40 protein-coding genes, 1 other RNA gene and 1 pseudogene (2 of these 42 cut by a window edge) are annotated in these 57671 nt (G+C 38.2%); 28 read left to right on the forward strand and 14 right to left on the reverse strand.

What is annotated here, in order from left to right; translation table 11 throughout:
- Positions 1–472 carry the 3' portion of a cell envelope integrity protein CreD gene (gene creD, locus RMO03_RS05630; protein ID WP_309641114.1) on the forward strand. Its footprint begins 875 nt before the window's first position, so only the last 472 of its 1347 coding nucleotides appear in the window; its start codon lies beyond the left edge, outside the window; the stop codon is at positions 470–472.
- Positions 473–489: 17 nt separating this feature from the next.
- Positions 490–990 carry a hypothetical protein gene (locus RMO03_RS05635; RefSeq protein ID WP_309641115.1) on the forward strand — a complete coding sequence of 167 codons (501 nt, stop codon included), beginning with the start codon at positions 490–492 and terminating at the stop codon, positions 988–990.
- Positions 991–1049: 59 nt separating this feature from the next.
- Here the strand turns inward: RMO03_RS05635 and RMO03_RS05640 are convergent, their stop codons facing one another.
- The 12 genes from RMO03_RS05640 to RMO03_RS05695 all read right to left on the reverse strand — a co-directional run bounded on the left by RMO03_RS05640 (position 1050) and on the right by RMO03_RS05695 (position 22887).
- Positions 1050–2864 carry a gliding motility-associated C-terminal domain-containing protein gene (locus RMO03_RS05640; protein ID WP_309641116.1) on the reverse strand — a complete coding sequence of 605 codons (1815 nt, stop codon included), beginning with the start codon at positions 2862–2864 and terminating at the stop codon, positions 1050–1052.
- 63 nt (positions 2865–2927) lie between these two features.
- Positions 2928–4583, reverse strand: coding sequence for an MFS transporter (locus RMO03_RS05645; protein WP_309641117.1), 1656 nt, complete (start codon positions 4581–4583; stop codon positions 2928–2930).
- Between the two features lie 60 nt (positions 4584–4643).
- Positions 4644–6464: a discoidin domain-containing protein gene (locus RMO03_RS05650; protein ID WP_309641118.1), complete on the reverse strand. Its 1821-nt coding sequence runs from the start codon at positions 6462–6464 to the stop codon at positions 4644–4646.
- Positions 6465–6471: 7 nt separating this feature from the next.
- Positions 6472–8568 carry a glycoside hydrolase family 97 protein gene (locus RMO03_RS05655; RefSeq protein WP_309641119.1) on the reverse strand — a complete coding sequence of 699 codons (2097 nt, stop codon included), beginning with the start codon at positions 8566–8568 and terminating at the stop codon, positions 6472–6474.
- A gap of 99 nt (positions 8569–8667) precedes the next feature.
- Positions 8668–10971 (reverse strand): beta-glucosidase BglX, encoded by a 2304-nt coding sequence (gene bglX, locus RMO03_RS05660; protein WP_309641120.1) that lies wholly within the window; start codon positions 10969–10971, stop codon positions 8668–8670.
- The gene (locus RMO03_RS05665) at positions 10971–11681 is read right to left on the reverse strand and encodes a prolyl oligopeptidase family serine peptidase (protein WP_309641121.1); all 711 of its coding nucleotides are present in this window, start codon (positions 11679–11681) and stop codon (positions 10971–10973) included. Before RMO03_RS05665 ends, bglX begins: the two co-directional genes overlap by 1 nt.
- 29 nt (positions 11682–11710) lie before the next feature.
- A complete protein-coding gene (locus tag RMO03_RS05670) occupies positions 11711–13087 on the reverse strand; it encodes a glucoamylase family protein (protein WP_309641122.1) in 1377 nt (458 codons plus the stop codon).
- Between the two features lie 78 nt (positions 13088–13165).
- Positions 13166–14101 carry a LamG-like jellyroll fold domain-containing protein gene (locus RMO03_RS05675; RefSeq protein ID WP_309641123.1) on the reverse strand — a complete coding sequence of 312 codons (936 nt, stop codon included), beginning with the start codon at positions 14099–14101 and terminating at the stop codon, positions 13166–13168.
- 27 nt (positions 14102–14128) lie between these two features.
- Positions 14129–15586, reverse strand: a complete 1458-nt coding sequence (locus RMO03_RS05680; protein ID WP_309641124.1) for a RagB/SusD family nutrient uptake outer membrane protein — start codon at positions 15584–15586, stop codon at positions 14129–14131.
- A 19-nt stretch (positions 15587–15605) separates the two neighbouring features.
- Positions 15606–18602 carry a SusC/RagA family TonB-linked outer membrane protein gene (locus RMO03_RS05685; RefSeq protein ID WP_309641125.1) on the reverse strand — a complete coding sequence of 999 codons (2997 nt, stop codon included), beginning with the start codon at positions 18600–18602 and terminating at the stop codon, positions 15606–15608.
- A gap of 252 nt (positions 18603–18854) precedes the next feature.
- A complete protein-coding gene (locus RMO03_RS05690) occupies positions 18855–21599 on the reverse strand; it encodes a histidine kinase (protein WP_309641126.1) in 2745 nt (914 codons plus the stop codon).
- Between the two features lie 85 nt (positions 21600–21684).
- On the reverse strand, positions 21685–22887 hold the full coding sequence (locus RMO03_RS05695) for an NAD(P)-dependent oxidoreductase (protein WP_309641127.1): 1203 nt from the start codon (positions 22885–22887) through the stop codon (positions 21685–21687).
- Positions 22888–23090: 203 nt separating this feature from the next.
- Between RMO03_RS05695 and RMO03_RS05700 the strand changes: the two genes are divergently transcribed.
- The 10 genes from RMO03_RS05700 to RMO03_RS05745 all read left to right on the forward strand — a co-directional run bounded on the left by RMO03_RS05700 (position 23091) and on the right by RMO03_RS05745 (position 41452).
- A complete protein-coding gene (locus RMO03_RS05700) occupies positions 23091–24287 on the forward strand; it encodes a serine hydrolase domain-containing protein (protein WP_309641128.1) in 1197 nt (398 codons plus the stop codon).
- A gap of 151 nt (positions 24288–24438) precedes the next feature.
- Positions 24439–24834, forward strand: a transfer-messenger RNA (tmRNA) gene (ssrA, locus tag RMO03_RS05705).
- A 550-nt stretch (positions 24835–25384) separates the two neighbouring features.
- Positions 25385–28486, forward strand: a complete 3102-nt coding sequence (locus RMO03_RS05710; protein WP_309641129.1) for a PAS domain S-box protein — start codon at positions 25385–25387, stop codon at positions 28484–28486.
- Between the two features lie 4 nt (positions 28487–28490).
- Complete coding sequence (locus RMO03_RS05715; protein ID WP_309641130.1) at positions 28491–29129, forward strand: response regulator transcription factor; 639 nt, start codon at positions 28491–28493, stop codon at positions 29127–29129.
- Between the two features lie 274 nt (positions 29130–29403).
- Positions 29404–29625 carry a hypothetical protein gene (locus tag RMO03_RS05720; protein ID WP_309641131.1) on the forward strand — a complete coding sequence of 74 codons (222 nt, stop codon included), beginning with the start codon at positions 29404–29406 and terminating at the stop codon, positions 29623–29625.
- 387 nt (positions 29626–30012) lie between these two features.
- The gene (locus RMO03_RS05725; protein WP_309641132.1) at positions 30013–30957 is read left to right on the forward strand and encodes an ATP-binding protein; all 945 of its coding nucleotides are present in this window, start codon (positions 30013–30015) and stop codon (positions 30955–30957) included.
- An 11-nt stretch (positions 30958–30968) separates the two neighbouring features.
- The gene (locus RMO03_RS05730; RefSeq protein WP_309641133.1) at positions 30969–31403 is read left to right on the forward strand and encodes a response regulator; all 435 of its coding nucleotides are present in this window, start codon (positions 30969–30971) and stop codon (positions 31401–31403) included.
- Positions 31400–34036 carry a PAS domain S-box protein gene (locus RMO03_RS05735; RefSeq protein WP_309641134.1) on the forward strand — a complete coding sequence of 879 codons (2637 nt, stop codon included), beginning with the start codon at positions 31400–31402 and terminating at the stop codon, positions 34034–34036. Before RMO03_RS05730 ends, RMO03_RS05735 begins: the two co-directional genes overlap by 4 nt.
- Before the next feature lie 7 nt (positions 34037–34043).
- Positions 34044–34457, forward strand: coding sequence for a response regulator (locus RMO03_RS05740; RefSeq protein ID WP_309641135.1), 414 nt, complete (start codon positions 34044–34046; stop codon positions 34455–34457).
- Between the two features lie 23 nt (positions 34458–34480).
- Entirely contained in the window at positions 34481–41452 is a 6972-nt protein-coding gene (locus tag RMO03_RS05745) for a fibronectin type III domain-containing protein (protein ID WP_309641136.1), read from the forward strand.
- A 284-nt stretch (positions 41453–41736) separates the two neighbouring features.
- On the opposite strand, the gene RMO03_RS05750 is transcribed toward RMO03_RS05745, so the two are convergent.
- Positions 41737–42144 (reverse strand): hypothetical protein, encoded by a 408-nt coding sequence (locus RMO03_RS05750; RefSeq protein ID WP_309641137.1) that lies wholly within the window; start codon positions 42142–42144, stop codon positions 41737–41739.
- 196 nt (positions 42145–42340) lie between these two features.
- Here RMO03_RS05750 and RMO03_RS05755 point away from each other — a divergent pair, with 196 nt between their 5' ends.
- The 9 genes and pseudogenes from RMO03_RS05755 (at position 42341) to RMO03_RS05795 (ending at position 51233) form a co-directional block, all read left to right on the forward strand.
- Positions 42341–42823 carry a hypothetical protein gene (locus RMO03_RS05755; RefSeq protein ID WP_309641138.1) on the forward strand — a complete coding sequence of 161 codons (483 nt, stop codon included), beginning with the start codon at positions 42341–42343 and terminating at the stop codon, positions 42821–42823.
- A gap of 190 nt (positions 42824–43013) precedes the next feature.
- Positions 43014–43355 (forward strand): cupin domain-containing protein, encoded by a 342-nt coding sequence (locus RMO03_RS05760; RefSeq protein ID WP_309641139.1) that lies wholly within the window; start codon positions 43014–43016, stop codon positions 43353–43355.
- 83 nt (positions 43356–43438) lie between these two features.
- On the forward strand, positions 43439–43996 hold the full coding sequence (locus RMO03_RS05765; protein ID WP_309641140.1) for an AraC family transcriptional regulator: 558 nt from the start codon (positions 43439–43441) through the stop codon (positions 43994–43996).
- A gap of 85 nt (positions 43997–44081) precedes the next feature.
- Entirely contained in the window at positions 44082–44648 is a 567-nt protein-coding gene (locus RMO03_RS05770; RefSeq protein WP_309641141.1) for an AraC family transcriptional regulator, read from the forward strand.
- Positions 44649–44713: 65 nt separating this feature from the next.
- Positions 44714–44908 (forward strand): hypothetical protein, encoded by a 195-nt coding sequence (locus RMO03_RS05775; RefSeq protein WP_309641142.1) that lies wholly within the window; start codon positions 44714–44716, stop codon positions 44906–44908.
- A 44-nt stretch (positions 44909–44952) separates the two neighbouring features.
- The gene (locus RMO03_RS05780) at positions 44953–48690 is read left to right on the forward strand and encodes a PAS domain S-box protein (protein WP_309641143.1); all 3738 of its coding nucleotides are present in this window, start codon (positions 44953–44955) and stop codon (positions 48688–48690) included.
- On the forward strand, positions 48687–49121 hold the full coding sequence (locus tag RMO03_RS05785; protein WP_309641144.1) for a response regulator: 435 nt from the start codon (positions 48687–48689) through the stop codon (positions 49119–49121). The genes RMO03_RS05780 and RMO03_RS05785 overlap by 4 nt, the downstream gene beginning before the upstream one ends.
- A 315-nt stretch (positions 49122–49436) precedes the next feature.
- Positions 49437–49649 (forward strand): annotated as a pseudogene (locus RMO03_RS14120) (PepSY-like domain-containing protein); the annotation flags it as partial.
- 129 nt (positions 49650–49778) lie between these two features.
- Positions 49779–51233 (forward strand): OmpA family protein, encoded by a 1455-nt coding sequence (locus RMO03_RS05795; protein WP_309641146.1) that lies wholly within the window; start codon positions 49779–49781, stop codon positions 51231–51233.
- Positions 51234–51259: 26 nt separating this feature from the next.
- Here the strand turns inward: RMO03_RS05795 and RMO03_RS05800 are convergent, their stop codons facing one another.
- Positions 51260–52036, reverse strand: a complete 777-nt coding sequence (locus RMO03_RS05800) for a hypothetical protein (protein WP_309641147.1) — start codon at positions 52034–52036, stop codon at positions 51260–51262.
- 178 nt (positions 52037–52214) lie between these two features.
- Between RMO03_RS05800 and RMO03_RS05805 the strand changes: the two genes are divergently transcribed.
- From RMO03_RS05805 to RMO03_RS05835, 7 genes are all read left to right on the forward strand, one after another.
- Entirely contained in the window at positions 52215–52541 is a 327-nt protein-coding gene (locus RMO03_RS05805) for a hypothetical protein (protein WP_309641148.1), read from the forward strand.
- 27 nt (positions 52542–52568) lie between these two features.
- Positions 52569–53630, forward strand: a complete 1062-nt coding sequence (locus RMO03_RS05810) for a pesticidal protein Cry7Aa (RefSeq protein WP_309641149.1) — start codon at positions 52569–52571, stop codon at positions 53628–53630.
- Complete coding sequence (locus tag RMO03_RS05815; RefSeq protein ID WP_309641150.1) at positions 53602–55986, forward strand: glycosyltransferase; 2385 nt, start codon at positions 53602–53604, stop codon at positions 55984–55986. Before RMO03_RS05810 ends, RMO03_RS05815 begins: the two co-directional genes overlap by 29 nt.
- A 4-nt stretch (positions 55987–55990) precedes the next feature.
- Positions 55991–56137 carry a hypothetical protein gene (locus RMO03_RS05820; RefSeq protein WP_309641151.1) on the forward strand — a complete coding sequence of 49 codons (147 nt, stop codon included), beginning with the start codon at positions 55991–55993 and terminating at the stop codon, positions 56135–56137.
- A gap of 19 nt (positions 56138–56156) precedes the next feature.
- Positions 56157–56630, forward strand: a complete 474-nt coding sequence (locus RMO03_RS05825; protein WP_309641152.1) for a DNA starvation/stationary phase protection protein — start codon at positions 56157–56159, stop codon at positions 56628–56630.
- Between the two features lie 11 nt (positions 56631–56641).
- A complete protein-coding gene (locus RMO03_RS05830) occupies positions 56642–57205 on the forward strand; it encodes an NAD(P)H-dependent oxidoreductase (RefSeq protein ID WP_309641153.1) in 564 nt (187 codons plus the stop codon).
- A 97-nt stretch (positions 57206–57302) separates the two neighbouring features.
- Positions 57303–57671 carry the 5' portion of a PA2169 family four-helix-bundle protein gene (locus RMO03_RS05835; RefSeq protein WP_309641154.1) on the forward strand. The gene runs 108 nt beyond the window's last position, so only the first 369 of its 477 coding nucleotides appear in the window; the start codon lies at positions 57303–57305; its stop codon lies beyond the right edge, outside the window.

Raw genomic sequence — 57671 nt, forward strand, 5'->3', positions numbered from 1 at the left:
TTTGAGTCAATATGCTTTTGGGGTTGATTTTGTAATTCCCGTAGATCAATACCAACAGAATGAACGCGCTTCGAAATATGGATTTTTAGTGATTGGATTGACGTTTTTGATTTTCTTTTTGATACAATCGATTAGCAAAATCAACATTCACATTTTTCAATATTCGATGATTGGATTGGCTTTGATTATGTTTTATACTTTGTTGATTTCGATTACCGAACACAGTAGTTTTACGATGGCGTATATAATTGCTGCGATTGCTGTCGTGATGATGATTGCTTTGTATTCGATTACGATATTGAAGAATAGAAAATTTCCTGCTTTTATTGGAGCGTCATTGTCGGTCTTATACAGTTTCATCTACATTATCATTCAACTTGAAAACTATGCTTTGATGGTGGGAAGCATTGGATTGTTTATGATTTTGGGTGCCGTGATGTATTTTTCGAGAACGATTGATTGGAGTAAATAATAAAAATCAATAATCAAATGTGGATACTTATCATACTACAACTTATAATCCTAATAATTCTCGTATTTCTGCTCATCGCTGGTCCAATATTGATGCTTGCAGGATTCTTTTGGCAAAATAAAAAACGCATACGGCTTGGATTCCGGTTTTTTATGGTTCCATTCGTTCTTGTTTCTTCGATACTAATACATCATGCCATCTGGAAACTAGCAATAAAACCCAATAAACAAGATTTGATTGGTCATTATGAACTGACGAATTCGAGCGCCTCTAAAAATGGGAAAGCAACTTTACATTTATATGAAAATGGCACCTTTGAGAAAACATTCCTTGCAAATCATGGCGCATCCGAAAAAGGAAAATACACTGCATTTGATAATGAAATTTGGTTTCGATCTGACAGCCATGGTACTGTAGCAAAAATAGATAAGGGTTTCATTGATTTTAAACTTAAGTTTATTACTAACATTAATCCAAACAGTAATGAGAATCTTATTTTTGAAAAAGTAGGTGATTAAAAAATGTATAAAAAACAAAACCCCGATACTTACAATATCGGGGTTTTTATTTTAAAATTTTATCTATTGATGTATACCCAACCTGTTTTTGATTTGGCATTTTCAAAATCAATCACATAATAGTAAACGCCATCGGGAAGCTCCTGCCCATTATTGGCTTCGCCTTTCCATTCGTTTTTATAGTTGTTTTTGTTGTATACTTTTGTGCCATATCGATTGAACACTTCGAGTGATTTTACATTCAAATTACTCAATTCAAAAAATTCATTCCATCCATCGTCATTCGGAGAAATACCTTTGGGAATATCACAATAAACTGATGTAGTTTCTTGCATTGCGGTTCCTTTACAAGAATCGGCGGTACCTACAACATGATAGATTCCTGGTGTGGCTATCGTTTGTGTTGGCAGATTGCCCAACAAAACATCATTGACATCATACCAAAGAAAGGAAGTGTTTTCAATATCTGCATGCGCTGTCAATTCGAAAAACTTTCCATTACAACCTGCTGTTATCGTAATTTGTGGTTTTGGATTGACCGCAATGGTTAATGAAGTATTCGAAGAACACTGACCTGCATTGGGTGTAAAAGTGTAAAGCGTTGTTGTTGTATTATTGAATGCCGGCGACCAAACACCAAGAATACCATTATTGGAAGTTGCCAACAATGGATTCAAAACATCACCAGAACAAATCGGATCAATTAGATCGAATGTTGGAATTTGATTCAAAACTTGAATGGTCAATGAAGTATTCGAAGCGCACTGACCAGCATCGGGTGTAAAAGTATAAAGTGTTGTTGCCAAATTATTGAATGCCGGCGACCAAACCCCATGAACGCCATTATTGGATGTTGCCACCAATGGATTTGTAACTGTACCTATACAAATGGGAGCAATCGCATTGAATGTCGGAATTTGATTCAAAAGCGGTGTCGTTGTTACTGCAGTTGTTGTACTATAACATTGGTTGACACTGTCATAAAATGCAGCATAATAAGTTGGCCCTATTGGTTGTGCAGCCGCTTGTGCAGTAGTTAATTGGTTTGAAGCTGCAGGTGTTGCACCGGTAAACCAAGCCAAAGAAACGCCTGATATTTGAGGAGTATTACTGGCTGTAATTGAATTTAAGTTAACTGAATTTACATTACAAAGATTGCGTAATGTTGTTGCTGATAACGATGGTGAAAAAGATCCTACATTACAATTTACGGGCTCAATGGAATTGGAGCATATCGACAACAAAGAACCATTTTGACCACCGGGGCCTGATATGTTTAGTGAAGTAAAACTATTGGGTGCTGTAATCGTAAATATTCCGCCGCCGCCGCCGTTGCTACTAGAGTTCTCTCCGCTTGTAATTACATTACCTGAAATTGAACTAAAACAAGAAGCGCTTGATGTGATTGCTGGAGTTCCTCCGTTTGTAGTAAAAGTAAATATTTCATTGTATGTATTACCTGTAGCGGTCAATGCGATAATCAAATTATTAATAGGTTGACTGAAATTCATAGTGTAACTAAAAGCACCATTGCTTCCAAACCATTTTGAATTTGCGGGAGTCGTTACATTACCACAAGAAAAATAAGCATCCGGATAAATCAAGACACTGCCTGAAAAAGTTTCGGTAACTAAAATTCCGTTTAAAGTCGCTGGAGGCACAACAGAAGTTGCACATTGCCCGGGAGTTAATAAGGAGTTATTGGTTGTTGCGTCTATTTCATTTTTCAAAAACGAATTCAGATGACTATCCTTTGAATTCGAAATTGTTTTTATTGGAGGAACTGCTGCGGCATGCTGCTTTTCTTTTTGAGGAACATTTTGAGCTATTGCGAATGAACCGTTCAAAAGAAGTAATAAGTATATTTTTCTCATCTATTAGTAATTAAAGAGTAAATGTTATGGATACTATTTCCAAATAGCTGGATTTATTATTGTTTAATGACTTGCTTCAGTTTCAATCGCATCAACATCAATATTTTGTTTTTTCAAGATGCTTTTGACTACAACCGCAAACAAAGCTAAATAAACAAAACAAAGCACTGGAATGAAATAAGATTGATGAATTCCTATAATATCTGATAATTTCCCTTGCAATGGAGGAATGATTCCACCACCCAAAATCATCATAATTAAAAACGCTGAACCTTGTGTCGTATGTTTTCCAAGACCGATAATCGCTAAGCTGAATATCGCAGGCCACATAATGCTGCATGCTAAACCACCGGCTAAGAAAGCATAAATCGCAATCATACCGCTAGAAAACAAACCGATTAGCATAGCGGCAATTCCGAAAATTGAAAAAATTAAAAGTGTTCTTGCAGGTTTGTCTTTCGATAAAAAAGTCGCGCCAATTTGAATGAACACGCAAATGATATAATAATATAAAGGTGTAATATCTTTTCCTGTGATGAAATTGACTGCGAGGATAATTCCAAAAGCTACCATGGGTATCAAAATCAGTAGCATTTTTTTGGTATCGTTTTTAAAATTGAAGGCGCTAATCGCTCCGGCCCAACGCCCAATCATCAAACTTCCCCAATACATTGAAATATACGGGCCGATATCTGACGCTTGAAGACTGCCGAATTCCGGTGTTTTCAATAAACCTCCTAAATTACTTCCTATGGCTACTTCTACTCCAACGTAAGTAAAAATAGCTAACATTCCGAGTACCAATTGCGGATATTGCATCGCGCCCCATCCTTCGCTTGCCTTTTGTGCTTTCTGATTGGCGAATAACAATCCGACTACAACAACCAACAATGCACCGATCAACCAATACATTCTGTAATGCTCTAAATCCTCTAATTCTAGGGCTGACATATTAGGGTTTAAATTCGAGTAACTCGCAAATATTGGTGCAAAACACACCAACAATAATAAAGTGATAATGGCCAATGTGATCATGGCTTTATTGCTCTTTTCTACTTTTTCAGTATTGATTCCAGCCGGAACGCTTTTCGACAATCCAATGATTAAGGCACAGATTAAAAACAATCCGCCGACGGTTGCGTATAAATAACTTACAGTATTTAATCCTAGGTTTTTGATTTGTTCGTCGCTTACACTAGCCACGCCAAATAAAGCAAAAGTCACTACAATAGGTCCAATCATAGTTCCAAAACTATTGATTCCGCCACCTAAATTGACGCGCGTGATTCCGGTTTTAGGATCACCAAGAAGAATCGCAAAAGGCTGTGCCGCAGTTTGTTGTAAAGAGAAACCTAAAGCCACTATGAACAAAGCAAAAAGTATGGCAGTGAATCCACCAAAATTAACAGCGAGTATCATCAGTACCGCACCTATTAAAGAAAACAGCAAACCATAAACGATGCTTTTTTTGTAGCCCCAAAGTCCAACGATGTCTTTTCCTGAAAGTGAACTAAACACATACAATCCCAATGCTCCTAAATAATACGCACCATAAAAAGCAAAGTCGATTAATTGTGATTGAAATTGATCAAGATTGAAATAACTTTTACAAAACGGAATGAAAACGCCATTGCTGGCAGCAATAAATCCCCAGAAAAAAAATACGCTAATCAAAGTATAAAGCGCCGGGTAATTGGTTTTGACTTGGTTTGAGTTCATAGTGATGGTTTGTTAGTTTGGTTAAAAATAGTGTAAATATCTTATATAAAAGGAAATGTTTTATTCCGATTTTTTAACATCTGATTTTGGGCCGATGCCATTATTATTGAAAGCTTCGATTTGAAAATAATATACATCCGATTTATCAAGGCCGTTGAAATAATATTCTGTCTTTCCATACACCATGATGGAACCGTATAATTTGCTAGGATCTTTTCCGAAATAAATGACATAACCATCAGCATTCGGTTCTTGTTGCCACTTCATCCATACGTTTCTGCGCTCGCCTTTTCTTTTGGGTGGGGAGCGCAAAGGCACAAAATTCTGAACCAGATTAGGTTTGTTACCTGAGCCTTTTCCAAAAATCCTAAAACCGCTGATTGCAAATTTCCCTGTGGGCATGTGGAGGTTTTCTAGTTTTAAAAATCGCGTTGAAATTGGGTTTTGCAATTCGATGTAATCATGCGGCACATCTTGCGGGTTTTTACTTTTATCGACAGCGACTTTCCAATTTTTCCCATCATTTGAGGCATAAATAATATATTGATGACCACTAGTTTTTTCAGGTTTTCCCATGAGTTCAACATCTTGATCGGCATAATTGATTTGAATCGCATTGACGGTGCTGACTTCACCCAAATCGGAAATGATATTTTCTCCTCGATTCGAAGTCTTTGCTGACCAATAGGTTTTGATATCTTCATCGACAGCTAAATTGGGTTGAAAGCCACCGAGCGTTGAGGAAACTTGAATGGGTTTGTTATAATTCAACAGCATCCAGCCTGAGAAATTATCATTAAGGTGGTTTTTGTTTTGTGAAGGCAAATAGGTTGGATAATCGCCATAAGCCGTGCTACTGTATAATATATCGTCTTTGTCGAAGCCTGCTGGCCAAATTCCAATGCGTCTTTCAAAATTGTTTTTGGTGCAGATTCCAATCGTGGAAACGTGCCAATATTGGTCATTACCATCTTGATAGGTTGCCCCATGTCCGGCACCACGCGCAAATCCGCCGGGTTTATAAGAAAACGGATTGTGAGATTGGTAATCGAATGGGCCAAGTGGATTGGTTCCTACATAAACACCATCAGCATAACCGCTGAATTCTGTTCCGGGAGCGCCGTATTGAAGATAATACTTGTTGTGGTATTTCGTCATGAATGCGCCTTCGGTAAACGGCTGTAAAAATGTATTGTCGTTGTTTTCTCCGAAGCGTTCCCAACCGTGCTCATCATCGTTTAAGGCCAAAACAGGTACACGATCGCCTTCGGGTTGAAAGGTTTTGCGATTGAGTTTCATACCGTAAAGCGGATATAAATTGCTTGAGCCGTAGTATTCATAAACTTCATCTTTTTCCTTATCCCAAAAAATATAGGGATCCCAAGCGGCAGCTTCGGATTTGTGCACGAGTTCTTTCCAATCGTCTTTTGAAGGATTCGTGCTCATCCAAATGGGGAATTCTTTTCCTTGTGTGGAACCTACGACCAATAAAGTATCATGTACAAACGACAAGGATGGAGCGCACAATTCGTCATAGACTTGATGCTCTGGACGCAGAAACTTTCGTGGAATAAATTTCCAATCGAGCATGTCTTTGCTGTGCCAATAACCCCATTGGTTAGTGGAAAATAAATAATATTCGCCTTTGAAAAATGTGATTACAGGATCGGCAGTCGCGCGGTGTTTTCCTTGTTTTACAAAATCGGGAATCGGGCAATAACCGTAATCGATGTTGATGGGATTGCAATAGGTTTTTTGTTGTGCGTTCGCAGCATGAAACGTCATTAGGAACACCATAGCCATAGCCCTGATAGAAGTGGAAATCCTTTTGTGCCGGCGTTCGGCGCAAAAGATTGTATCGGATAGCAGGATTAAGCTCATAAAAAAATTAATTAACCTGCATGATGCTAATAGCGGTTCCACCACCCGCTGCCATCACAAGTTTGAGTTTCGATTTAGAAGTGACTTCACTCATTTTGATTTCGTAACTGATTGGGTTGTTTTTCCAATGTGCCGTTTTTCCGTCTTGATAAATGATCGCTTTGTATTTTTTGCCCGGCGTAAGGAAGTCAAGTTTGATTTCTGTATTTCGTGGATTTTCATCAGTAATAGCGCCAACAAACCAATTCTCAGAGCCTTTGGCTTTTCTGGCAATCGTCAGGTAATCGCCTGGTTCGGCTTCGAGGTATTTGCTGTCATCCCAATCTACAGCTACGTCTTTGATGAATTGAAATGCATCGGAATATTTCTCATAATTCTCAGGCAAATCGGCAGCCATTTGTAGCGGTGAATACATCGTGATGTATAATGCCAATTGCTTTGCTAAAGTCGTGTGCACTTGGGCCGTTTTGGTTTTGTCGTAAAGGCTCATTTTGATTTCGAAGATTCCCGGCGTGTAATCCATTGGGCCTCCTAATAATCTTGTGAATGGTAAAATGGTTTCGTGCATCGGTGGATTTCCGTTGCTCCAAGCGTTGAATTCATTACCTCGAGCGGCTTCGGCTGCGATATAATTCGGATAAGTTCTACTGTAACCTGTTGGGCGTGAGCTTTCGTGCGAGTTGACCATCAGTTTATAATCGGCGGCACGACGTGCTACGTAATTGAAATGGTTGACCATGGTTTGTCCGTCATGAAATTCACCACGTGGAATAATCTTCCCTACATAACCTGATTTAACAGCAGGATAACCGTATCGTTGCATCAAATCGAATGCGCGGTCGAGGTGTCTTTCGTAGTTGGCTACAGAACCTGAAGTCTCATTATGCATGATCATTTTGATGCCTTTTGATTTGGCGTAATCATTGACTTCCTTCAAATTAAAATCTGGATAAGGCGTTGTAAAATCGAATACTTCTTCTTTCCAGTTGCCGAACCAGTCTTCCCAACCTACATTCCAACCTTCAACCAATACGCCGTCGAAACCATTTTTTGCGGCGAAGTCGATGTAGCGCTTGGTGTTGGCAGTTGTGGCACCGTGTTTTCCTGATGCGATCAATTCGCCCGTTTGGTTGTTTTGTGCATTTTGAGAACCCGCATAATCCCAAGTGGATTTTCCGACGTGCATTTCCCACCAAATACCAACATATTTCATCGGTTTAATCCATGAAGTATCATCGATTTTGGATGGATCATTGAGATTTAAAATCATTTTAGAGCTCACGATATCACGCGCATCATCGCTGACCATAATCGTTCTCCAAGGCGAAACACAAGGTGCATGCAGATAGGCTTTATCACCAATAGCATTCGGAACCAAGTGCGATGTGAGTTTATAATTGGCCACATCAGCATCAAGATGCATTATAGGATAATTGACTACGGCAGCTTCAAATATATTGAGGTAAATGTTGCTAGTTGATTTCATCATCAGCGGCGATTGAACCGTATATTGCCCGGCGATACTTTTGACTCCAATTCCATTATCGAGATTGATTTTTTTGGTGTCAATATTTGAAAATAAGGTTTCATTGTATTCGTATTCATTGCTGTCGAAGTCGCCCGGAATCCAGAAAACTTTGTGATTTCCTGTTAGGTTGAATTGCGATACTTCATCGGAAATGATAAAATAGTTTAAATTCTTTTGCTTTGGAAAATCGTAGCGGAAAGCCACGCCTTCATCGAAAGCTCTGAAAATAATATTGATTTTTTTGCCGGTTCCGGTTTGCGTTAAGGAAATCGTTAGCTCGTTGTAGTTGTTTTTAATGTTAGATTGTTCACCCAAAACAGGTTTCCAACTTTCGTTGAATGGTGTTGCTTTCGAACCTTCGATAGTGAAATTTGAGGCTAAATCGGTTTCGTTTTTCAACTTCACGCCAAGATAACTTTGGAGAATTACTGGTTTACTTTTATAAGTTACTGAGTAAGTTGGTTTTCCTGATTCTAATTTAAAATCTAAACTAATGGTTTTGGAAGGCGATTGAACGGTTTGCGCATTGATGCAAAGTGCGAAAAACAGCAAGAATATGGAAACTACTTTTTTCATGTGGATTATTTTTTTGCTAAAGATAAAAATTATGCTTTGACTTTTTGAAAAAAAACCCTCAGGCAAGTACCAAAGGGTTTTTCGAACATAAACAAAAACTTAATTTACTAACTCAAATTTTGTTTTCAATGGCGCATTCGAATTGGTTCCGACAAAAACTTCAAATTCACCCGCTTCAGCGACATGCTGCAGTTTTGAATTATAAAACTTTAAATCTTCCGCCGAAATCTCGAAGGTTACGGTTTGCTTTTCGCCTTTTTTAAGTGCTATTTTTTGGAATCCTTTTAGTTCTTTTACGGGTCTTGTCACAGAGCCTACTATATCTCTTGTGTATAATTGCACCACTTCTTTGCCATCGAAATTTCCGGTATTGGTCACATCAACAGCGATTTTTAGGGTTTCTTTGAAATTGATTTTAGAGGCTGACAATTTCAAGTTACTGTATTCAAACGACGTATAACTGAGTCCAAATCCGAATGGAAATAACGGTTCGTTTCTTTCATCGATATAATTCGATTTGAATTTTTCGAACACACCATCTTTATTTCCTAATGGCCTTCCAGTGTTTTTATAGCTATAATAAATCGGCACTTGGCCTACGCTTCTAGGGAAAGTCGCTGTTAGTTTCCCTGATGGATTTTCATTACCAAACAACACATCGGCTATGGCGTAACCTGCTTCACTTCCGGCAAACCATGTATTTAAAATAGCTGGAACGGTGGCATTTTCTTGCGTTAAAACTAGTGGTCGCCCGTTGAATAAAACCAAAACAACCGGTTTTCCTGTTTTAAGTAATGCTTGCAATAGTTCTTTTTGCGTTTGTGGAATTTCGAGATTGGTTCTGCTACTACATTCTCCACTCATTTCTGCGGCTTCACCTAAAGCTGCTACAATAACATCGGATTGGTTGGCGATGGTTAAAGCTTCAGATAGCAAGGCTTCTTTGGTTCTGTTGTCACGGTGTAATGATTTTCCGAACATCGTGGCGCGTTCTTCAAAAGCGGCATCATCATCTAAGTTACTGCCTTTGGCGTATAATACTTTTGTGGAAGTTCCCGCTACTTCTTTAATTCCAACCAATAATGAAATGGATTGATCTTGCTTGGTAGCCACACTCCATGTACCCGCCATATTTTCTTTAGCATCGGCTAATGGCCCGATAAGTGCTATGGTTCCTGACTTTTTTAAAGGTAGCAATTGGTTGGTGTTTTTCAATAACACTAACGACTGGGCAGCTATTTTTCGGGCTTCACTCCTATTGGAACTTGTGTATATTTCTGTTTTGGCTCTGTTGGTATCGCAGTATTTGTATGGATCTTGGAACAAGCCTAAATCGTATTTGGCATTCAATAGCAATCGAACTGCATTGTCAATTTGTGCTAAGCTAACTTTGCCTTCGTTGTATGATTTTTTTAGTGTAGATAAAAATCCCTCAGATACCATATCCATGTCAAGTCCAGCATTTAGAGCCTGTGCGGAAACTGATTGTAAATCACCAATCCCATGTTCAACCATTTCGCTGACACCTGTGTAATCGCTTACTACAAAACCTTTGAAACCCCATTGATTTCTGAGCACATCGGTTAGCAACCATTTATTTCCTGTGGCTGGTACGCCGTCAATTTCGTTGAATGATACCATGACAGAACCGACGCCGGCATCGATAGCCGCTTTGTAAGGTGGGAAATAATCGTTAAACATTTTGATATGACTCATATCGACAGTGTTGTATTCTCTTCCTGCTTCGGGAGCGCCATACAACGCAAAGTGTTTTACACAAGCAATAATCGTATTACTTTTGGATAAATCGTCGCCTTGATAGCCCGTGACCATCGCTTTTGCAATTTGACTTCCCAAATACGGATCTTCGCCTGAACCTTCAGAAACCCTGCCCCAACGCGGGTCACGAGCAATATCAACCATCGGTGAAAACGTCCAGTTGATGCCATCGGCACTGGCTTCTTGAGCCGCAATTTGTGCGCTTCTTTTAATCAGATTCATGTCCCAAATGCAAGACAATCCGAGTGGAATTGGGAAAGTGGTTTCGTAGCCGTGAATGACATCCATTCCGAATAATAGCGGGATTTTGAGTCTACTTTTCTCAACTGCCAACTTTTGAACTTCCTTGATTTTTTCAGCGGTTTTTATGTTGAATAATCCACCGACTTGACCTAGCACAATTTTTTTGGCTACATCAGAACTATTGGCTTGTCCGGTAGTGATATCGCCGGATGTAGGCAAATTCAACTGCCCAATTTTTTCGTCTAAAGTCATTTTCGCTATCAATTCTGAAACAAAAACTTCTTTCGAAACTGGTGTTGATGCCTTTTTATTTTTTTGAGCCAAAGACAATGTTGTTGCTAATAAAGCACAAACTATTGAGGTGGAAAATTTGATTTTCATTACTTTACATTAGGTTTTTTAACTTGTTGGAACATCCAATCATAAATCTCCTGATTGTCATACACTCTTGTCCAACTGTTGTGATTGGCATCATCGAAAATGGTCATTTTGACGTTGGCATCACATTTTTTTAATTCTTTGTACACGGTCATTGGATAATCGACATTGACGACATCATCTAATAAGCCGTGAAATATTTTAATCGGAATCGACTTCAATTTGCAAATCTCTTCGAGTTGAAGCAGATCTACAAAACTGGCTATTGGCACTAATGCTGCAAATAAATCAGGATGATCCATTGCCAAATTCCAGGTTGCCCAACCGCCGGAACTCAATCCGGTGAGGTAAATTTTATTGGCGTCGATGTTGTATTCATTTTGAATTTTTTGAATCAATCGAAATAAAATTTCGGAACTCCACAATTCGTTTTCTCGGCATTGCGGTGCTAATACATAAGCATCGATGGTGTGCGTTTTTAAATAGCTGAACGGACCGTGAATTTTTACTTTTTCAATATCGGTTCCTTTTTCTCCATCGCCATGAAGGAAAATAATTAATGGTTTTTTCTCTTTACTATTTGATGGTAGATGCAAAGCGTATCCCAATTCTCTTTTTTGAATAATATCGGCTTGTATGATTCCGCTCACATCAGATTGTGAAAACGAAAAATGGAAAGCCATTAGAAAAAGAAAGAGCATACTTTTTTTCATAATAAATAAGGTTGAAGGCATCTATCTTATTAAAAACCGTGTTGTGTGGAATGAAATCCTAAATTGACTAATCCCGGTGCTATTTCAGGTGCATTCATAAACAAATTCCACAACATGCCTGTTCTATGGTTTTCAATCATGGGAACAATTGTGCCTTGATCGATGGCTAAATAACGTTTGGTTACCCAATTAAACTTGGGTGAAAAAGCATCATATGGGCCGATAATTCCAACGTATTTGTCTTTGTGTTCTTCGTATAAATAACGCAGAAATTTCAAAGATTCAACCGGCGTATAAGGATAAGATGATAAAGCGGCAGTTGGTGAAATTACAGCACGATCATTGGTAGGTTTATGATCAGTATAGCCAACACTACCGTCAGCATTTCTGGTATAACTTGCGGTTAATCCCCAGCATTTGTCGCTGTAATCTAGATACTGATATGGATTTGCCACCGCATAGGCGACCATTATTTTCGCATGGTTTTGCGTTAATGTCCAATAATTCGCATATTGATCTGTCAATCCTCTTGGATCGAGTCCTAAATAAGAATAATGCGACCAGAACATTGGACCCACTTTTCCGGAAGCACCATTATAATTGAGTATAACAGGGAATCCATAATAAGAACTTGCATTTACAATGGCACCATTTCTTGCCCAACCTTGGTTGTAACAAGCATTAGAAATGGGATGTGTTGGAGAACACTTCGCCATAACATAAGTAATCAAACATTCGTTATAACCTTCGAGTTTTAAATTCATTTGCCAATCATAATTTGGCGACCAATGCCAGTACAAAACATTTTGTCCTTGCGTATACCAATCCCATTCAACCCCTTTCCAAAGTGTATCTGCTTTTAAAGCCAACGCTTGTTCTTCTGCATTTCCATTTTTAAAATATTCTCTAATACACAATAATCCTTGACATAAGAAAGAAGTTTCTACTAAATCGCCACCATTGTCTTTGGTTGTAAATGGAATAACATGACCCGTATTGCCATCCATCCAATGCGGCCATGCGCCGTGAAAACGGTCGGCATTTTCTAGAAAATTTAATGCGGTTGTTAAGCGAGATACAGCATCGGTTCTTGGGATAAAATTTCGTTCGATACCGACTAAAATCGACATCAATCCGAAACCGGAACCGCCAGTTGTGATGATATTGGCGTCATTACCTACATCATCAACATGATACCGTTCTCTGGCTAATTTTGAATTCGCATGCGCGTAATTCACAAAATATTTTAAGGCATCTTTTTGGACTTGATCTAATAATTCCTCTTCAAGCAGCGGCGGATTTTCATCTATTATAGGTGCGTCTTCAGCAGCATTTTCTGATGAATTATCATTGCAAGCACAAGACATTAGTAAGAAAAAGAAAGCAAAGTAACGAAGGATTTTCATTGTTGTGATATGATGATGATTGAAATAAAAAAAAACACCTAACAGTTTCTGACGCTGTCAGGTGTTTTTAGAAGAAAATTATCTTCCTGCTTTTTCTAACTCGTATAGTGAATTGATATCAGCAGGGATTAAGGCTTTTTTCCAGATTCGAATTTCGTCTACTCCACCTGTTAATGGCTTATTCCAAGTGTCAGCAGTAGTTGCTACATTTCCAAACGCACCAATCATCGGCGTTGATGTTGCATCCATAGTAAGCGAAGTATTGGTACCTCTTACTTCAAATGCAGGATTTGAAATTTTGCTACCATTAGAATAAATGATAAACTTGTTCGTTGCACCATCCCATGTAAACACAAGTTGTGCCCATGTTCCGCCAATTACGTTAGGACCAGCAACGTGTTTACCCGGAGTAACTAAATTGTCAGCCACCATCCAAGTTTCAAGGTGAAGCCAGTTTTCATAAATTTGTGTACCTTCAGCTGCAGTATTCCAACCCGCTTTTACTTTGATGGAATCGTTTACTACACCTGCATCGTCAACTGGGCGAAGCTGCCCTGTTTCAGCATAAAGCATGATGTTTCCTTGCCAATCACCTCCTGGACGCGCCATTGAGAAAAACGTAGAAACAGATCCACTGCCTGGTATTGCAGTCTGATTGTTTTTAACTTTAACCCATGCACTTATTGTAAAGGCATTCATACTCTGGGTCAAAGCTGTGATTGCAGGATAGGTTATATAACCGTTTGTAAAGTTTGCAGCCTGTCCTTTTGCCCCTGCAACCCAATTCGTACCTATTGTGTTTGAAGGTGGTGTATTTGATTTCGATTCGTTACCAGAGCCGTTCAATGGCCAGTAAGCAACTAAATCTGAGGCACCCACTTCATCAGCAGAGTTGAATCCTCCAATGGCTGGAAGCGGTTCACTACTACTGCTGTCAGAACTGCAACTTGATGCTACTAAGCCTAAACCTAAGGTCACTGCGAAAGCATACCCTGTTAATTTCATTGTTTTCATTGTTTTCATTTTTAAATTTAAATTAAGTTAATTATATCCATTGTTTTGAGTGAGTCGACCGCCACTCGCGGTAATTTGTTCTTGTGGAATAGGAAATACTTCGTGTTTACCTACTACAAATGTTTTTCCATCGGCTGCCATAGCGGTTTGCGCTTGACCAGTTCTGACTAAATCGAACCAACGGTCGTGTTCCATAGCCATTTCCCAACGTCTTTCTTTCCAGATGGATTGAAGCGTTACATCAGGTGCATCGGCCAAACCTGCACGGTGTCTGATTTCATTGATTCTGCTTAAAGCTTCTCCTGTATTTCCAATATGAAAACCTGCTTCAGCTCTGATGAGTAGAATATCGCTGTATTTTAAAACCCTTAAGTTCTTGGCGGTCATGCCACGATTTCCGTCCCAATCTTCTGCAACGGCACTTTGGTATGCTTTGTAGTTGTACCTCGGATTGTTTAGTGTAGTGGGTGCCACAATTCCATCCCACAAAACAGATGGAATAAACATAATGGTGGCTGCTTTTCTTAAGTCGCCTGCCTCGTAGGAATTGGTTAAACTTAAAGAAGGCGTATTGAAACCCCAACCCATATCGGGCACGCCTCTTGGTCCTTGCACGTTAGTGTAATCTTGGATTCCATTGGTTAAAGTAGCTTGCACTTCGAAAATAGATTCGCTTTTATTTTCTCCAACTTGTCGCCATACTTGCGCATAATCTGCTAACAAAGCATATTCCCCTGAATTGATTACTTCGCCAGCCATGTCATAGGATTGTTGCCATTTTTCTTGATAGAGATAGGCTTTTGCGAGTAAAGCTTGAGCGGATCCTTTGGTTGCACGCCCTTTATCTTCTTGCGAATATTGGCTTTTCAGCGGTAATTTTTCGATTGCATCTGCTAAGTCCAATTCGATTTGCGCGTAAGTTTCTTGTTTGGATTTTCTAACATAAACAATGTTATTGACTGATTCAAAATCATTGACATCAATCACAGTAGTTACGATAGGAACACCACCGAAACATCGCACCAAATCGAAATACCATAGTGCTCTTAAAAATTTAATTTCTCCGATCAGTCTATTCTTAAATACTGGATCTAAATCCAATTGTTGGATGTAATATAAAGCCCTATTTGCACGACCAATCCCTTGATAACGCGCTTTCCATACATCGGTAAATGAAGTGCTCGAAGAAACGAAATCTAAGGCATCTAATTTGTTTTTATCGGATCCGGTATCGCCTGGTGTTGAGCCTTTGTCGGCGTCGTCAGAAGTGATGCTTGTGATGCCAATCCATGAAAAGGCATTCATGTCGTATTCTAAATTTTTACTATAAACACCATTGGCTAATTTTATCGCACTCGCTGGATTATTCAGAATATCGATTTCACTTTGATTCTCATTTAAAGCTACATCCAAATCATCTTCACAAGATTGAAATGGAATCGTGAGTAAAATCATGAGTAAAATTAACGGACTATATTTTTTCATTGTTGTCATTTTTAAAGTATTAGAAACTAACATTCACTCCGAATAAAAAAGTTTTGTTGGTTGGATAAGCATCTAACTCAATTCCGGCACCACCTAAAGGATCTCCATTGCTAGCGATTTCTGGTGAATACCCTGTAAACTTGGTAAAGATGAAAGGATTTACAGCCGTCACATACATACGGACACGGTCTAATTTTTCGAAAAATTTAGGCAATGTATACCCAAAAGTGATGTTGTTGATTCTGAAGAATGAACCATCTTCTACATAATAAGTGGAAGGTTTTGGGACATTGTTTGAAGGTTTCGGATTGGATGCATTTGGATTGGATGGTGTCCAAAAATTTTCTAATGCATCAAATTCTACATTTTCACCACCAAAACGTTGGGCTTTTTTTCCGTTGTATAATTTGTTGCCACCGACACCATAAGTTTCTACTGAAAAATCGACGTTTTTATAATTGATTCCAAAGTTCAAGGAATAAGTGTATGTTGGAATGTAAGAACCTGCATTCACTCTGTCTTTATCGGTAAGTCCGGCAACACCATCTACCAAATCATTAAAAATGGGTTCTCCATCGCCATTGTAACCTATTTGTTGATACACATAAAAACTTCCCAACGGTTGCCCTTCAAAAACCATCTTGGTATATTCGCCGTTGTTTAGACTTCCGCTTCCTGAGAAATTTTTAAAATAGGGACTGTTAATTTTAGACACTTCATTTTTATTATTAGAGAAAATGCCACTTATCCAATATTTGATATGCTCGCCAATAGTGTCGTCCCAACGCAAAGTCAATTCGATTCCTGTATTCGTGATTTCACCAGCGTTCACATAATTTGGCAATTCAGATATTACATAAGGTGGTGAAACGGGCAAAATCAAATCTTTCGCTTTTCGGTTGTAATAATCGAAGGTTCCTGAAATGTGGTTGTTGAAAAGGACAAAATCAATTCCGAAATCAATTTCAGCCATTTTCTCGAAAGTCAAATTTGGATCAGGAATGGTCGGTACATACAATCCGGGCTGACTCACTGTTGGATCTCCGAAAGGATAATTGTTTGGATTGAAAGCAGTGGTATTAAAACTTGGGCCGTTGCTGTTGGCTAATTGACCATAACCAGCTCTTAATTTTAGATTGCCAATAAACTTATTGTTAGATAAAAACTCTTCTTTGCTTATTACCCAACCAGCTGAGAAAGACGGAAAAACACCCCAACGCACTGGCGCTTGAAACTTACTGGTTCCTTCGCGTCTGACAATGGCAGTAGCCATGTACTTTCCTTTGTAGTCGTACTCTGCTCTACCGAAATAGGCTAAAGAAACTTCAGGTGTCGAAATTCTATTATAAATCACTGAATTAGGTGTTACCTCTCCATTGTCAGAGGCTAAATTTAGGTTCCAATAATTTGAATTTTCAGGTACGTTGTAACGCGTTGCAAATAATTCTTCAAAATTATTATTCTTTGACTTCGACATCCCAATAACCAACGTTACGTTATGATCGCCAAATTGTTTTTTATAGGTCAGATAATTGTCCCAATTGTAAACATAAGAGTTCGTTTTTCTTTGCTGTAAGGTATTTAATGGAGCATCGATGCCTTCTGAAATAGGATAATCTTCAGCACTTAATGACGGATTTTGTGACAGCCATAAATCTCTTGTTGGTGTGTAGGAATAACCTTTTCCCCAATCGGCTGTTGCTCCGAAGTTGGAATTGAATTTGATGTTTTTGAAAAGCTGCAATTCTGCATTTAAGCCTCCCAATAAAGTAACATTTTTATTCTTTTGATTGGTGTAGAACAATTGTGCTACAGGATTGGCAACATTATTAAAACGTTGTCCGGTAAGATCTGCCAGACCTGTGGTGGTATTTAGTAGAGGAACACCAAATCTTCCATTAGCATAACGAACAGGCACTATAGGCGATTGTTTGTAGGCATTCGTAAAAGCACTTAAGGGTTTTGGGTTATTATCTGCAATAGACAAACTGACCAATTGCGTGATTTTAAATTTATCAGAAAATTTATATTCGTTTTTATTAAGAAGGTTGTTTCGTTTGAAATCGGCTCCTAATAAAATTCCTTTTTCGGTATAATTTGAAACGCCTAAATAGTAGCTCACCGCTTCACCTGCGCCAGAAATAGAAATCGAATTGCTGGTTACTTCTCCAGTTCTTGTTATTTCATCAAGCCAATTGGTATTCACGGGTTGGTTAAAATTAAAGTAACTTGAAGAGCCCAATGCGGTGTTGTTGTAATAAGCAAAACGATAAGAATCAGACATCTTTACTTTCTTTAAAATGCTTTTTTGTCCGTAATAAGCATCATAAGAAATTTTAACTTGCCCTTTCTTTCCTTTTTTAGTGGTGATGAATATAACACCATTAACTCCTTTTTGACCATAGATAGCAGTCGAGGAAGCGTCTTTGAGAATGTCGATAGTAGCAATATCATTTGGACTTATACCGTTTAGACTTCCGGCTTCGATACCATCAATTACGTAAAGTGGATTTCTAGAATTTAAAATAGTTCCAATTCCTCTCACATTAATAGTAGGTGCTGCACCTGGTTCATCATTGGTTACGATGTTAATCCCAGCTGCTTTACCTTGTATGGCCTGAATGGCTGATTGAGCTGGAGTTCGTATAATATCATCAGCTTTTATTTGAGAAACAGAACCGGAAATCGAACCTTTTTTTCTGGTTCCATAACCTACAACTATGACTTCATCGAGTGCTTTTGTTGCTTCTATTAAAATAACAGTCATCTCGGACGATGCCGTTTTGGTAACTGTTTCATAACCAACCATAGAAAATTTCAACTTCGCACCTATTTTGGAATTGATTTTAAAATTACCATCAAAATCGGTGGCTGATGAGTTGCTAGAATTCTCTTCGATGATATTGGCTCCTGGAAGTGGAGTCCCGAGAACATCGGTAACCTTACCGGAAACCTCTTGAGCATTTGAGAAAGTCGTAATGAATACAAGTAATAAAAAACTAAAGAGGTTTTTCATAAAAACGTAATTATTGATTTGCTTTCGCTAATATACGCATTTACAACGTTGTAGTAAACAGATATTCATCACTACAACACCACATCAAAAATAGAATAATTATATTTAAGACGTTGATTTTTAGTTTTTTACAAGGTTAATAAATTGTGAATAACTCATCTTAATGACAATTACATGATGTAGTCGTGATGAGTTGTAAAATCATAAAATATTACTTAAAAAACAATAAGATTGATACAATTACAACAGAATTTATAAATTTATCATAAACTTCGGAAGGTTAACATCGGGATTCAAGCCCAACTTCTTTCTCAATCGATAACGCTGTAGTTCAACGCCTCTAAAAGAAATATTCATTAATGGCGCAATTTCTTTTGAAGATAAATTCATTTTTAAATAAATACAAAGCTTGATGTCTTTTGAAGTTAGATCAGTATACTTCTGGGTAAGTTTATGCACAAATTCTTCATGACTTTGCATCAAGTTTTTCTCAAAGCTTTGCCATTCATTCTTATTGATGGCATTGATTTTAATCGATTTTTTAATTTTATTTTTAAGTTGATTCAAATCATTTTCACTATCGAGAATGCTTTGTATACTCTCTATCATTTCCGATTGCTTGGCAATAGAAAGCGATTTTCCTGCCACTTCAGAAGCCTTTGATTTTACTTGCATTTCAAGAATATGCTTTTCATACTCTTGTAATTTCAACTTATTTTCCGCCGTCAATTCCAATTGTAAAATTTGCTTTTGATGCTTTAGCTCTTCTTCTTTGAGCTTGAGCTTTTCGATATACCTGATTTTATTCCATTTATAGTATAAGAAAAAGCTACCTGATATCAACAGAATGTATATCAGAACCATCCAAAAAGAAAAATACCAAGGCCGATTGACATTAAATTGATAATCCGAAATAGCAACGTAATGCTCACCATCGTTGTAATAAACTTTTAAATCTTGGTTGCCACTCGAAAGGTTATTCAAAATAATATTCCCACCTCTGACGCGCAAAAATTCTTTTGAATCATTTAAAGTGTAAAACAAACTCAACCGATTGTAGCCGTAAAACTCAGATATTACATTAATTTCAACGGATTGATTGTATTGAATAGAGCTACTTTTAGTAATCAATTCGTCTTTATAGAACCCTTCGATTTTTATGGCCTGCTTTTTTTGCGGGGTATTGACTAATTGGAATGATAAAAAACCATCGTCAAGATTCATTAGTAAGCGGTTGCCATCATTGAATATTTTGGTATCCTGATTGATGATTTTTCCTTCATAATATTTCTCCGGTATTAATTCCCAAACATATTTATTGTCAATTTGATGAATGATATAAAGGAGTTTGTCTTTTAAAACAATGAAATTCGAATTGTTGATTGGGATGATTTCAGAAATCGTCCCAAAGTTTTTATTGAAAATTTCATTCTTTTCTAACGCATTGGAAATCGAGTTGAAATTGTACCAAACCGAGTTAATAAAAAATAAAATCTCATTTTTAAAATTAAACATCTTGACCCCATAGTCATTCCATATTTTATTTTGTTGGGTAACATTCTCAACCTTTTCTACCTCATATTTACTATTGAATGTAATTCTAAACAAACTTCTGTAATTATCTACAGCCCAAAGTTCTTTGGGTTTGTTTTGTGCAATATTCTTTATAGGTTTGGTCAAATTGGCGATGACTTTATAGTGAGCAAAATCGATGGGTGCATCATATAAAATAATGCCCGAATAATTCGCTTGGAAATATTTGTTGTCATAATCGCTTGCTTGAAATTTCCATCCGCCACTAATCGAATTTACTTTCTTTAAAGTTTCATTTTCATAAACAAATGTGCCGTCATTGTGACCAATAATATACTTCGAGCCATTTTTTTGAATGTCCCAAACTTGCCCTTGAGAATTTGGCAGCAAGTGAAGTTTTTTATTTTTGTATTCAAAAACACCATGATTAGAACCCAACAAATAACCCTCTTTGATTGAAGCCAATGTATAAACCGAACCCAAAACTCCAGTATTATCAGAGAAAATAGCATAGGGTGAATTGATTTCTATGTGTGAAATTCCATTGTCTAATCCTAACCACAAATCATTTTCCCGATCAAAACCAATGCAAAGCACGGAGTTATTCTTCAGCGAATTGTTTCGGTTAATGTTCTTGTGCGTGTGGGTTTTAAAATCAACAATATACAAACCTTGAAAAGCGGTTCCTATCGCCAATCGATTCTCATCAATGAATTTGGCCGTAATGATGATTTCCGTTTTTAAAGCCTCATTCAATTCGTTATTCCATGCTACCAAGTGCCCGTTTTCTTCAACAAACACACCATTCTTTTGAGTAAAAATGTAAATCTGATTGTTGTTTTTGGCAATCGAGTGAATAATGTTGTTCTCTAATCCTTGCCATTGCTCTACTTTGGTAAACTTTTTATTTTCTAAGAGATAAATACCATTTCTGACTGATGCTGCATAGATCTTATTATCGACTACAAAGCAATAGGAAATTTGAAATGGAATTCGAATTTTTTCAATCTTACCGTTGTTATAAATGAAAAGCTCATTAAAAGATTGAAAATAAATTTTGCCATCGTGTTTGAAGATTTTCCAAATTTCTTCATTAATCGATTCGCCTGTGAACAGTTTTTTATTGGCGGACAATGAAGTGTAAATCATTTTTCCTGAAACTCTTTTCCAGTAACCAAACTCGTTGTAAGAACCGCTGTATACTCGATCTGCATCAACAAAAACAGAGCGTATAATGGTTTTGTTGGGCAACATATATTTTTCCCACTTTACACCATTGTAACGCAACAGATAATGGTTGTTTGCATAAAAAAAGTCATTATCATTGCCTTGAACAACGCTCCAAACTTGATTATCACCATTATAATTCGACTTGGTAAAATTCTCTACAAAAGGAAGCAGTTCTTGAGAATGAACTGTAAATGCCACTATTAATAAAAGAAAATAAAAGAAGCTCTTTTTCACACCACAAGATTTTACAATCCAAATGTAAAAAAGTTATTGCATTAAAGCGACATTTCTAAAGAAACAAAAGAGAATAGTCTTTTAGCTATTTTCCATCAACATAGTCTTGAAGATATTCGAACCTTTTGGTAAGCTTACCATTCTCGGTCATCTTAGCGCGTTGCAATATGCCATCTTTATCTCCATTGAAGAAAGCGGGAATCACATGCTCCATAAACATTTCACCAAAACCTTCACTCGCGTCTTTGGGCAATTCGCAAGGCAAATTATCTACCGACATGACTACAATGGCTCCAGGGTGTGTGTATGGAACTTCTTTGTTTTCACTTGGTAAATATCCAAAAAAAGGATCTGCAATTGTAGACGCTTTTAAGGTGCAAGCGATAGGCCCATCAACGTCGCACGAGATATCGGCTACCACTTTGATTTTACAATCGGGTGCATTGAGCATTTCACGTGTCAGAATTTCTGGTCCATCGTTGCCATAAAAATGACCTGCCATGAAAATATCGGATACTTTTGAAAATCGCTCGAAATTGGATGTGTATTGCGTTGGGTTCGCATAGAAATCTTCTTTCGATATAGGTTGATTGTCTTTGCGTTGGTAATAATCCATCACATCAATTTGGGTGTAGACTGCTTCTGAATATATTTTGGTTAAATAATTTTCGATGGAAACTTCCTTGATACGCATACCATCTAAAATCTCTTTGGCGCCCATGGCTACTTTACCGTGACCGGTTAATACGATTTTAATCGGTGGCAAGACTTGACGTCGCAATTTATTAATCAAATCATCTTTACTTACTAACGTTTCCGCCTTTGGGATGGAGAACAATTCGAATTTGAGTCCGAAAGCGCGCATGCCATTATAAGCACCGACAATTCCGGCGTAACGACCGAAACCTATTAATCTTTTATATTTAGAATCGACGATGGTTTCGTGGTCGTATAAATCGATTTTCTTTTCTAGAATCGCTTGCAATAATTTACGATTGTGGGTTTGTTTCTTTAAAGTATGGGAGAAAAAGAAATACTTTTTGTTGGGAATTAAAGCATCAACGGGCACTTCTTTAACACCGAACAATACATCGCAATCAGACACATCATTAGTGATTTCGATGCCAAGTGCTTGGTATTGCTCATCTGTAAAAACGCGAATGTCTGAACTTTCTACTTTTATTTGAGCCTCGGGATGTTCTTTTTGCAGACGCGCCACTTCTTCCGGGGTAAAGACAACTCTGCGGTCGGGTGGATTTTTTCTTTCTTTGATGAGGCCAAATTTCATTTCGTAGCGGTATTTTTTCGGTGGCAAATGTAAACTATAACTACAACGTTTTCAAAACTTTTTTTCTTAAAAAAATGTATTCCAATAAACATTGATTTCTGGTATTTTCAATAGTTAATAAAATGTTTATAACCCATTTTTAAGGCTTTAAATGCCATACCTTTGTTTGTCTATATTTGTCAATAAAGCTTATTCGTATGACAATGAAATCCTACTTTCACTATATATCGCTGTTTTTTATTGCTGCATTATTTTTGACTTGTTCGAGGCAAGACAAAGCTGATGAAGAAACCGTTGAAGCGGTATTGAGCGCTAACGGCTTACCCATGATGCAACCTTCAAAGGTGGTGTATGCCAAGCTGAGTTCGAATTATATTGAAAATAAAAAAGCTTCTGTAATGAAGTATTGCAATAAATACTGGAGCAACGAAAACAACAACTTCAGTTTTTTAGTCGCTAAAAACGGAGAAATTATTTACGAACGATACCAAGGCATTGGCAACAGAGAGCAAGATATTGCGATTACGAGCGACACGCCTTTGCACATAGCTTCAGTAAGCAAAGTAATCACTGCTACCGCTATTTTGCTTTTAGTCAACAACAATAAAATCGATTTGGATCAGAAAGTCACTACACTTTTAGACAATTTTCCTTATCCCGAAATTACGATTCGTACTTTATTGGATCACCGAAGTGGACTCAGAAATTACGCTTATTTCACAGAAGACACTGGTGTTTGGGACCGACATAAAACATTGAGAAATCAGGATGTTGCCAATTTATTGGGTGAAAAGAACCTTCAATTGGATTTTCCAACTGATACGCGATTTGCATATTGCAATACGAATTATGCGATACTAGCTTTGATTATCGAAAAGATTACGGGAATCAGTTATCCGCAAGCGATGCAGGAAATGATATTCAAACCGTTGGGCATGACGCACAGTTATGTTTTTGAATTCGATAAAGATTTGGAAACGGCGATGCCTTCTTACAAAGGAAACAACATGCGATTGGCGTATGATTATCTCGATGCGGTGTATGGCGATAAAAACATTTATTCAACGCCAAGAGATTTGCTCAAATTTGATATGGCGCGCAAAGCACCGACTTTTTTGAATCCGAAATTATGCTGCCAGATTTATAAAGGCTACAGCAACGAGCACAAAGGCACCAAAAACTATGGTTTGGGTATGCGCATGATTGAGTGGGAAACCGGACAAAAATTCTATTTCCATAATGGTTGGTGGCATGGGAACACTTCTTCTTATATCAGTTTGATTAAAGACAATGTGACGATTATTGCACTTTCTAATAAGTTCAATAAGAATGTTTATGCGGTTAGAAAACTGGCGCCGGTCTTTGGCGATTATCCTTTTGATTTTGCGGATGAAGACTAAAAAACAGTTATGAATTTTGAATTATAAATTTTGAATGACTTGATAGCATTTTGAATTTTATAATTTTATTTGGGCATTACGTTCAACTTATACGTTATATTTGCACGCTCAATAATTCAAAATTTATAATTCAAAATTCATAATTATAAATGGGGTCGACTGGTTTTGACAGCAAGTCGAATTGGAAAGTAAGCACGTCGAGAACGGAGACAAATCTCGTAAATCCATGTCTCAAAACTTTACACGGCGAAGGAAACTACGCTCTTGCTGCATAATCTGAATTAAAGTAAGATTAGCCACGTCCTACCAGGTAGGAAAGTGAGATTCACCTCGAAAGCTTTGGTTCTTGGCGGTCGATATAGGTGAATCGTAAATAGGAACCTAAGCATCATGGCGCTTCGACATGGTGACGAAAACTTCAGAAGATAAGCGTTTGGTGGTTGTTTCTGTCCTAGCCTGACGTCGAAAATCTAAACAGGAAATAAGCGTGTAGAAAGTTTTTTAGTTGCTTGTTTGGACGGGAGTTCGACTCTCCCCGACTCCACCTGACGGGATAGTTCAATTTTTTTATTGGATTGTCCCGTTTTTATTTGTTGTAATTTGTTGTTATTCCAAAGAATAAAAAGTAATAAATCGTTGATTCTTGGAGTTCGACATTTATTTTCAGAAAATTCGATTTTTTCGGGGAATATCGAACTCAGTAATCATTGTTGTTGTATCACATCTGCTTTTTGATACAATGATTTCATATTGCTTAATAGATTGATACCGTTCAATACTTTGTTCTTCAGCTCAGTATCCATTCTTTTTTTTCTGAGGTTAATTTATTTTCTTTGGTTGTTTTTTGCTTTTCAACTTCAATATATTGCGTGATAATTTTTGCTTTATTGCATTACTCTGTTAGACCAGACATACATTTGCAACGTCCGTTGTCTTAATAATATGGTGTTCCGATCGAAAGCATAAGTAAAATTTTTGGAACCTAAAATATTCATACCACACAACAATATCCCAAACCATATAGTTGTCGAAACCTAGAAAGTTAATTTGATAAATAAAAGTTATATAAATGACATAAAACCATAATTGCGAGTCAAATGAAGTACCTTGGTAAACGTTATCAAAACACAATGGTGGTTTTACAAAAACCCCAAATAATTTCACAGAAAAAAGCAACATTTATCCATTGGTCCAGCACCCGATTCGTAAATAAATTTTACAATAAAAAAATGGATAAAAATAAAAATGCAGCGAAGTTCAATATTGCTTTTGAAAGTGAAAAATTATACCGCAATCTTTTTACCAATATGTTACATGGCTTTGCGTATTGTAAAGTAATTTATAATGAGGGTGAATTAATAGACTTTACCTATCTGGCGGTTAACAGCCAATACGAGGCGCTTACAGGATTAAAAGATATTGTCGACAAAAAGATGTCGGAAGTAATGCCCGACCTGCTCGAATCGGATCCTGATTATGTGGCGCTGATGAATCGGGTTTCACAAGGGGGCAAATCAGAAAAGTTTGAAACTTATGTGGCGCCGCTCGACAAATGGTTTTCAGTATCCATATACAGTCCGGCCAATGGCTATTTTGTTACGCTGGTTGATAATATTACAGAACAGAAAAATGCAACAAGGGAATTAGAAATAAGGGAAGAGCGTTTTCGGGCGTTAATCGAAAATAATGAGGGCATTATTTCATTAACCGACGATGCGCTGAACTCCATCTACCGAAGTCCTTCATCCGCACGCATTACGGGTTGGACGGCCGATGACATGAAAGCTAAGAGTGGCATTAACTATATTCATCCCGACGACAAAATTATAGTAGAAAACACTGTTGCCAAAGCGATAAAAAATTACGGCATACCACAGCCATATACCGCTCGTTACATGCACAAAAACGGCCATTATATCTGGCTGGAAGGAACGGCGACCAAATTGCCTGATGAAAGCGTTTTAAAGGGGATTATATTTAATTCCCGAGACGTATCAGAAAGATTTGAATTGGAAAATCTTTTACGCAAATCAAATGCACTTTCACGAATCGGCAGTTGGGACGTTGATTTAGTAAAACAAACCGTGTACTGGAGCGATATTACCAAAGAAATTCACGAAGCGGAAAGTAGTTTTGTTCCTGACCTCGCAACAGGACTGAATTTTTATAAAGAAGGAACCGGCAGGGAATTGATAACCCAAAAAGTAAAAGAAGCCATTGAGTTCGGAGAGCCTTGGGATGAAGAACTCGAGATCGTGACGGCAAAAAATAATATACGCTGGATTCGCACCATTGGGCAAACTGAATTTGTGGAGGGCAAATGTGTAAAGATTTATGGAAGTTTCCAGGATATTACCGAACGCAAAAAAAATGAAGCCGCAATCCAAAAAAGTGAAGAAAAATTCAGTGCATTGGTAAAAGCCAGTTCAGATATGGTATACCGCATGAGTCCCGATTGGAGTGTAATGTACCAACTTGACGGACGTGGTTTCATTCCAGATACCCTAAAGCCAAATAGCCATTGGTTTCAGGAATATATTCATCCCAATGATCAGGCACAAGTTATGTCGGTGATTAAAGAGGCCATTCGAACCAAAAGCATTTTTGAGTTAGAACATCCTGTTTTGAAGGTTGACGGTACTCTGGGCTGGACATTCTCTAGGGCATTGCCACTGTTTGATGCAAAGGGTGATATTGTTGAATGGTTTGGAGCAGCAAGTGATATTACCGAACGAAAAAAAGCGGAAAGCAAACTGATTGAAAACGAAAACTATCTCCGAACCATTTTAGATACCGAACCCGAATGCGTAAAAGTACTCAACAGTAAAGGTGAATTACTATCCATGAATCCTGCCGGGCTGGTAATGATAGAAGCTGATAATGAGCAACAGGTATTGGGCTGCCGAATGACGGATCTAGTAGATCAAAAGTACCGGATAGGCTTTAATCGGTTAACTAAAGCAGTTTTCAAAGGCAACTCCGGAACCTTTGAATTTGAAGTGACCGGTTTAAAAGGTGGCCGCCGTTGGCTGGAAACTCATGCGGTACCGCTAAAAGATGCAACAGGGAAAATAATAAACCTATTGGGTGTAACCCGTGATATTACCCAAAAGAAAAATACTGAAATCGAAATACGGCTAAGCGAAGAAAAGTACCGCAATCTATTTGAAAAAAACCCAATGCCTATGTGGATTTTTGATGCAAACGGATTGCAGTTTTTAGAAGTAAATACAGCAGCAATTGAGCATTACGGATTTACCAGGGCTGAGTTCCTCGGAATGACATTGGATGATGTTAGGCCTACTGATAAAAATATTGAATTGTCCGATTTAACCAATAATAACTACCGCAACAGTTTTGATATTTATTCAATTCACAAAAAGAAAAACGGAAGTTTAATAAAGGTGCAGGTTTCCGTTAGCAGTATTTTTTTTGAAAACAAATTAGCGAGGCTTGCTTTGCTTATTGATAAAACTGAGCAGGAAAAAGCTAAAGATGATCTTATTGCAAAATCAGAGGAATTGAGCCAATTAGCATCCCACCTTCAAAATATCAGGGAAGATGAGAGAAAGCGTATAGCCCGCGAAATACATGATGACTTGGGACAACAGCTCACGGCAATTAAAATGGATACCGTTTGGATTGATAAACAAATTCCTGCCAAAACAGTGGCGGTAAAAAAGAAACTAAAAAACATGCTGGAATTACTGGATGGAAGCCATCAATCAGTAAGAAAAATTTTAAATGAGCTGCGACCCAGGATGCTTGACGACTATGTCTTACTGGAAGCGCTGCAATGGCAAGGCGAGCAGTTTACTGCAAGCACGGGCACCCCAGTACACTTTACAACCAACCAAAGCACCATTGCGCTGCCACAGGAAACCGCTACCTGCATTTTCAGGATATACCAGGAAGCGCTGACTAATATTACCCGCTATGCATCAGCTTCGCATGTGATAAGTTCATTAAACATTATTAACGATTACATTATCCTTACGATTGAAGACGATGGAAATGGGTTCGACCCAAAAATGGTAGAAAGCAAAAAAAGTTTCGGTTTGTTGGGGATGAAGGAACGGGTATTTTCATTTAAGGGAAAATTCGACTTGGTTTCATCGCCGGGCAAAGGAACAAAGATTGTAATCAGCTTACCGAATATAGATTTATTTGTAAAAGATCTGCAACAAACGAAAAAATAATACCATGAACCGAATACTTCTCGCCGACGACCATAGCATTATACGTCGTGGTCTGATACAAATATTAAAGGATGAATTCCCTGCTGTTGAAATCACAGAAGTGGGTGATGGAGCATCGGCTATCAAGGAAGTCACCTTTCATGATTTTGATCTGGTGATTTCTGACCTTGATATGCCCGGCATGTCCGGGCTAGATGTGCTGCAGCAAATTCAACTGATCAAGCCCAATCTTCCGGTTTTGATACTTAGTGTTTATACAGAAGACCTTTATGCGGTTAGGGTATTAAGAGCCGGAGGTGCCGGTTATATGAATAAGAATACAGCGCCTTATGAACTCATTAATGCCATACGCCGTATCGCTTTGGGCAAAAAATACATTACCCCAGAAATAGCGGAAAAACTTTTGATTAATGTGGATACCAGCAAAAGACCTCATGAACTGCTGACCAACCGCGAACTCGAAATTCTTAAGCTGCTTGCCGAAGGAAGAACCATTACTCAGGTAGCGCAGTCGCTTTCCTCCGCCTTAACCACCGTCAGTACGCACCGCAGTCGCATTATGGAAAAACTCGGTTTAGCCACCAACTCAGAGCTCACCCGCTACGCCATTGCCCACCACATTATTTCCGATATACCGCTGTAAACTTCCACGCATTCTATCGCCGGCAGTTAGTAGTAGTACTACTACCACAATCACTAACTATTTCACTACACAAACCAGCGGGCAACTGCTATGTGTTTATATGTGAAATTATCGCTGCTTTGTAAAATGAAAATACTAATAGCCGATAGTTCTCCCCAGATAACAAAAAGGTTGAGGTTTATGATTGAAAAAGAAAACAAGAACATAATTATTTGCACTGCAGATAATTACTAAACTGCTTTACAATTATTCACCGAAAATAAACCATAGCTTCTTGTTGGACATCAATTATCAAGGAAAAGAAACAATGGCGTTATTACGGGAAATAAAGAAAACAGGACAACAAACCGTAATCATCATTTTATCTATCAATATAAGTAACACCGCAGTAGACCAATACAAATTACTGGGTGCAACTATTTTTTTAGATAAGTTTCTTGAGTTAGATAAAATCCCCGGAATAATCAGTGGCATAGCCGAAAAACTTAATCACTAATAATTATGGAAAATCAAGTTAAAATGCACACCGTGGTATATCAGACAGTAAAAGCATTGCCTGTATGCCATAACTCGTATGTTACGATTCGAAATAAGCAACTCGACATTCATTACCGCAATCAGCATTACAAGATTGGTCTTGATAAGGTAGCCAAATTTTACCTGCTAAAGAAAAAAGCTCACTCATGGATACCCGTGATTGGCCGCTTTCTAACGCCAAAATATACCCTATGCCTCCAGACATGTGACAGGGAAAAAATCACTATGATCATTCGCGCTTCAGATAAGCAATATTTCATTAATGCAATCTATACCGTACGCAATATCAACCAGAAATTTTAAGGAACTGTATGTCATGAGAAGCAAATCTTTAATTAAAACCTTTATGAGCATTGATAGAAATAGGAATACTGTATTGCACTACGAACCCATTGCCAACAAAGAACTAGCATTCCAAAATAACGAAAAAGATAAACGTGCCGCCGAACTCCTCATTGCCAACAAAGAACTAGCATTCCAAAATAACGAAAAAGAAAAACGTGCCGCCGAACTCCTCATTGCCAACAAAGAACTCGTATTCCAAAATGATGAAAAAGAAAAACGCGCAACGGAGTTAATCAAGAGCAACAGCGACCTCATTCAGGCTAAAACCAGGCTGAAAGAAGTCAATGCAGAGCTTGATGCATTCACTTATTCTGTTGCACATGATTTGCGCGCACCGCTTCGTGCGGTGAACAGCTACTCCCAGATACTGGCAGAAGATTATAGCCAGCTCATTGATGCCGATGGCATGCAGGTACTCGAAATCATACGTTACAATACCAAAAAAATGGGCACCTTGATCGATGAGCTACTGTCATTTTCCAGGCTCGGGCGCAAAGAAATTGACCGGAAGACCATTGATTTGGATGATCTGATCGGAAGCGTTCTTGCAGATATTAACCGATCGACAGAACATCATGCCGCGATCAAGGCAAGCCCATTACCAATGGTAAACGCTGATCCTGTTTTATTGCGCCAGATGCTGTTTAACCTGATATCCAACGCGATCAAGTATTCTTCAAAAAAAGAAAACCCCGTCGTCGAAATAGCGGCGACACAACAAAACGATAAAACAGTATTTAGTGTCAAGGATAACGGTGCCGGTTTTGACATGAGGTTTGCAGACAAGCTCTTCGGCGTATTCCAACGTTTGCATTCAGAAAAGGAATTTGAAGGCAATGGCGTTGGACTGGCGATTGTACACCGCATCATTGCCAAACACGGCGGTCAGGTCTGGGGCGAAGGAAAAGAAAATGAGGGCGCTACTTTTTATTTTACACTTAGTTAACACAAATTATTATGGATCACGCAGAAATCATTTTGGTAGAAGACAATATTAGTGATGCCTGCCTTGTCATGCGTGCGCTTAGAAAAAACAATCTGGTTAACCACCTGCTGCATTTACACGATGGAAAGGAAGCCTTGGATTATTTTTTCGGCAATGAAGCAAACAGTATGCAAAAACCGCCAAAGCTCATTTTACTCGACCTTAAAATGCCGAAAGTAAACGGGATTGAAGTATTGGAAAAGTTAAAAATGAATGCACTTACGAAAACGATCCCGGTAGTCATTCTGACGTCGTCTCAAGAAGATCCCGATTTGGTAAAATGTTACAAGTTAGGGGCCAACAGCTATGTCGTAAAACCTATAGTGTTTACTGAATTTGTAAATGCAATCGCACAAGTGGGGCTTTATTGGCTCCTGATTAATATTCCCCAAAAAAACATCATATGAAATATCATATTTTACATATCGAGGATTCAAAAACCGATGCCGATCTTATCAAACGACTGATACAGAAGTCGGGCATGGAGTTCAGCTATCACCTTGCCTCTGATAAAGAGGAAGTTGCCGATGCCCTAACCCTTTTTGACCCTAATATTGTGTTATGCGACCATTCCCTGCCCGCCTTTAACTCCAAAATGGCTTATAAGCTTTGTAAAGAAAAAAATCCCTTCCTTCCTTTTATACTGGTTACCGGTTCGATATCAGAAGAGTTTGCGGTAGACATGATCAAAACCGGCGTCGATGATTATTTGCTAAAGACCAATTTACAACGGTTACCGCTGGCCATCGAAAATGCTGTTTATAAACGGGAACACGAAAGGAAACTACAGGCGCTCCGCGCAGAATTATACAATTCGGAAACGAATCTACGTACCTTTTTTGAAAACGCTAGTATTGGGCTAATATTACTTGACGGAAACTGCATCATACTGGAACTGAATAACCAAACTAAATACTACAGCAAAATTTCCTTTGGATGTGAGTTGTTAAAAAATGAGAATCTTTTGGATTTTGTACCTGTATATCGCAAAGAGGAGCTTCGAACACAATTTCAAAAATCATTACAAGGAGAAAAGATACAATATGAATCGGTTTATCCACAACAAGACGGCTCGGTAATAACTTTTGATGTTAAACTAATTCCCACCATTCATTCAGATGGAAGTGTAGCAGGCATCTGTATCAGGTTGGAGGATATTTCGGAACGTAAAAAAGCGACACAAGAAATTACTAACGCAAATGAGTTGTTGAAGCTACTGACAGAAAACATTTCAGATATGGTAGCATTACACTCTCCGGATTGCGAATATATTTATGTAAGCCCATCGTCTGAAAAAATATTGGGATACATGCCCGAAGAATTAATAGGCACATCCACTTTTTCATTGATGCACCCTGAAGATTTGGACCGCGTGAAGTCTGGGATTCATAAAAGTGTATTGCGTGGTGATAAGGATCAAATTTCAGAATACAGGCTGAAGCACAAGAACGGGGAATATATCTGGATTGAAGCTAAAGCTACGCCTGTCTATGAAAATGACCAACCGGAGGTAGCAAAAATACAATCGACCATAAGAGACATTTCGGCGCGCAAAAAGGCGGAACAGGAAACAAGACAACTGACAGAACGTTTACTATTGGCCAAACAGTGCGCCCAATTGGGAATATGGGAATGGAATATAGAAACGAATGTACTTATATGGGACGAAGGGATGTACAAAATTTATAACATTGCCCCTAATGAGTTTACTTCTGTTTATGAAGCATGGACTGCGAGATTGCACAAGGATGACAGACAAAGAGTACAAACGGATATTCAACTTGCTATTGCCAATAAGAAAGAGTATCAACCTGAATTCAGAATTCTATGGGATGATGCCACTATTCATTATATAAACTCCACAGGTATTATTGAAAGAGATGCTGATGGGAATGCCATACGAATGATTGGAATTAACCGGGATGTTACGTCACAAAAGGAAAGGGAGCAGCAGCTTAAATTATTAGAATCTGTTGTGACCAACACCACCGATTCGGTAGTAATTACCGAAGCGGAACCGTTTGATGAACCAGGCCCTAAAATTGTTTATGTAAATGAAGCCTTTACAAAAATGACCGGTTACAGCATAGCAGAAGTAATGGGCAAAACACCCAGGATACTGCAAGGGCCAAAGTCAAATAAAGCAGCACTCAAAAACTTTAGTGAAAGGATTCGAAAATGGCAAACCAGTGAAATTACCATTCTTAATTATAAAAAAAATGGGGAAGAATTCTGGAATAATTTCATTGTAAGCCCTGTAGCCAATGAAAAAGGATGGTTTACACACTGGATTTCTATCGAGAGAGATGTTACCAAAAGTAAGCTCGCCGAAATCGAACGTGCTAAAATAACAGAAGATTTGATACAGCGCAACCGCGACCTCGAGCAGTTTACTTTCATCATATCACACAACCTGCGTGCACCCACCGCAAACATTATGGGCTTTGCCGAGTTTCTACAGGCTGAAACGCTCTCACCAGAAGAACAACGAGAATGTCTCAAAGCACTCGCAACTTCTGTGTTAGGACTTGATAACGTTATCAAGGACATCAACCAGATTTTACAAATTAAAAATGAACTCAAAGAAAAAAAAGAAATCATTTTGCTTTCAAAATTAGTAAACGATATAGTCGAAGGTATTGGAAATCTTATTGATAAAGATAACATCCATATCATATCTGATTTTTCGGAAGTAGTTGAAATATTTTCAATCAAAGCCTACATGCACAGCATCTTTTTTAATTTAATCACTAACAGCATAAAATATTGCACGCCTGGGGAACCCGCTCGTATCGAAATCAAAAGCAAAAACGAAAACGGAAAAACAATCCTAACATTTAAAGACAACGGGTTAGGCATTGACATGAACAGAAATAGCGGAAAAGTGTTCGGGCTTTATGAGCGGTTCCACGCCCACGTAGAAGGTAAAGGTATTGGATTGTTCATGGTTAAAACACAAGTCGAAGCAATAGGCGGAAAAATTACTATTGCCAGCGAGCTCAACAAAGGCACCGAAATTACAATCACATTTAAAAAATAAATCGAACATGAAAATCTCCGCAAAACGATTCATACTCATTGACGATGACCCGATTAACAATATATTCTCTCTAATGGTGTTAAAAAAATCGCTCGGAGACAATGAAATCATGGTGTTTAAGCATCCCGAAATGGGATTGGACTATATTGAGGCCGAATTTTGTTTTAAAAACCGTGTTGAGGAAACAATACTCTTTTTAGACATCAATATGCCTACCATGACAGGCTGGGAATTTCTTGAAAAATTCGAGACGTTCCCAAACTCGGTTAAAAATCAATTTAAAATATACATGCTGTCTTCCACGGTTGATCTTTTAGACATTGAACGTGCAAAATCAAATAGGCTCGTCGTTGGCTTCCTGGAAAAGCCGCTTAAAAAAATACTCCTGACTGAAATGTTCGGCAAAGCCACCAATGATTAATACTTAATTTAAAAATACCTACTATGACTAAAACGCTACCTCAATTGATCTACCGCACATTAGCTAGCCTAGCAATGCTGCTATTTGCTGTTTCGGCAGCGGCACAATCAGCCGCAACCGTCTTCAGTACCGATTTTACTACATCAGCAGGAACAACATATACAACTGCTGCAGGAGCTATTGGGACAAGTGCCAACTGGAGTCTCGCCAGAAGTGGTGCCGATTTTGGTGCACGAATAACATCAGGCAGTATGTCACTGACGAATGATGCTTCATCAGCTGGTAATCCAAACGGTTGGGCATTGGCTTCAACTAGTACAGCTGCTTTTGCAACACCATATAATACTACCTTAAGTTCCAACCCAGGAATGGTAACATGGACATTCAATATGAGACAACAACAAGCCAATCCGAGTGGTTTTGCTTCGGGGAATTATGGTGTAGCTTTTATATTAGCCGGAACATCGGGAACAACCAATTCAAGCGGAACAGGATATGCAGTGACACTAGGTAACTCAGGAAAAACGGATCCTTTGAAATTGGTAAGCTATTCTGCAGGCCTTCAAACTACATCGCAAATATTAGCTTCTAACACTACAGGATTAACAGATTTTGGGAATACCTATTTGAGCGTAAAAGTTACCTACACGCCCAGCACTAATACTTGGCAATTGTATGTCAGAAATGACGGCTCAACTTTTATAGATCCGAACATTGGAAGTATGACCTCACAAGGAACGGCTATAAATAGTACTTATACTGCAACCGCTTTACCTATAATGGGTGCCTTTTGGAATGCGAATACAAAGTCAAATCAAACCGCACTTTACGATAACGTAAAAGTAACGGTGGTAGTACCCACAACAACGGCTATTTTACCGCCATCAAAAGTAGCCGGAAGCGGTGCTTTTACGCTTACTGTTAACGGAACTGGTTTCGTAAGTGGCACAAGTGTAGTGAGATGGAATGGCAGCAACCGAACCACCACTTTTGTTTCTGCTACTCAATTGACAGCTTCAATATTATCAACAGACATAACATCTTCTGGGACAGCTACCATAACCGTAGCTAACGGTGCCGCTGTTTCCAATGGACAGACATTTACAATTGACCTTGCAGGTGTACCCAACATAAGTCTTTCTACTAGTGCTTTGAGTTCTATGACTACGGCAACTGGTACAGCATCTTCGGCACAAACTTACACTGTAAGCGGGAGTAATTTAACAGCAGATGTTACCGTTACAGCTCCAACCAATTTTGAAGTGTCTCCAAACGGTACGACTTATTCGAGTTCAATTACGCTGACCCGAACCGGAAATGTGCTTGTGGGTCAGCCGGTAACGGTTTATGCTCGAGTTAAAGCTTCAGCACCATCAGGGTTATACACGACTACTATTACTCATACTACTACCAGTGGTGCTACTAAATCTATCGCTGTTTCAGCCACGGTTATTGCGTCGAAACCAACAACGCAAGCCACAGCAGTTACTTTTACAACAGTAACCTCAACCACTTTTACAGTCAATTGGACTAACGGCAATGGCGCCAATCATTTGGTTTTAATTAGAAGTGGCAGTGCTGTTAATTCCAATCCGGTAGATGGGGTAATATATACTGCTATTAACTCTTTTGGAGCCGGTTCAGAAATTGGCACAGGAAATTATACAATCTATTCTGGAAACAGCAATACAGTTAACATAACAGGATTACAACCAAACACAGCTTACTATGTTGCTGTTTATGACTATAACGGTTTAGGTGGTACAGAGAGTTATTTAACTACTAGCCCAGCAATTGGAAATAGAACAACACTTAATGCTCCTGTGGGTTGGCAGATATACAATACTAATACTACCAATACCATTACATTCGACACCACTGTTGATGGTGTTAATGAAGGAACGTATCAAGCTGCAGGATTGTCACCTACTTTAACCAGCGGCGAACTTAACTCTAATGCTTGGGCTATTTCCGGTTTTAGTGATGGCGCAATAGCTTTTGGGGGTACCAGTACTGATGGACAAGATTTTGATCGTGGGATTGAAAATGGAGGTGTTTCAATTGGAGGCTTATATGCTTTTGAAACTGTAACTAACAATTATGCTCTAGGAATACAACCCGCAACAGGAGATTTTGTTCCTGGTTCGGCAACGCTTCGCTTTCAGAATCAAACTGGAGCAGCGGTAACTTCGGTAAGTATAGGATATAAAGTATATGTCTATAATGATCAGGCAGCATCGAGTAGTTTTAATTTCAGCCATTCGGTAGACAATTCCACTTATACGAGTGTTTCCGGATTAAATGTAACCTCACCAGCAACAGCCGATGCGTCACCCGCTTGGAAATCCTATTATCGTGTAGTAACTTTAACAGGATTGAATATTGCCAATAACAATTATTATTATTTTAGATGGACCGGAGCCACCGTTTCTGGCAGTACTGATTTTGACGAATTTGGATTGGATGATATTGTCATGGTAGCCAATCCGTCAACTAATTATGCCTCTTTTAGCGGAACAGCAGAAAACTTTGCTGTTTTGGGAAATACTACTTTATCCGGAAGTACAACTGTTACCAGTGATTTGATTATAAACGGAGGTAAAGTAGATATTAACGGCAATACACTAAGTCTTAACGGAACGATAACAAATACTACTTTGGCAGGATTAAAAGGCAGTGCTTCCAGTAACCTGCTTATAAGTGGTGCAGTGAGCCCCTCTTTGAGTTTTGACCAAACTACGCTGGGAACCACTAATGGATTAAATAATTTAAGCATCAATACTACGGCTTCCAATACCGTTACCATCTCAAATCCTGTAGTTGTAAACGGAACTTTGACAATCGCTTTGGGACAAACACTCAACATGGGAACCAATGCGTTGACGGGTAATTTAACCACTATTGCCAATAACGGAACCATAGCTACTCAAAATACAACTTCGTTGCCAATTCCTTCAGGCAAAACATGGAGCGGAACGGGAACAGTACATTATAATGCCGCTTCGTCAGCACAAACCATAGTAGTGGGTACGTACCAAAATTTAACATCTTCTTCTATAGGTGGCGCTACAGCAGCGGGTAATATTACAGTAAATGACGGCCTTAATTTGCCAACAGCCAATCCTTCTTCAACTCTAGGAAGCCTTACTATGGGAACGTATACGCTTACCATGGGAGCTATTGCTGCTAACGCTGGAATAGGAGATGTTATCGGGATTGTAACCCGAAACAGTATTACAGTCAATACGCTGTACACTTTTGGAAACCCTTACACGTCAATTTTATTTCCTAACATTGGAACTTTACCGACATCCATGAGCTTGAAAATTGGCATTGGAGCAGCGCCAAGCTGGCGAACCGGAGCCATAAACAGAACTTATGATTTTATACAGACAGGAGCCTCAGGAACAAAGGCTGTTATTAAAGCACATTATTTAGATTCTGAATTGAACGGAAATATTGAACAAAAATTAGTAGATTGGGCTTATATCGTTTCGTCGGCTACCACTTTGGAACAAGGGAGATCTAATTATAATACTACAGATAACTGGGTAGAATTGACCAATGTTAATGTGGCACTTTATTTCACAGGTACTTTTGGTCAGGTTTTGTTAACACTTGATGAGTCTGCTGCAGGGTCACTTACGTGGAATGGTTCGGTTAGCAATTCTTGGACGACGGCGACGAATTGGACACCTAATGCCACCCCATCTGACCTAACGGTCGTGTATATACCGGATGCGGCTACCACTCCAAATGATCCTACTTTAAATCCATCAGTTTTGTTGGGTTCTTTAAATATTGATACGGGCGGAATACTGAATGCCCCTGACAATTCACAATTCACAATTAATAATGGAGCTGGTGCCTGGATTAATAATGGAGCCTATAATCCGGGAGCAGGGACCAGTGCGGTTATTTTTACCAGTGCCAATGCTACGATGGCAGGCTCGACCATTTTCAATAACATCACTATTAATTCTGGAGCCACTTTAAGACCATTGACTGATAATGTGATGCAAATTGGCGGAATATTCACCCTGAATGGAAGTCTTAGTGCAGGAGCGCTTGAAAATACGGTAATTTATTCAGGAACCAATCAAACCATTGTAAACCCAAATACCGGTTTACAAGCTTATCATAATTTAATCATTAATGGAACTGGAGCAATTTTTCCGAGCTCATTGAATATTACTGATAATCTAATCCTTAATCAGGCTGTTGATTTTACCGGTAAAACCATAGTCATGACTGGAATGGAACCACAAATTATTTCCGGTAGTGTGGCACCGACATTCAATAATCTAATCATTAACAATACCGCAGGAGGAGTTTCTTTGGCAACCAATGTAGGTACAAACGGAACTTTAACGCTTACTTCAGGAATTCTAGACATAGCAAATTACAATTTATTGCTGGGAACTAATGCCGTTTCAGGGAGTTTTTCTACTGCCAATATGGTTGTAGCCAGCGGAACCGGAGAGTTAAGAAGAACGTACACTGGAACTGGTTTTTATACTTTTCCGTTAGGAGATATAACAGCTACAGTCGAGTATTCTCCGATAACGATATCCCTAACTGCCGGAACCTGTTCAAATGCCTATATAGGGGTTGCAGTGGTAGATGGCATTCATCCAAACAATTCAAGTGCTGCCAACAACATTACTCGTTACTGGAAAGTTAAAGAGTCTGGTATTACAGGAGCTGTAGCTACTGTCACTGCTAATTATCTGTCGGCCGATATAACAGGAGTAGAAGGGGAAATCAATGGAGGGCAACTCAACGGTACATTCAATCAGGCTACTAATCCTTGGATAAAATACGCTGCTTTAGCCAGTAATAGCTTTATGGCTACAGGAGCAACATTAACAGCGGGTCAAACTTCTGCATTCACAGGTATTAAAGGAGGAACTTATAGCGCTTTGATTTCAGGCTATGGTTCCTTTTGTTTGAACGATACTGTTACCTTAACAGCAACAGAAACAGGCGGTGATGCTCCCTATTCATATTCCTGGAATGGTGGATTGGGGAATCAAGCTATAGTTTCTCCGCCTACATCTTCGGCAGGAACTGTTAACTATACCGTTACCATAAAAGACAGCAACGGAATTACGGTCACCGATACTAATAACATCACCGTTGTTCCGGATTCTGTTGGAGGAATCCTTGCATCAAATCAGATTATTTGCTCAGCGAGCACGCCTGCAAACCTTATATTATCAGGTCAGACAGGCAGTGTAATTTATTGGCAGAGCGCATCCGATTTAAGTTTTACCACACCGGTAAATATTGCGAATATCACAACTACACTTACCGGAACTGCCATTGGGCCGTTGACGGCAACCACTTATTTCCGTGCTGTTGTACAAAGTGGAACTTGTGGAAGTGTATTTTCTGCTGCTGCAACAATATCAATGAGTGCGACAACATGGAACGGGACTTCTTGGAACAACGGTGTTCCTAACAGTACATCCGGAATTCTGATAACGGGGAATTATACGGCTTTCGCAAATTTGAACGGATGTACGCTTACGATAAGCAACAATGCTGTGGTGAACATTCCTTCAGGATTTGATGTATCGCTTAATGGAAACATTACGGTTGAAGCGGGAAGTACCTTTACATTGGAAAACAACGCAAACCTGCTTCAGGCAAATGATGTTGCCAATTCAGGAAACATCATCGTTAAGCGCAACAGCTCTGCATTGCTTCGTCAGGATTACACGCTTTGGTCATCACCCGTTGATGGTCAGCAGCTCTTCGCTTTTTCGCCTTTGACCGTGATCTCGCCAACATCCCGATTCTATAACTACAATACCCTGACAAACGTATACAATTCGGTCGTTTCCCCAGCAACCACCAATTTCAATACTGCTCAGGGTTACCTTATCAGAGTGCCAAACAACCATCCTGCCACCACGCCGACCATTTGGACAGGGCAATTTGGAGGAAACCCACATAATGGCACAATTAATTTCAATATGGCTGATGGCGGGACGGGATTGCGATTCAACCTCACGGGGAATCCATATCCGTCCACCCTAGATGCTGCAGCCTTTGTTGCTGCAAATGCTTCGTCGATTACAGGAACACTGTATTATTGGAGAAAAACCAATAATGCCGCAAGTCCGAGTTACTGTTCATGGACGCCCCTAGGTGGATTTGTAGACAATGGTGAAGCACAGACATTTGATCCGCTTGGCGTTATCCAAACGGGACAAGGCTTTTTTGTTGAGGCGACCGGAGCATCACCAACGCTAACTTATACGAATTCACAAAGAATTGGAAATCATGCCAATCAGTTTTTCCGCACGAATGATATCATCGAGATAAACAGGGTGTGGCTGAATGCAACGAATACTATGGGTGCATTTTCACAAATTCTTGTAGGATATATCACAGGAGCAACATTGGGAGTTGATAATGCCATCGATGGGCGTTATATCAATGATGGAACAATTGCCCTAACATCGGTGATTGACAATGTGGATTATGCGATTCAGGGACGACCACTTCCATTTGACCCAGCCGATGTTGTCGCATTGAACTTTAAGGCTGCGATAGCCGGAGATTACACCATAGCCATTGACCATTTGGATGGATTTTTTACAGGATCGCAGGATATCCTGTTGCGAGACAACTTCAGCGGAAGTATCCACGACCTGAAAGCCGGCGCCTATACATTTACAGCATCGGCGGGCTTAACAACTGGAAGATTCGAAATCATCTACCAGCAGTCATTGTCTGTAAGCAACCCTATGTTCGACGGCAATTCTGTTATCGTCTACAACCAGAGTGGCCAGATAATCATTAATTCAGGCACAATGGTTATGGATCATGTGCAGGTGTTTGACATCCGCGGAAGGCTATTGGCAGAAAAGAGATCAATCAACGGTTCAACTGCGGCGTTTATAATTCCCGGTGCAGAACAAGTGCTATTATTAAAAATCACTTCTTCGGATAATATTACGGTTGTAAAGAAAGCGGTTAATTAATATTCTATAAAAAAAGAGAAGCGCTACACGGGCAAGCTGTCTATCCACTAATTTGTCATAGTTGCGGCAAGGTACTACATGAAAACCTTTGCCGCAGCTATGACTTTTTTTCTTAGAGATGATAACTCAGTGCATCAACTGAAAATTACCATCAGTTAAGATGCTTGACAATATCATTGCAATGATTATATTGGTGTTTTCGCTTTTATTGCGCCATGTTGAGTGGTATGTGCAAAATTTGCACAGCTGCTATTCGTTTAATCTTCCTTTTTAAATTATACGCTTTAAAATTCAAACCAATTGTACTTTAGCGCATTATTGCTATTGACTGTAATGGTTTTCTCATTAGCTTTCAATGATTTTTTAAGTATTAAATCAGATAATTTTTCTACGTATTCTTTTGGTAAATTCTGCTCTAAATAATCGAATAATTGTGCGTAGGTCAGTTTGTTTTTAAAGAAGCGTGTTAGTGTAGTTTCACACTTCTTGGAGTGGTTGATAGTCTCTTCTTTTTTTGTGGCGTTACTTTGCTGTTTCTTCTTTAGCGCATCATATTTGGCAATGGCTGTTAAATGCTCATTCCACTTGGCTTTAGTGTATTCAAAACCTACTTCTTTTGAAGTCTTTCTAGTCATATCAAAGTAATGGTATGGGGAACCTATAAAAAACTCCAAAAAAAAGCCTGTAATCATATTGATTTTGGGCTTTTTATTTTTAGTTGACAGTATATATTTTACTCGATAGATTGAAGCAACCAATAAAGCTTCAATAAAATGCATACCATGTCTGCCCAAACGCTACTAACCTATCAATCTAAAAACCTGATAATTATCATGCTTACTGTGGCTTTAGATACTTATATTTACTAAACTATAAAACCCATCGGCTATGAGATTTTCAAAATATATTATGGCATTTACCTTATGGCCTTTGTTATTGGTACAGAAATGTGCCAAAGATTCCGAGGAAACGAATGATGACAATGCGGTTGAAATACGGTACAACGCTGATGAAAACGTCACCAAAGTCATGGCCATCGAAGATTGGGAACAATTCCTAAAACAGTCGCAACAAGACATCGACGAAACTGATACGCAAATTGGACTACTCGAAACCAAACTTGATGAAGCCGATACCGACGAAAAGAACGCTTGGCAGGGTATCTGTGATTCAAGCAATTTATCATTACTTAAATTGAAAGCCAGCAGAGCCAAACAAAATAAAGCGTTTGAAGACGGACTCAGCACTTACGATAAGACTATGTATCATCAGAATGAAATTTTCGAAATACAATTCAATCACGAAATGGCTGCTATCAATAAGAAACTTGCAACCCTTTTCGAAAAAATGAGATCGGGTTATTATAAGTGATTTTGGAACGCAAAACTATTCATTCTAGGAATGGAATTGGAAGCAATTAAGGTAACCGCGGTTTTTATTTATAACCTTTAATCATTCCAAACCGAATAAAATCACGACCTTTACGCAGGGAATTACTTTTACAACCTCTTTGCGTATTGCAAAAATTGAAATAAAAAAAGCATCCGAAACCCCAAATACTATGGATACTTCCGAAGTTGAAAAAGCTAAATCACACATTGTTGTTGAAATTATACAATATATTCCAAACGCCGTTTTAAGCAAAACCATCATCAAAAAAACGACAGGAAACATTACCGCCTCTTCATTCGATGCCGGAGAAGAATTATCAGAAAAAACCTCGCCTTTCGACAACTACATTCAAATCATTGATGGTTGTGCCGAAATTTTCATCAATGACAAAAAGCACTTACTCAATTTGGGGCAAGGCATTATTATTCCGGCGCACGCCAAGCACAGTTTCAATGCGAATGTGCAGTTTAAAATGATATCCACGATTATCAAAAGCGGTTACGAAGATTAAACGTTTATAAGTCTCATACGGATTCAAGCCTAGTTATTTTTTTATTTTCGATTAATGTCAGGTGTTCTGATAGATTAATAACAATGAAACTATACATTAAATACATGGTAAGCTTGCGCTGCAAAATGGTGGTCAAAGATGCACTCAATGATCTTGGGTTGCACCATACCATGATTGAGTTGGGTACAGTAGAAATCCTAGAAAACCTCACCGAAAATCAAAAGGAAAAACTTAAAAAAATATTATTGCTTTCGGGTTTAGAACTCATGGATGACAAAAAAGCCATGCTGATTGAGAAAATCAAAAATGTCATTATCGAAATGGTGCATTATACAGATGAAATGCCAAAAGTGAATTACTCCGATTATATCAGTGAAAAACTAGGACAAGATTACACCAATATGTCGAAGATTTTTTCTGAAGTCAAAGGCATCACGATCGAGCAATTTATCATCTTCCATAAAATTGAAAAAGTCAAAGAATTGTTGCTTTATGACGAACTCACGCTCACACAAATTTCTTATATTCTGAACTACAGCAGCGTAGCACATTTATCGAGACAATTCAAAAAAGTAACGGGTTTGACGCCAAGCTATTTCAAACAACTTCAGGTAAAAAGACGCAATCTAGACTCCATCTGAATTGTGCAACTCTTATAATTAATTATATAATAAGTTCCTTTTTTTAAAGTAGGTACTTTGCTTTAACTTTTAAAGTATTATGCCCATGAAATTATTCATCAAATATATGGTGAGCAACCGTTGCAAAATGTTGGTGAAAGAGGAACTCAAAAAACTAGGATTGCATTTTGTAGTAGTCGATTTGGGCGAAGTCGATATCATGGAAAACCTAACGTTACACCAACGTAGCCAACTCAAAGAAGCACTTCTCGTATCGGGTTTAGAACTCATGGATGATAAAAGAGCGGTTTTAATCGAAAAAATTAAAACGGTAATCATCAATATGGTGCACCATTCCGATGGCGATATCAAAGTGAATTTCTCTACTTTTTTAAGCGAAAAACTCAACCAAGACTACACTTATCTTTCCAACTTGTTTTCTGAAGTTCAAGGCACAACCATTGAACACTTTATCATTGCCCACAAAACCGAACGCATCAAAGAATTAATTATTTACGATGAACTCAACATTACCGAAATTGCTTGGAAAATGAACTACAGCAGTGTCGCGCATTTGTCGAGTCAATTCAAAAAAGTAACCGGTCTTTCGCCATCCCATTTCAAACAACTGAAGGTAAAAATGCGTAGCCCGATTGAAGACATTGGGAATTGATTGTTGGATTATTTGACTGTAAGATTTTAAGACAATCTTGATTACTAACTTTAAAAATAGAAACTATGAATCTCAAAAGAATTTTCGGAGCCATACTCACCATATTGGGAATTGTGGGCCTTATTTATACCGCCATGATTTTTGTCAACACTAGAGGTAACAATCAAGATATCAGAATGCTCATAATATATGGTGTTTTGGGAGTGGTCTTTTTCGTTTCCGGTATTGGTCTGATTAGAACCACCAAAGATGAATCGTAAACCATTATAAAACTAAAATGCTTCATTCCGCCTAAGTCAACAATATGCAATTTAACTTCGACAATAGAACGAAAATCTTTTATGCTCTTGCCTTTGTTGCCTTAGTCAGCATACTGTCTGTGCTATTCAACAATTCCCGGAAAATAAAATCGACCAGTAATCTTGTCGAACATACCAAAAACGTATTGCATACGAGCGATATGGTTCTGGTTGATATTTTGAATATCGAAACCGGTTCTAGAGGTTTTGCATTAATGGGTAAAACCGCTTTTTTAGAACCTTATCACGATGGTTTACTCAAAATCAATCAAGATTTGGCTGCATTAAAACGAATCACCAATGACAACCCACATCAGCAAATCAGGTTCGATTCGCTTTCGAAAACCATCTTCCAAAGAATTGCATTATCCAAAGCCATGGTCGATGCAAAAAAACAAAGTTTGTTAAACGATAGCTTAAAAATCAATCTCATTGAAAATGGCAAAATACTCACCGACAGCATTCGACACTTAATCATTGCCATCAATTCGGAAGAATTTTTATTACTAAAGGATAGAAAAATAGCCAATCAAAACAACATAGAAAATAGCGCGATACTTTACTTTATGAGCTTTATTCTGATTGTTTTCATTTTTGTGTTGATTGCTATTATTATGAAAAATCAGAAAGCAGCGAAACAAGAAAATGAAAAATTAATATCGTCCCACGAATTGCTTTCTCAATATTCCCTAAGCCTCATCGAAGCGAGTCTCGATCCTTTAGTAACCATCAATATCGAAGGAAAAATTACCGATATGAATGAAGCCACAGCCACCATCACAGGTTTAGACCGCGATCATTTGGTAGGTTCCGACTTCTTCGATTATTTCACCGAGCCACAAAAAGCTAAAGAAGTCTATGAGGAAGTTTTCGCCAATGGTTCTGTTACTGACTCGCCCTTAACTTTGCGCCATACCTCAGGCAAGCTAACCGAAGTGCTTTTCAACGGATCGGTTTATAAAGATGGACAAGGTCATGTACTGGGCGTAGTCGTAGTGGCAAGAGATATTGCAGAACAAAAATGGGCACTCGATCTTAGAAGCGCCAATAGTGAACTCGCTTTTCAAAATCAAGAAAAAGAAAAACGGGCTACAGAATTAAGCATCGCTAACCAAGAGCTGGCCTTTCAAAATGAGGAGAAAGAAAAGCGCGCCATGGAGCTAAGCATTGCCAACAAAGAGCTCGCCTATCAAAATGAAGAGAAAGAAAAACGGGCTACAGAATTGAGTATCGCCAACAAAGAACTTGCTTTTCAAAATCAAGAGAAAGAAAACCGCGCCCAAGAATTGGTGATTGCCAACAAAGAGCTCGCCTACCAAAATGAAGAAAAAGAAAACCGTGCCGCCGAATTGCTAATCGCCAATGAAGAACTCGCTTTTCAAAATCAAGAGAAAGAAAATCGCGCCCAAGAATTGGTGATTGCCAACAAAGAACTCGCTTATCAAAACGATGAAAAAGAAAACCGCGCCGCCGAGTTACTAATCGCTAACGAAGAATTAGCGTATCAAAATCAAGAAAAAGAAAATCGTGCTTCGGAATTACTAGTCGCTAACGAAGAACTCGCTTACCAAAATAAAGTCAAAGAAAAACGTGCTGCCGAATTGATCATCGCCAATAAAGAATTGCTGTTTCAAAATAGCGAAAAACAAGACCGTGCCGATGAACTCGTGATTGCCGACAAAGAACTAGATTTTCAAAACGAGGAAAAAGAAAAACGCAAAATTGAAAATTCCGCTTTAGAAGAATATAGCACTTCGCTAAAATTGGCGTCGCAATATTCTTTAAGTCTTATAGAAGCCAGTCTCGACCCGTTATTTGTAATCAGTCCAGAAGGCAAAATTACCGACACCAATCAAGCGACAGCACGTGTTACGGGTGTTTCCAAAAAGGAATTAATAGGTTCCGATTTTATCGATTACTTTACCGAGCCTGAAAAAGCCAAAGCAGGTTATCTTGAAGTTTTCGAAGAAGGTCATGTGGTCGATTATCCATTGACCATTACCGATGGTGAACTTATGGATGTTTTGTTTAACGGCGCAGTGTATACCGACGAAAAAGACAATGTTATCGGTGCCGTAGTCGTAGCGCGTGACATTACGAAGCAAAAGCAAATTGAAAAGGAACTTATCGAAGCTAAAATATTTGCAGAACTCGCCACAGCCATTGCCGAAGAAGCAAAAATCAGTGCTGAAAATGCTGCTGAAGTAGCTAAAGAAGCGGTAAAATCGAAGCAACAGTTTTTATCGAATATGAGCCACGAGATCAGAACACCGATGAATGCCATTATCGGATTCACGAAAGTGGTGCTCAAAACCAGTTTGACGGCCAAGCAAAAAGAATATTTAACCGCAATTAAAATGAGTGGCGATGCGCTGATTGTACTCATCAATGACATTCTCGATTTGGCGAAAGTCAATTCCGGGAAAATGGTTTTTGAAAAAACGCCGTTTAAACTATCGCTTTCTATATCGGCGATGTTGCATTTGTTTGAAACCAAAATTCAAGAAAAAAACCTAAAACTCATTACAAAATACGACGATACCATTCCTGAAGTTTTGGTTGGTGATGCAGTTCGTCTGCATCAAATTATTTTAAATTTAGTGAGTAATGCCGTCAAATTTACATCAAAAGGAACCATTACTGTGAGCGTTAATCTGATCGAAGAAGATGATGAAAAAGTACTTATCGAATTTACCATTACCGATACCGGAATCGGCATTAATTCACAAAAAATTGAAACCATTTTCGAAAACTTCCAACAAGCCACTAGCGGAACTTCGCGACTGTATGGTGGAACCGGTTTAGGACTTGCGATTGTAAAACATTTGGTCGAAGCACAAGAAGGCAGCATTCATGTTGAAAGTGAAGAAGATCATGGCTCGAGCTTTAGATTTAAATTGCTTTTCCAAAAAACCAATGTCGATGCCGTTTTGGAAGAAGAAATTGTTGAATTGGATTTAGAAGTCAAAGACATCAAAATCCTCGTCGTTGAAGATATGGAACTCAATCAACTATTAATGAAAACCTTATTGGATGATTTCGGATTTGAATGCGACATCACCGCCAACGGTAGATTGGCTGTAGAAAAACTTCAAGAAAAAACCTATAACATCATTTTGATGGATTTGCAAATGCCCGAAATGAACGGATTTGAAGCCACCGAACACATCCGAAAAGTAATGAAACTAACCGTTCCTATCATGGCTTTAACCGCTGATGTAACGACTGTCGATTTGGCCAAATGCAAAGCCGTCGGCATGAATGATTATGTAGCCAAACCGATTGACGAACGCCTACTCTACAGCAAAATTATCGGATTGGTCAAAAAACCCATTTTAATTATCGAAGAAAAAATTATTGGCGATATGAAGACAGAAAATATAAAATACGTCGACTTAAAATACCTCAACAAGCTCACCAAATCAAATCCGAAGTTAATGTCGGAAATGATTCACGTATATTTAAAGCAAACGCCACCGCTGATTGAATCTATGAAACAAAGTTTAATCGATCAAGATTGGGTGACTTTGAAATCTGCTGCACACAAAATCATTCCGTCATTTACCATCATGGGCATCAGTTCCGATTTTGAGAATATGGCGATTAAGATCCAGGAATATGCTTCAAACATAGAATCTATAGGCGATATCAACGAAATGATTTTACAATTGGAAATGGTTTGCAACAGCGCTTATATTGAACTTGAAAATGAACTCGACACTATAAAAAATACCACCATATGAAAACCGACGCTAAAATAAAAATCTTTCTTGTAGACGATGATGCGCTACATTTAAAGTCATTGGAAATTGAATTTTTGAATCATGGTGATTTTGAAATCCAAACCTTTGCTACAGGCGAATTGTGTCTTAAAAAGATAAAAGAAAATCCAGATGTCATTATTTTAGATTATCATTTAGATGGCATTCAAAAAGGAGCTATGAATGGTATTGAAACTTTAGATAAAATTAAACTGATCAACGCAGAAATTCCGGTAATCATGCTTTCATCACAAGATAAAATTGATATTGCTATCAAGTGTATGCACCATCATGCGTCCGATTATGTGGTGAAAAGCGAAACGGCTTTCGTTCGACTGCAAAAAATTATCAGCTCGATTTTCTTGTACTCTAAAATGAAAAAAGAATTGAATTGGTATATGGAACGCATGTGAAAATTATGCTTCTTTTTTAAAGAATAGTATAACATTCTTGGCTGGGCTTATCGTGAACTTTGTAGGGAGTAAACTTCATTCACAATAAAATCATACGTTATGAAAAAGTTCATCGCTGTAGTGCTGTTGTTGGTTTGTTTTACTGCAACGCAAGCTCAAAAACTTGCCACCAAAGCGGTTCCTGAAACCGTAACCACTGCCTTCAAAAAATCGCACCCGACTGCCATCAACGAAACTTGGACCAAGCACGACGACACTTACGAAGTGAAATTCTTAGTCAACAAGAAAATCAAAAGTTTGATGTATAACACCAAAGGTATTTTGGTTTTTAATGAAGTGGATGTTGCCAGCAATATTTTACCTGCTGCGATCAAAAAATACATGGCGGCAAACTATCCCAATGAGCCCATTCTTAACATTGCCAAAAGGACTACGATGACCAATGTTTTTTCTTATGCTGTAGAAATTAATGACAGTAATATCATCTTCGATACCAAAGGAAACTTTATAAAATCGGAACCTAAATAACCCCGAAAGCCTTTGCCAGCGCTATATCTGTGAATAATACAACTTTTCAATAAAGTTATGTAATGAAAAACACGCGAGTCCAAATGACCTTTGACCATACTAATTTAAACTAATTTAAAACGTTAAAAAATGAAAAAACTAATCCTAATCACAATCTGCCTTGCGTTTGCATTAAGCGTAAAAGCACAGACCAAAGACAAAAAATGGAACGTCGGACTTCACGGTGGTATCATTCAATACAACGGCGATTTGGGTCGCGATTTTTATAAAAACGATAAAACGATGTACGGTTTTGCTGGTTTATCTGTATCAACTTATTTAAACAGTCACTTGGATGTTACCGCGTTATATACAAGAGGAACATTGGGTTTCGATAGCGGAACAACAGGGTACAAAAGCGATTTCAGTAGCGCTAGTGCTAACTTAAGATTCAATTTCTTCAATTCTGAATTCGTGGTTAGACCTTATCTTTCGGGTGGTATTGGTGTGATTTTATTCGACAATCAACTCAACTTTCACAAAGACTTAATCGATACTGCATTTCCTACTGCAGGCGCTGGTGTTAACATCCGATTAACGCCATCTATTATGTTGAACTTACAAGAAACATTCCTTTATACCAATAACGATGAAAGAGATGGAATCGTAGTGGGTAAAAAAGATGATTATTTAATGCATATGGTAGGAATAACATACAACTTAGGCTCTAAAAAAGATGCCGATTTAGATGGTATTGCTGACAACAAAGACAAATGTCCTGATACTCCAACTGGCGTAGCGGTTGACAAAATGGGTTGTCCGTTAGACAAAGATAACGATGGTGTAGCGGATTATTTAGATACTTGTCCTGATGTAGCCGGAAGCAAAATGCTTAATGGTTGCCCAGACAAAGATGCTGATGGTGTGGCTGATGCACAAGATCGTTGCCCTGATGTTGCGGGAACAACTGCTTTGATGGGCTGTCCTGATACCGATGGTGATGGTGTGGCTGATATTGATGACAAATGTGCGAATACCAAAAAAGGAAGTAAAGTCGATGCCAAAGGTTGTGTAACCGATAGCGATGGAGATGGAATAGCTGATGATGTTGATAGATGTCCAACTGCCGCCGGTATTGCAAGTTTGAATGGATGTCCAGACACTGATGGAGATGGTGTACCGGATCAAGATGACCGTTGTCCAAATACTAAAGGAAATATTGCCAACAAAGGATGTCCGGAAATTACCAAACAAGATGCGGTGAAAATTACGTATATCGGAAGTAAAATTTTCTTTGAAAATAACAGCGATAAACTCAAAGTAGCTTCATTGTCACAACTTGACGAATTGTCTAAAATATTAAATCGATACGAAGGAGCCAATCTGGTTATCGAAGGCCATACCGATAGCAATGGTTCTGATGCTTCAAACATTACTTTATCTCAAAAACGTACGGAATCCGTAAAACGTTATTTGGTTGGAAAAGGAATTGCCGAAAGCCGTTTAACCGGTATCGGAAAAGGAGAAGCTGAACCAGTTGCCAATAATAAAACTCCTATAGGTCGTGCCAAAAACCGTAGAGTTGAATTGAAAACCAATTACTAATAAAAGGTTAGTTTGTTTTGTTTTGTTTAAGAAAGCGCTGTTGTTTTATCGACAGCGCTTTTTTTTATGTTCAATTTTTCAATTTCTTTAAACACCAGAATGAAAAGCGCTAAGCATAAAATGATCGAGGAAATTATCGTTCCAATATTCAATCCGCCTTTATCAATGGGTTTTGTTAGAAAATCTCCAAAGGTTGCTCCGAATGGTCGGGTTAATACAAAAGCCAACCAAAATAAAATTACCGTTGAAATCTTGGTGAAATAATGTGCTACAATAATCAGCAGTAACAAACTTCCAATAAGCAAAGCGCCTCCGGCAAAACCTAGCCCGGAACTATCAGATAAAAAATCGCCCAGTGCTGTTCCTAAAGTATTAGAAAACAATATCGCAATCCAATAGAAACTTTCTGCACGTACGGATTGAATAGATGTTATAGAAATCGATTTTTCGGTTGATTTCCAAATAGCAAAAATCAAAATCAATAAGAAAACCAATATAGAAGATCCGACTGCATATCCTAATCCAAGTGTTCTGTCGATAAGATCCGATATTGTAGTTCCGGCTGTACTCGTAGTAATAATCACCAACCAATAAATAATCGGGTTGTATTGCTTCGAAAATATTTGAATGAAAAAAGCCAAAACAAAAAATGCCAAGAAAATGATGGAACTTAATAGATACCCAACTTCCAGGGTTTGTGCTAACAAATCGCCTCCGGTTTCTCCGAGCGTTGTCGCGCAAATTTTCATGATCCAAAATGACATGGTAATTTCAGGTAATTTATGCAATACCGCTTTCGACATACTTTTATTTTTCTAACGCGCAATGTCGGAATGTATTTTTACATATTCTAATACTTAAGCCAACCTTAAGCCAATAGATTGAAGCGAATCATGCAACTTTTTATAAAAATTGTATAACTCATTTTAAGTCTTTATGCTGAAATTTAATATACCAAAATAACTTTAAAAAACAATGATTATGAAAGCAATTAAAAGATTACAAAAAACAATGATTCTCTTAGTATTAGCAGTAATTCTACCGATTGAATCGAATGCGATGGTGACAAATACACCAACTACACCAACAAATGACAAAGCAATATCGGACGAAAGCGCTGCTCGAATGATCAATCGCCTCGAAGAAATTAAAGCGATGGATCGAACCTCGATGAACAGAGAAACTAAAAGAATGCTTCGCAAAGAAGTCAAATCGATTAAAAAAGAATTGGCCACTGCCGGAAGAGGTGTTTACCTTTCTGTAGGTGCGGTGATTATTATTATTTTGTTGCTGATTTTAATTTTATAAACGCTCGCTTTAATTCCCCAAATCATCATGATTGCAGTTAAAAAAGAAGGCATCGTTCTCGAAAAAAGAGCGTTGGGTTTTGAAGTGGAAGGTGTTTTAAATCCAGGTGTAATTCACTACGGTGATTTTATTCATCTTTTCTATAGAGCTGTTGCCAAAGACAATTATTCGAGTATCGGCTATTGTAAATTAGACGGTGCTTTAAAAGTAGTCGAACGATTGGATGTACCCATTTTATTCCCGCAAGTCGATTATGAAGTTCATGGTGTGGAAGATCCGAGGGTTGTTAAAATCGACGATTTATTTTACTTGACCTATTGCGCTTTCGATGGTGTGAATGCGTTATGTGCACTGGCGACTTCAACTGATTTAATCAATTGGGAAAAACGAGGATTGATTGTCCCGCAAATTACCTACGAAGAATTTCTAAGATTGGCCCAAACCAAAGGTGCCGTCAATGAAAAATACTTGCGATTCAATCAAAATTTCGGAATTCATACCAACCACGGAAAGAAAGTGTTGATTTGGGATAAAAATGTTGTTTTCTTTCCAAGGCGAATCGATGGGAAACTGCATTTTATTCATCGTATCAAACCCGATATTCAAATTATTTGTGTCAATGAACTCGAAGAGCTTACGACCGAATTCTGGCAAAATTATCTGTTGCAATTCAATGATTATATCATGCTTGCGCCAAAATTCGAACACGAAGTCAGTTACATCGGCGGCGGTTGCCCTCCTATTGAAACAAAAGAGGGTTGGCTGATTATTTATCACGGCGTTCATGATACCGTAAATGGTTATGTGTATTGTGCTTGTGCTGCCTTAATGAATTTGGATAATCCACAAAAGGAAATCGCGCGTTTGCCTTATGCGTTATTCAAACCTGAGCTCGATTGGGAACTTAAAGGTGAAGTGAATAATGTTTGCTTTCCCACTGGAGTCATCTTAGAAAACGATACGCTTTATATTTATTATGGTGCTGCCGATGAACGCATTGCTTGTGCTTCTGTCAATTTACCTGAATTATTAACCGAACTATTACTTAACCCCAATACCAATGAGAGTCAATATAGCCCCAGATTATGATAATGCCTTTATATCCGGCAACTACCAACAAACTAGTTCGGACAGTCCAATTAATTTTCAGCCAATTGAAAATCAATTGCCTCAGATTTTATGTATTACATCATATCCGCCTCGCGAATGCGGTATTGCAACTTATTCTCAAGATTTAATCATTGCTTTACAAAACAAATTCGATCAATCATTCGACGTCAAGATTTGTGCGCTTGAACTCAAAAACGACAACCATCCTTACGCGAATCAAGTTGATTATGTACTCAAAACAGATGATGAAAATTCCTATCAGACGCTCGTTCGAAACATCAACGATAACGATGCTATTGAAGCCGTATTAATACAACACGAATTTGGATTATTCAAAACCAATGAAGACGATTTTATTCAATTCTTAAAGTGGATCGACAAACCCAAAATCATTGCATTTCACACCGTTTTACCAAACCCTGACGCTGTTTTAAAAAAAATGATCAAAGCTATTGATGCTTCTTCAAGATCATTGATTGTGATGACCAACGCAGCTTCAAAATTATTGGTCAACGATTATGATATTGATCCAGAAAAAATTACTGTCATTGCGCACGGAACCCATTTGGTGGAACATTCCAACAAAGATATACTCAAAGAAAAATACCAATTATCGGGTAGAAAAGTCATTTCGACTTTCGGTTTATTAAGCTCGGGGAAATGCATCGAAACTACCATAAGTGCATTAAAAACCATCGTAAAACAAGAGCCCGAAGTTTTGTTTCTCGTCATCGGAAAAACACATCCTAACGTCGTAAAAAATGAAGGTGAGCAATACCGCGAAAGCCTCGAAGAAAGCGTTAAAGCATTGCATCTTCAAAAAAACGTACTGTTTATCAATCAGTATTTACCGTTGCATGATTTGCTCGAATATCTCCAGTTGACCGATATTTATTTGTTTACTTCGAAAGACAGAAACCAAGCAGTCAGCGGCACCTTTTCGTATGCCATCAGTTGTGGTTGCCCGATTATCTCTACGCCTATTCCTCACGCGTGTGAAGTTTTGAAAAACGGCTCTGGAATTATCATCGATTTTGAAAAACCAAAACAATTGGCCAAACATGTCATCAATTTGCTTAAAGATGAAGACTTGCGCAAAAGCATTGCAGCCAATGGCATTCATCAATTGGCACCAACAGCTTGGGAAAATTCTGCGATTGCTCATGCGATGTTGTTTGAAAGCATCACCGATGAATCGATTACATTACATTATAAAATTCCGAAAATCAACTTAAATCATTTCAAAAATTTAACGACCGAATTGGGCATGATACAGTTTTCGATCATCAATCAACCCGATATTGCTTCAGGTTATACATTAGATGACAATGCGAGAGCTTTAGTAGCGATGTGCCAACACTTTGAATTAACACATGATGCGGTCGATTTACAATATATCGAAATCTATTACAATTTTATTAAGTACTGTTTACAACCCGAAGGTTACTTTTTGAATTATGTCGATGTCAACAGAGCATTCACCAAACAGAATAATGAAAACCTAGCCGATTCAAACGGCAGGGCGATTTGGGCTTTGGGTTATATGATTTCTATTAGCGATATGTTGCCTGATGAAATCATTGTTGATGCGCGTAAGACATTAAAACTAGCGTTGACCAACGTCAGCAGAATACATTCGCCGCGTGCCATGGCGTTTATCATTAAAGGCATTTATTACAGCCACGAACATATCAATTCGTTTGAAAATAGTTTGATTGTAAAACATTTAGCCGATCGTTTGGTGCAAATGTACAAACACGAAACCGACAAAAATTGGCAATGGTTTGAAAGCTATTTAACATACGGAAACAGTATTTTACCAGAAGCCATGTTGTGTGCTTATTTGGTAGACAGCAATCCTGCTTATATGGAAATCGCGCAAACTTCATTCGATTTTTTATTGTCGAAAATTTTTATGGAAAACACCATCAATGTGATTTCTAATAAAGGTTGGCTGTATAATAATAAAGGAATTACAACTAAAATCGGAGGCGAACAACCTATTGATGTGGCGTATACCATTTTGGCATTGAGCAAATTCTATGATGCTTTTGAAAATCCTGATTATTTGAAAAAAATGGAAATCGGTTTCAGTTGGTTTTTGGGTAATAATCATTTGCATCAAATTGTTTACAATCCATGCACCGGCGGTTGTTATGATGGTTTAGAAGCCAATTATATCAATCTCAATCAAGGGGCAGAATCGACCGTAAGTTATTTGATGGCGCGTCTTACCATCGAACGCTATTTTACTGTTGATAAGAAAAAAGCGGTTTCTAAAAACGAATTTTCAAGAAAATTAAATCTCAAAAAAACCATCTTATACAAAACCTAAAATCATGGCTGTCAAAAAAATACATCAGATTGCTGCTAAAAAAAGTGATGCCAAAAAAGAGAAGATCGTTTCTAAAACGAAATTAACGGTTTTGAAAAAAAACAAACATCCCAAACGCAATGAGTTTGGCGATGAAGATGCGATAGAGTAACATTAAACTATAAAAAACTATGAGACCAAGAATTGAAATTAGCGACGTTCATTTAAAAAAAAGTGTCGATTTGCTTTCTATATTACTTTCCGATGAAATGACTTTATATGTCAAAACGAGAAAATTCCATTGGAATGTTGCCGGCGAAAGCTTTATGGAACTGCACAAATTATTTCAAAGTCAATATACCGAGCTCGAAGAAACCATTGATGAAGTCGCCGAACGCATCAATAAACTAGGAGAAAAAACAATCGGTACGATGAGCGAATTTATCAAACTCACGCGCATTAAAGAAAGTCCAAATGGTTATCCCGTTCAAAAAGAAATGCTTGTAGAATTACTTTCGGACCACGAAACTTTGATTGGTGAATTGCGAAAAGACATTGAGGTTTGCACAACCACCAACCACGATGCAGGAACCGCCGATTTACTTACTAAAATCATACAGCAACACGAAACCAACGCTTGGATACTGAGGCGGTATTTGAGTTAATACAACATATCATGAAAAACATCTTAATCATTTCGTCAAGCGTCAGAATAGACCGAAAAAGTCACAATGTCGCACAATACTTTGAGCGCTATTTAACTGAAAACAATATAGCAACAACGGAAATTTTAGATTTAAAAGACTATGGCTTTCCCATTTTTGATAGTGTTTTCAAATCTCTAAAAGCACCGAGTTTGTATGTATTGGCTTTCCGCGACAAAATCATAGCAGCCGATGGAATCATCATTGTTACTCCAGAATATAACGGAAGTATTCCTTCGAGTCTAAAAAACGTTATTGATCTTTTTAATGACGAATGGTTTCAAAAACCCATTGCCTTTTCGACAGTATCCGCCGGAGATTTTGGAGGATCACAAGCATTGACACATTTGCAATTTATTTTTTGGAAACTGCATGCACTTACCTATACGACGAATTTTCCGGTAGCAAAAGTGCAAGACAAATTTAACGATACCGGCATACCTGCAAACAAAAAACAAATGGATGCACTTGCCAAACCCTACATTGAAGGTTTTATAGAATGCATCGAATCGAGTGTAGCAAAACAATTGGCCTAGGAATATTACAAGTTATTGCCAAAGTTATATAACAAATTAATGATTGGATTGATTGAATTTTACTAATAAGAAATAACGAATATCAAAATATATTACCATGGAAAAAGCAAGAACAATAGAAGCATTGAATACATTAATAGTAATCAATAACGATAGAATCGAAGGATATAAAACAGCAACAGCCGAAGCCAAGGAAACCGATTTGAAAGAACTGTTTTCAGATTTGTGTCAAACCAGCATCGATTGCAGAAAAGAATTAACACAAGAAGTCATCAGACTCGGCGGAACACCCGACGAAGGAACTCGAATTACAGGCAAGTTTTATCGCGCTTGGATGAACATCAAAGTAGCCTTGAGCACCAACGATCGACAAACCATTTTAGAATCTTGCGAATTTGGTGAAGATGTGGCACTCAATACCTACAAGAAAGTATTAATACAAGATTATCCCGATACGAATACTACA

Source organism: Flavobacterium sp. (assembly GCF_031411595.1).
Lineage (GTDB): Bacteria > Bacteroidota > Bacteroidia > Flavobacteriales > Flavobacteriaceae > Flavobacterium.

What these genes read in the sequence shown, in the direction of transcription:
- RMO03_RS05635 (WP_309641115.1), top strand. Translation starts at nt 490, where the DNA reads ATGTGGATACTTATCATACTACAACTTATAATCCTAATAATTCTCGTA.
- RMO03_RS05640 (WP_309641116.1), bottom strand. Translation starts at nt 2,864, where the DNA reads ATGAGAAAAATATACTTATTACTTCTTTTGAACGGTTCATTCGCAATA.
- RMO03_RS05645 (WP_309641117.1), bottom strand. Translation starts at nt 4,583, where the DNA reads ATGAACTCAAACCAAGTCAAAACCAATTACCCGGCGCTTTATACTTTG.
- RMO03_RS05650 (WP_309641118.1), bottom strand. Translation starts at nt 6,464, where the DNA reads ATGAGCTTAATCCTGCTATCCGATACAATCTTTTGCGCCGAACGCCGG.
- RMO03_RS05655 (WP_309641119.1), bottom strand. Translation starts at nt 8,568, where the DNA reads ATGAAAAAAGTAGTTTCCATATTCTTGCTGTTTTTCGCACTTTGCATC.
- bglX (WP_309641120.1), bottom strand. Translation starts at nt 10,971, where the DNA reads ATGAAAATCAAATTTTCCACCTCAATAGTTTGTGCTTTATTAGCAACA.
- RMO03_RS05665 (WP_309641121.1), bottom strand. Translation starts at nt 11,681, where the DNA reads ATGAAAAAAAGTATGCTCTTTCTTTTTCTAATGGCTTTCCATTTTTCG.
- RMO03_RS05670 (WP_309641122.1), bottom strand. Translation starts at nt 13,087, where the DNA reads ATGAAAATCCTTCGTTACTTTGCTTTCTTTTTCTTACTAATGTCTTGT.
- RMO03_RS05675 (WP_309641123.1), bottom strand. Translation starts at nt 14,101, where the DNA reads ATGAAAACAATGAAATTAACAGGGTATGCTTTCGCAGTGACCTTAGGT.
- RMO03_RS05680 (WP_309641124.1), bottom strand. Translation starts at nt 15,586, where the DNA reads ATGAAAAAATATAGTCCGTTAATTTTACTCATGATTTTACTCACGATT.
- RMO03_RS05685 (WP_309641125.1), bottom strand. Translation starts at nt 18,602, where the DNA reads ATGAAAAACCTCTTTAGTTTTTTATTACTTGTATTCATTACGACTTTC.
- RMO03_RS05695 (WP_309641127.1), bottom strand. Translation starts at nt 22,887, where the DNA reads ATGAAATTTGGCCTCATCAAAGAAAGAAAAAATCCACCCGACCGCAGA.
- RMO03_RS05700 (WP_309641128.1), top strand. Translation starts at nt 23,091, where the DNA reads ATGAAATCCTACTTTCACTATATATCGCTGTTTTTTATTGCTGCATTA.
- RMO03_RS05710 (WP_309641129.1), top strand. Translation starts at nt 25,385, where the DNA reads ATGAAGTACCTTGGTAAACGTTATCAAAACACAATGGTGGTTTTACAA.
- RMO03_RS05715 (WP_309641130.1), top strand. Translation starts at nt 28,491, where the DNA reads ATGAACCGAATACTTCTCGCCGACGACCATAGCATTATACGTCGTGGT.
- RMO03_RS05725 (WP_309641132.1), top strand. Translation starts at nt 30,013, where the DNA reads ATGAGCATTGATAGAAATAGGAATACTGTATTGCACTACGAACCCATT.
- RMO03_RS05730 (WP_309641133.1), top strand. Translation starts at nt 30,969, where the DNA reads ATGGATCACGCAGAAATCATTTTGGTAGAAGACAATATTAGTGATGCC.
- RMO03_RS05735 (WP_309641134.1), top strand. Translation starts at nt 31,400, where the DNA reads ATGAAATATCATATTTTACATATCGAGGATTCAAAAACCGATGCCGAT.
- RMO03_RS05740 (WP_309641135.1), top strand. Translation starts at nt 34,044, where the DNA reads ATGAAAATCTCCGCAAAACGATTCATACTCATTGACGATGACCCGATT.
- RMO03_RS05745 (WP_309641136.1), top strand. Translation starts at nt 34,481, where the DNA reads ATGACTAAAACGCTACCTCAATTGATCTACCGCACATTAGCTAGCCTA.
- RMO03_RS05750 (WP_309641137.1), bottom strand. Translation starts at nt 42,144, where the DNA reads ATGATTACAGGCTTTTTTTTGGAGTTTTTTATAGGTTCCCCATACCAT.
- RMO03_RS05755 (WP_309641138.1), top strand. Translation starts at nt 42,341, where the DNA reads ATGAGATTTTCAAAATATATTATGGCATTTACCTTATGGCCTTTGTTA.
- RMO03_RS05760 (WP_309641139.1), top strand. Translation starts at nt 43,014, where the DNA reads ATGGATACTTCCGAAGTTGAAAAAGCTAAATCACACATTGTTGTTGAA.
- RMO03_RS05765 (WP_309641140.1), top strand. Translation starts at nt 43,439, where the DNA reads ATGAAACTATACATTAAATACATGGTAAGCTTGCGCTGCAAAATGGTG.
- RMO03_RS05770 (WP_309641141.1), top strand. Translation starts at nt 44,082, where the DNA reads ATGAAATTATTCATCAAATATATGGTGAGCAACCGTTGCAAAATGTTG.
- RMO03_RS05775 (WP_309641142.1), top strand. Translation starts at nt 44,714, where the DNA reads ATGAATCTCAAAAGAATTTTCGGAGCCATACTCACCATATTGGGAATT.
- RMO03_RS05780 (WP_309641143.1), top strand. Translation starts at nt 44,953, where the DNA reads ATGCAATTTAACTTCGACAATAGAACGAAAATCTTTTATGCTCTTGCC.
- RMO03_RS05785 (WP_309641144.1), top strand. Translation starts at nt 48,687, where the DNA reads ATGAAAACCGACGCTAAAATAAAAATCTTTCTTGTAGACGATGATGCG.
- RMO03_RS05795 (WP_309641146.1), top strand. Translation starts at nt 49,779, where the DNA reads ATGAAAAAACTAATCCTAATCACAATCTGCCTTGCGTTTGCATTAAGC.
- RMO03_RS05800 (WP_309641147.1), bottom strand. Translation starts at nt 52,036, where the DNA reads ATGTCGAAAGCGGTATTGCATAAATTACCTGAAATTACCATGTCATTT.
- RMO03_RS05805 (WP_309641148.1), top strand. Translation starts at nt 52,215, where the DNA reads ATGAAAGCAATTAAAAGATTACAAAAAACAATGATTCTCTTAGTATTA.
- RMO03_RS05810 (WP_309641149.1), top strand. Translation starts at nt 52,569, where the DNA reads ATGATTGCAGTTAAAAAAGAAGGCATCGTTCTCGAAAAAAGAGCGTTG.
- RMO03_RS05815 (WP_309641150.1), top strand. Translation starts at nt 53,602, where the DNA reads ATGAGAGTCAATATAGCCCCAGATTATGATAATGCCTTTATATCCGGC.
- RMO03_RS05820 (WP_309641151.1), top strand. Translation starts at nt 55,991, where the DNA reads ATGGCTGTCAAAAAAATACATCAGATTGCTGCTAAAAAAAGTGATGCC.
- RMO03_RS05825 (WP_309641152.1), top strand. Translation starts at nt 56,157, where the DNA reads ATGAGACCAAGAATTGAAATTAGCGACGTTCATTTAAAAAAAAGTGTC.
- RMO03_RS05830 (WP_309641153.1), top strand. Translation starts at nt 56,642, where the DNA reads ATGAAAAACATCTTAATCATTTCGTCAAGCGTCAGAATAGACCGAAAA.